The 57,671-nt window shown below is 63.8% G+C and carries 44 protein-coding genes and 1 riboswitch (2 of these 45 running past the window's edge); of the genes, 19 read left to right on the top strand and 25 right to left on the bottom strand.

Annotated elements, in window-relative coordinates; translation table 11 throughout:
- Both NE591_RS08390 and NE591_RS08385 read right to left on the bottom strand, forming a co-directional pair.
- On the bottom strand, window positions 1-233 hold the 5' portion of the coding sequence (locus tag NE591_RS08390) for a 4Fe-4S dicluster domain-containing protein (protein WP_256156576.1). 343 nt of this gene lie to the left of the window's left edge; only the first 233 of its 576 coding nucleotides appear in the window; its start codon is at window positions 231-233; its stop codon lies off the left edge, out of view.
- Between the two features lie 3 nt (window positions 234-236).
- Window positions 237-3,131, bottom strand: a complete 2,895-nt coding sequence (locus NE591_RS08385; protein WP_256156575.1) for a molybdopterin-dependent oxidoreductase — start codon at window positions 3,129-3,131, stop codon at window positions 237-239.
- 197 nt (window positions 3,132-3,328) lie between these two features.
- Between NE591_RS08385 and NE591_RS08380 the strand changes: the two genes are divergently transcribed.
- Window positions 3,329-4,240, top strand: a complete 912-nt coding sequence (locus NE591_RS08380) for a LysR family transcriptional regulator (RefSeq protein ID WP_161127632.1) — start codon at window positions 3,329-3,331, stop codon at window positions 4,238-4,240.
- A 164-nt stretch (window positions 4,241-4,404) separates the two neighbouring features.
- Here NE591_RS08380 and NE591_RS08375 read toward each other — a convergent pair whose 3' ends face one another.
- Window positions 4,405-5,550, bottom strand: coding sequence for an aldo/keto reductase (locus NE591_RS08375; RefSeq protein WP_256156574.1), 1,146 nt, complete (start codon window positions 5,548-5,550; stop codon window positions 4,405-4,407).
- A gap of 310 nt (window positions 5,551-5,860) precedes the next feature.
- On the opposite strand from NE591_RS08375, the gene ade reads away from it, so the two are divergent.
- A complete protein-coding gene (gene ade, locus NE591_RS08370; RefSeq protein WP_256156573.1) occupies window positions 5,861-7,678 on the top strand; it encodes an adenine deaminase in 1,818 nt (605 codons plus the stop codon).
- Between the two features lie 102 nt (window positions 7,679-7,780).
- Here ade and dtd read toward each other — a convergent pair whose 3' ends face one another.
- On the bottom strand, window positions 7,781-8,227 hold the full coding sequence (dtd, locus tag NE591_RS08365; RefSeq protein WP_256156572.1) for a D-aminoacyl-tRNA deacylase: 447 nt from the start codon (window positions 8,225-8,227) through the stop codon (window positions 7,781-7,783).
- A 486-nt stretch (window positions 8,228-8,713) separates the two neighbouring features.
- Between dtd and NE591_RS08360 the strand changes: the two genes are divergently transcribed.
- Both NE591_RS08360 and NE591_RS08355 read left to right on the top strand, forming a co-directional pair.
- Entirely contained in the window at window positions 8,714-9,658 is a 945-nt protein-coding gene (locus NE591_RS08360) for a gamma-glutamyl-gamma-aminobutyrate hydrolase family protein (protein ID WP_231699585.1), read from the top strand.
- A gap of 220 nt (window positions 9,659-9,878) precedes the next feature.
- Window positions 9,879-10,664 carry a DNA/RNA nuclease SfsA gene (locus NE591_RS08355; RefSeq protein ID WP_227070707.1) on the top strand — a complete coding sequence of 262 codons (786 nt, stop codon included), beginning with the start codon at window positions 9,879-9,881 and terminating at the stop codon, window positions 10,662-10,664.
- On the opposite strand, the gene NE591_RS08350 is transcribed toward NE591_RS08355, so the two are convergent.
- A complete protein-coding gene (locus NE591_RS08350; protein ID WP_256156571.1) occupies window positions 10,643-11,992 on the bottom strand; it encodes a Na+/H+ antiporter NhaC family protein in 1,350 nt (449 codons plus the stop codon). The genes NE591_RS08355 and NE591_RS08350 overlap by 22 nt on opposite strands.
- A gap of 230 nt (window positions 11,993-12,222) precedes the next feature.
- Between NE591_RS08350 and NE591_RS08345 the strand changes: the two genes are divergently transcribed.
- On the top strand, window positions 12,223-14,901 hold the full coding sequence (locus tag NE591_RS08345; protein ID WP_173112116.1) for an RNA helicase: 2,679 nt from the start codon (window positions 12,223-12,225) through the stop codon (window positions 14,899-14,901).
- Between the two features lie 105 nt (window positions 14,902-15,006).
- On the opposite strand, the gene NE591_RS08340 is transcribed toward NE591_RS08345, so the two are convergent.
- The 3 genes from NE591_RS08340 to NE591_RS08330 form a co-directional block, all read right to left on the bottom strand.
- Window positions 15,007-16,758 (bottom strand): FAD-binding protein, encoded by a 1,752-nt coding sequence (locus NE591_RS08340; RefSeq protein ID WP_173112112.1) that lies wholly within the window; start codon window positions 16,756-16,758, stop codon window positions 15,007-15,009.
- Between the two features lie 171 nt (window positions 16,759-16,929).
- Entirely contained in the window at window positions 16,930-18,351 is a 1,422-nt protein-coding gene (locus tag NE591_RS08335; RefSeq protein ID WP_114539563.1) for a helix-turn-helix transcriptional regulator, read from the bottom strand.
- A gap of 144 nt (window positions 18,352-18,495) precedes the next feature.
- The gene (locus tag NE591_RS08330; protein ID WP_173112109.1) at window positions 18,496-20,172 is read right to left on the bottom strand and encodes an FAD-dependent oxidoreductase; all 1,677 of its coding nucleotides are present in this window, start codon (window positions 20,170-20,172) and stop codon (window positions 18,496-18,498) included.
- A gap of 141 nt (window positions 20,173-20,313) precedes the next feature.
- Between NE591_RS08330 and NE591_RS08325 the strand changes: the two genes are divergently transcribed.
- Window positions 20,314-21,924, top strand: a complete 1,611-nt coding sequence (locus tag NE591_RS08325) for a helix-turn-helix transcriptional regulator (protein ID WP_114539561.1) — start codon at window positions 20,314-20,316, stop codon at window positions 21,922-21,924.
- A 79-nt stretch (window positions 21,925-22,003) separates the two neighbouring features.
- On the opposite strand, the gene NE591_RS08320 is transcribed toward NE591_RS08325, so the two are convergent.
- From NE591_RS08320 to NE591_RS08310, 3 genes are all read right to left on the bottom strand, one after another.
- On the bottom strand, window positions 22,004-23,104 hold the full coding sequence (locus tag NE591_RS08320; protein WP_173112107.1) for an AAA family ATPase: 1,101 nt from the start codon (window positions 23,102-23,104) through the stop codon (window positions 22,004-22,006).
- Between the two features lie 190 nt (window positions 23,105-23,294).
- On the bottom strand, window positions 23,295-23,966 hold the full coding sequence (locus NE591_RS08315) for a vancomycin high temperature exclusion protein (protein WP_114539559.1): 672 nt from the start codon (window positions 23,964-23,966) through the stop codon (window positions 23,295-23,297).
- Window positions 23,967-24,367: 401 nt separating this feature from the next.
- Window positions 24,368-25,711: a helix-turn-helix transcriptional regulator gene (locus tag NE591_RS08310; protein ID WP_173112104.1), complete on the bottom strand. Its 1,344-nt coding sequence runs from the start codon at window positions 25,709-25,711 to the stop codon at window positions 24,368-24,370.
- Between the two features lie 297 nt (window positions 25,712-26,008).
- Between NE591_RS08310 and NE591_RS08305 the strand changes: the two genes are divergently transcribed.
- Complete coding sequence (locus NE591_RS08305; protein WP_114539557.1) at window positions 26,009-27,571, top strand: FAD-dependent oxidoreductase; 1,563 nt, start codon at window positions 26,009-26,011, stop codon at window positions 27,569-27,571.
- 115 nt (window positions 27,572-27,686) lie between these two features.
- Here NE591_RS08305 and NE591_RS08300 read toward each other — a convergent pair whose 3' ends face one another.
- Window positions 27,687-27,896, bottom strand: coding sequence for a hypothetical protein (locus NE591_RS08300; RefSeq protein ID WP_114539556.1), 210 nt, complete (start codon window positions 27,894-27,896; stop codon window positions 27,687-27,689).
- A 312-nt stretch (window positions 27,897-28,208) separates the two neighbouring features.
- Window positions 28,209-28,318, top strand: a riboswitch (glycine riboswitch).
- 63 nt (window positions 28,319-28,381) lie between these two features.
- Here NE591_RS08300 and NE591_RS08295 point away from each other — a divergent pair.
- Window positions 28,382-29,857 (top strand): sodium:alanine symporter family protein, encoded by a 1,476-nt coding sequence (locus tag NE591_RS08295; RefSeq protein WP_231699584.1) that lies wholly within the window; start codon window positions 28,382-28,384, stop codon window positions 29,855-29,857.
- 509 nt (window positions 29,858-30,366) lie between these two features.
- Here the strand turns inward: NE591_RS08295 and NE591_RS08290 are convergent.
- Window positions 30,367-31,005: a TetR/AcrR family transcriptional regulator gene (locus NE591_RS08290; protein ID WP_256156570.1), complete on the bottom strand. Its 639-nt coding sequence runs from the start codon at window positions 31,003-31,005 to the stop codon at window positions 30,367-30,369.
- 116 nt (window positions 31,006-31,121) lie between these two features.
- Between NE591_RS08290 and NE591_RS08285 the strand changes: the two genes are divergently transcribed.
- Complete coding sequence (locus tag NE591_RS08285; RefSeq protein ID WP_173112094.1) at window positions 31,122-32,714, top strand: FAD-dependent oxidoreductase; 1,593 nt, start codon at window positions 31,122-31,124, stop codon at window positions 32,712-32,714.
- Between the two features lie 307 nt (window positions 32,715-33,021).
- On the opposite strand, the gene NE591_RS08280 is transcribed toward NE591_RS08285, so the two are convergent.
- Window positions 33,022-36,360 (bottom strand): DEAD/DEAH box helicase, encoded by a 3,339-nt coding sequence (locus tag NE591_RS08280; RefSeq protein ID WP_173112091.1) that lies wholly within the window; start codon window positions 36,358-36,360, stop codon window positions 33,022-33,024.
- Between the two features lie 227 nt (window positions 36,361-36,587).
- On the opposite strand from NE591_RS08280, the gene NE591_RS08275 reads away from it, so the two are divergent.
- Complete coding sequence (locus NE591_RS08275) at window positions 36,588-37,064, top strand: hypothetical protein (RefSeq protein ID WP_173112087.1); 477 nt, start codon at window positions 36,588-36,590, stop codon at window positions 37,062-37,064.
- Window positions 37,065-37,169: 105 nt separating this feature from the next.
- Here the strand turns inward: NE591_RS08275 and NE591_RS08270 are convergent, their stop codons facing one another.
- The 3 genes from NE591_RS08270 to NE591_RS08260 form a co-directional block, all read right to left on the bottom strand.
- On the bottom strand, window positions 37,170-38,954 hold the full coding sequence (locus NE591_RS08270; RefSeq protein WP_173112084.1) for an ABC transporter ATP-binding protein: 1,785 nt from the start codon (window positions 38,952-38,954) through the stop codon (window positions 37,170-37,172).
- Between the two features lie 177 nt (window positions 38,955-39,131).
- Window positions 39,132-41,321: a UvrD-helicase domain-containing protein gene (locus tag NE591_RS08265; RefSeq protein WP_173112081.1), complete on the bottom strand. Its 2,190-nt coding sequence runs from the start codon at window positions 41,319-41,321 to the stop codon at window positions 39,132-39,134.
- A complete protein-coding gene (locus NE591_RS08260; protein WP_114539548.1) occupies window positions 41,314-41,733 on the bottom strand; it encodes a peptide deformylase in 420 nt (139 codons plus the stop codon). Before NE591_RS08260 ends, NE591_RS08265 begins: the two co-directional genes overlap by 8 nt.
- 228 nt (window positions 41,734-41,961) lie before the next feature.
- Here NE591_RS08260 and NE591_RS08255 point away from each other — a divergent pair, with 228 nt between their 5' ends.
- Window positions 41,962-42,954 (top strand): hypothetical protein, encoded by a 993-nt coding sequence (locus NE591_RS08255; protein ID WP_256156569.1) that lies wholly within the window; start codon window positions 41,962-41,964, stop codon window positions 42,952-42,954.
- 5 nt (window positions 42,955-42,959) lie between these two features.
- On the opposite strand, the gene NE591_RS08250 is transcribed toward NE591_RS08255, so the two are convergent.
- Window positions 42,960-43,769 carry an MBL fold metallo-hydrolase gene (locus tag NE591_RS08250; RefSeq protein ID WP_173112075.1) on the bottom strand — a complete coding sequence of 270 codons (810 nt, stop codon included), beginning with the start codon at window positions 43,767-43,769 and terminating at the stop codon, window positions 42,960-42,962.
- Window positions 43,770-44,203: 434 nt separating this feature from the next.
- On the opposite strand from NE591_RS08250, the gene NE591_RS08245 reads away from it, so the two are divergent.
- Entirely contained in the window at window positions 44,204-45,466 is a 1,263-nt protein-coding gene (locus NE591_RS08245; protein ID WP_256156568.1) for a RidA family protein, read from the top strand.
- A 61-nt stretch (window positions 45,467-45,527) separates the two neighbouring features.
- Here NE591_RS08245 and NE591_RS08240 read toward each other — a convergent pair whose 3' ends face one another.
- Both NE591_RS08240 and NE591_RS08235 read right to left on the bottom strand, forming a co-directional pair.
- Complete coding sequence (locus NE591_RS08240; RefSeq protein WP_256156567.1) at window positions 45,528-47,843, bottom strand: ATP-binding protein; 2,316 nt, start codon at window positions 47,841-47,843, stop codon at window positions 45,528-45,530.
- Between the two features lie 219 nt (window positions 47,844-48,062).
- Complete coding sequence (locus NE591_RS08235) at window positions 48,063-48,518, bottom strand: hypothetical protein (RefSeq protein WP_114539543.1); 456 nt, start codon at window positions 48,516-48,518, stop codon at window positions 48,063-48,065.
- 193 nt (window positions 48,519-48,711) lie between these two features.
- Between NE591_RS08235 and NE591_RS08230 the strand changes: the two genes are divergently transcribed.
- Entirely contained in the window at window positions 48,712-49,182 is a 471-nt protein-coding gene (locus NE591_RS08230) for an MGMT family protein (RefSeq protein ID WP_173112062.1), read from the top strand.
- A 208-nt stretch (window positions 49,183-49,390) separates the two neighbouring features.
- Complete coding sequence (locus NE591_RS08225; protein WP_114539541.1) at window positions 49,391-49,708, top strand: hypothetical protein; 318 nt, start codon at window positions 49,391-49,393, stop codon at window positions 49,706-49,708.
- Window positions 49,709-49,739: 31 nt separating this feature from the next.
- Here the strand turns inward: NE591_RS08225 and hypB are convergent, their stop codons facing one another.
- Window positions 49,740-50,420 (bottom strand): hydrogenase nickel incorporation protein HypB, encoded by a 681-nt coding sequence (hypB, locus tag NE591_RS08220; RefSeq protein ID WP_114539540.1) that lies wholly within the window; start codon window positions 50,418-50,420, stop codon window positions 49,740-49,742.
- A 346-nt stretch (window positions 50,421-50,766) separates the two neighbouring features.
- On the opposite strand from hypB, the gene NE591_RS08215 reads away from it, so the two are divergent.
- A complete protein-coding gene (locus tag NE591_RS08215) occupies window positions 50,767-51,315 on the top strand; it encodes a phosphatase PAP2 family protein (protein ID WP_173112058.1) in 549 nt (182 codons plus the stop codon).
- 51 nt (window positions 51,316-51,366) lie between these two features.
- On the opposite strand, the gene NE591_RS08210 is transcribed toward NE591_RS08215, so the two are convergent.
- From NE591_RS08210 to NE591_RS08195, 4 genes are all read right to left on the bottom strand, one after another.
- A complete protein-coding gene (locus tag NE591_RS08210) occupies window positions 51,367-51,822 on the bottom strand; it encodes a hypothetical protein (protein ID WP_114539538.1) in 456 nt (151 codons plus the stop codon).
- A 259-nt stretch (window positions 51,823-52,081) separates the two neighbouring features.
- Window positions 52,082-53,278, bottom strand: coding sequence for a DNA-deoxyinosine glycosylase (locus NE591_RS08205; RefSeq protein WP_157012048.1), 1,197 nt, complete (start codon window positions 53,276-53,278; stop codon window positions 52,082-52,084).
- Between the two features lie 68 nt (window positions 53,279-53,346).
- Window positions 53,347-54,474 (bottom strand): DUF1648 domain-containing protein, encoded by a 1,128-nt coding sequence (locus tag NE591_RS08200; RefSeq protein ID WP_173112056.1) that lies wholly within the window; start codon window positions 54,472-54,474, stop codon window positions 53,347-53,349.
- Window positions 54,471-55,001, bottom strand: a complete 531-nt coding sequence (locus tag NE591_RS08195) for a GntR family transcriptional regulator (RefSeq protein WP_173112053.1) — start codon at window positions 54,999-55,001, stop codon at window positions 54,471-54,473. Before NE591_RS08195 ends, NE591_RS08200 begins: the two co-directional genes overlap by 4 nt.
- Window positions 55,002-55,193: 192 nt before the next feature.
- On the opposite strand from NE591_RS08195, the gene NE591_RS08190 reads away from it, so the two are divergent.
- The 4 genes from NE591_RS08190 to NE591_RS08175 all read left to right on the top strand — a co-directional run.
- Window positions 55,194-55,709, top strand: coding sequence for a hypothetical protein (locus NE591_RS08190; RefSeq protein WP_173112050.1), 516 nt, complete (start codon window positions 55,194-55,196; stop codon window positions 55,707-55,709).
- Window positions 55,710-55,839: 130 nt separating this feature from the next.
- Window positions 55,840-56,220, top strand: coding sequence for a fluoride efflux transporter CrcB (crcB, locus tag NE591_RS08185; protein WP_173112047.1), 381 nt, complete (start codon window positions 55,840-55,842; stop codon window positions 56,218-56,220).
- A 240-nt stretch (window positions 56,221-56,460) separates the two neighbouring features.
- Entirely contained in the window at window positions 56,461-56,889 is a 429-nt protein-coding gene (locus NE591_RS08180; RefSeq protein WP_173112044.1) for an MOSC domain-containing protein, read from the top strand.
- Window positions 56,890-57,554: 665 nt separating this feature from the next.
- Window positions 57,555-57,671: the 5' portion of a carboxymuconolactone decarboxylase family protein gene (locus tag NE591_RS08175; protein WP_114539532.1), read on the top strand. The gene runs 639 nt beyond the window's last position; 117 of the gene's 756 nt are visible here — the first part of the coding sequence; it begins with the start codon at window positions 57,555-57,557; the stop codon falls past the right edge of the window.

Genomic DNA, 57,671 nt, shown 5'->3' with positions numbered 1-57,671 from the left:
TCCTTGTACATGGCGCCCGTGGGGCAATTCGCCACGCAGGCGGGGCTTTCGCAATGGTTGCAGGAGAGGTTCAGGTGGAACATCGCCACCTCCGGGTACGTCCCGCATTCGAAGGTGTCCACCCGGCGCAGGCGGGGGCCCGCCACCTGGATGTCGCGACGGTCCTTGCAGGCCACCTGGCAGGTCTTGCAGCCGATGCAGCTGGCCAGGTCAACGTAAAATCCCAAGCTCATGATTTAAGCCTCCTGTCCGTTGTCGGCACCGGGCACCACATAGGCGGCCGTGCCCTCGTCGTCTATACCCGCGGCCAGAAACGGCCCGCGCTCGAAGTCTTCCACCAACGGCTCGCCGTCGTACTTCTCAATCTCGATGAGCAGGCTGTTGTACCCGTCCACCTGGGGGAAGTAGTTCGACTGCAGGCCGTCGGAGAGCATCTGCTCGCTCCCGCCGCGGTCGATGATGTTCTCGGGGTCGGACTCGTCGAACACCGAGTGCACGCCGTGGGGAATGCCCACCACGCCGGGCATGTAGCCCTGCATGGGCTGGGCGATTCTCAGCATGCTGCCGAAGTCGTTGAAGCAGCGCACCGTGTCGCCGGCTTTGATGCCGCGGGCCTCGGCGTCTTCCACGCTCATGAACACTGGGTTGCGGAAGGCCTCCTGGGTCCAGGTCATGTTGTCGTAGCAGGTGTGGGCGCGGCGCATGTAGTGCGGCGTGTAGGCCTGCAGCGGGTAAGCGCCCTTCTCCTTGGCCTCCCAGTTGGCAAACGTCTCCTGGTAGCCGCGGCGCGGCACGAAGTAGTTCGCGTAGGGCTTGATGGGCGTATCGTTCAGACCGATGCGGTTCACGTTGTCGGCCTTGTACTGGCAGTAGATCTCCAGTTTGCCCGACACCGACGGGCGCGGCCAGGCCGGGTCGGCCACGACGACCGACTCGCCGTCCTCGCCGATTCCCAGCTTGTCGTCGCGGTAGCCCACGTAGTTGCGCGGATCGCCCTCCGAGCGCTCAACCACATAGCTTCCGTCGGCCATGAACTGGTCGAAGGCGACCTTGCCCTCCTGGGCCGGGTAGCTCGCGTGGTACTTCTCGTTGTCGGCCTCGGTCCAGGTGATGACCGGCTCCCACTTCGTCGCGTCCTCATTCAGCACGCGCATGCCGAGGAAGTAGCCAAGCCACTGGTCGTAGTTGCTCTTCGGGTAGGCGTCGTCGGGGTTATACCCCATGCGCTCGATGATCTCGCGGAAGACGCGCTTCTCCTCGCGGGCCTCGTACATCGGCTTCACCAGGGGCTTCCAAGCAAGCAGGGCGTCCTTGCGCTGCTTCTGGCCGTTGCCGTCGCCAAACGGGCTCGGCCAGGACAGCTCGCCCCAAGACTCGTCGTCGTTGCCCTCCCAGTGGGTGCACACCGGCAGGATGATGTCGGCGAACTGGGCCGTGAGCGAGAACTTGATCTCGAAGGACACGCAAGTGTCGGCCGCGCGCATGACCTTGATGGCCGTGGCGAGGTTGCCGCGCGTCTGCATGAAGTTCGAGTTTGTCTGCACAAGCATGCGCGGGTTCACCGGCATCTCGCGGGCCTCGTGGTAGACCGGCGTGTTGGCGCGCAGCTTCGTCGGGTCGCCCACCACGTCGCTGGAGCCAAGGTCGTAGGGGCCCTCCGAGGAGGACAGGTACTTGCCGTCGGCAAGCGAGCTCCACCAGGAATTGCCCTCGATGTTGCGGTTGGGGCCCGTGGCGGCGGGGCTGCCCACCAGGTTGTCCACATAGCCGTAGTCGCCGCCGACGTGCTGGATGAGCCGGTAGCCCGAGTCGCCCGCATCCCACGTGTAGATGGCCGCCGAACCATGGCCGCTCTTGCCGAAGTGCCCGCCCAAGGCCGACACCGTCATGAAGGCCTGGGAGAGGTTCTCGGCGCCCAGGTAGCGAGAGGCGGCGTAGCTGTGCAGGAACATGACGGCGTTGTTCTTGCCGGCCATCTCGGCGTACCAGGTAATGTCCTCAACCGGCGTGCCGCAGATCTCCGTCGCCCATTCCGGCGTCTTCGGCGTGTTGTCGTAGGCGCCCAGAAGGTAGTCGCGGAAGTTCTCGTCGGTGGTGGCGTCGGCGGGCATGGTCTCCGGCGTGAAGCCCACGGTGCGCTCGTTCACGAAGTCCCAATCGATGATGTCGCCGCGCTCCTCGTCGAGCCGCACCATCTCGTAGGCCACTGCCAGCAGGAAGGCCGTATCGGTGCCGGGGCGCACGCGGATCCAGCGGGCGTCCATGGCGGCGGCGGTGGCGTTGTAGTCGGGGCCGACGAACACGAAGTTGACCCCGGCCTTCTGGGCGTTCTTCAGCCAGTACATGGAGGAGTGCTGCGACCAGGCCGGATTGCAGCCGTACAGCACGATGGTGTCGGCGTTGGGCAGGTCGTACTTGTCCGGCGCCATCATGAGGTCGGGATGATCGCCGTGGGAGTACATGCCCAGCGCTTCCGTTTGGAAGGCCCAGCAGCCGAAGGACTCGCACTCGGTGTTGTACACCGCGCCGCCAATGACCGGGAACATGGCGGAGCCGGGGGCCCAGCGCCAGCCGTTGCAGATGACGGCGTCCTGGCCGTACTGCGCGTAGACGCGCTTCAGCTCGTCGGTCACGTAGGTCAGCGCCTCGTCCCAGCTGATGCGCTCCCACTCGTCCTTGCCGCGCAGCTCGCCGTGGGCGGCCTCGCCGCCACCGGGCTGCCAGCTCTTGCGCTTCATGGGGTACTTGATGCGGTCGGCGTTGTACACCTGCTGGCGCAGCGAGCGCCCGCGCAGGCAGCCGCGCTGCTGGGGACAGTCGAAGCTGTCGGCATGGGAGTCGTCGGTCTTCTGGCGCACCACGACGCCGTCCACCACATACCCCATGTTCAGGCACATCTGGTTGCAGTTCTGGTGGCAATGGATGGGCATCCACTCGCCCTTGCCCTCGATGATGGCGGCGTCGCTGGCCACCTGATGGGTCGTCGCACCGGTGTTGCCGCCGGTCTCGGCCATGTCGGTGGCCGTGCTCGGCGCGCAGCCCGCAAGCCCGGCCGCCGCCGTGGCGGCCGCAGCGGCGGCGGACGCCTTCAAGAAATCGCGACGCTTCATGCCCTTGTCCAACAGAGCCATGAACATCACCCTCCTCTTCTCGTGTCTTCTCTGACAGCTCGAATCATACGGAGGGCACCCCTTCCATAGGTAATGCTTATATTGTAATCTTGTAAATGCTTGAAAGGCATGCAGGATGTGCTAGACCCGATCTCGCCTGGCGCAATAGACGTCGGCGACACGACATCCGAGCAGGCCGGGGAATCGAAGGGGGAACCATGGAACTGAGAACGCTCCGCTATTTCGTCACCGTCGTCCGCGAGGGCTCCATCACCGCGGCGGCCAAGTCATTGCACGTCACCCAGCCGACGCTCTCGCGCCAGCTGGCCGCTTTGGAAGACGAGCTGGGGCACCTTCTGTATCAGCGCAACCGCAAAGGCATCGAGCTCACCGAGCAGGGCGTCATCCTGCGCCGCTACGCCGAGTCCATCCTCGCTTTGGCTGACAAGGCCGAGGAGGAGATCGCCCTTCCCACCCATTCCATCGCCGGTAAGGTGCACATCGCCGCCGGCGAGACCCAGGCCATGGAGCTTGTCGCCGAGGCCATGAAGCGCACGAGCGCCGCCTACCCCGGCATCACCTTCGAGCTGTACAGCGGCACCTCGGCCGACCTCATGGACAACTTCGTCCGCGGCTTCTACGACTTCCTTCTGGAATGCGAGCTGCGCAGCCATGTGGACATGCACACCTTGCGCCTACCCCACACCGACACGTGGGGTCTCCTTGTCCGCCGCGACAACCCCCTGGCAGCAAAGGCGGCCGTCATGCCCGAGGACCTGCTGGACCAGCCGCTCATCAGCTCGCGCCAAGGCGTGAAGGTGGGCGTGCTCGGCCAATGGCTGGGAGACTTGGCCGACGAGATGGACGTGCGCGCCACCTACAACCTGCCACTGAACGCCAAGTTCCTCGTGCGGCAGGGCATCGGCAGCGCGTTCACCTATCGCGGCCTGTTCGAGGCCAACGAGCTGAACGACTTGGCTTTCGTACCGCTGTCCCCCACCCTGGAATCCACCCAGGGCCTCGTCTGGCGCAAGACCCTCCCCACCCGCCAAGCCCAAGCTTTTTTGGATACGTTGAAGGGCCTCTGCGCCGAGCGCGATTTCGAAAATCCGCCGGCAGATGCCAGTTGAGGGCAGAAATGGCGCGATGCGCTTTCCCAACGTCGGCCATTTCTGCGTCGAACTGGCATTTTCAACCATTTCGGCCCCGAACTGGCACCTTCCATCGGCCATTTCTGCGTCGAAGTGGCATTAGCCCGCCCGAATGCAGAAAACTCCGAAGCTCACCGGCTCATTTAGCAGCCGAACAGCTTCTCGGCGGCTTCCATGCGCTCGATGATGGGCACGTCGAAGGGACAGCGGGGCTCGCAGTCGCCGCAGGCGATGCAGGCGCCGGCCGTGACGTCCATGGCCTTGTAGTGGGCCGCCACCGAGGCGGGCACCTCGCCCGCCATCTCGGCCAGGTCGGCGAACTTGTTGGAAAGCGCGATGTTGATGCCCACGGTGCACGGCGCGCAGTGGCCGCAGTAGGTGCACTGGCCCATGTAGGCGTGCTTGGGTGCCCCGGCCAGCACGCTCGCGTAGTCGCGCTCGGCGGCGGTGGCGCGCTCGTAGGCCAGGGCCTCTTCCAACTGCTCCACGGTTTCCACACCCACCATGACGCTCGCCACCGCCGGGCGGGTCAGCGCGTAATGGATGCACTGCACCGGCGTGAGCGCCACCCCGAAGGGCGACGCGTCGGCGGAAAGCAGGCGCCCGCCCGCGTAGCCCTTCATCACCGTGAGGGCCACATCCTTCTCCTCGGCCCGGGCGTACAGGCGAGCGCGCACGGGTTCGATGCCATCGCCGGCCACGTTCTCGTAGTCGCCGAACAGATCTTCCAAATCCTCGGAAGCCGGCATCATGTCGAAGGCCGGGTTCAGCGAGAACATGATGACCTCGATCTCCGGCTCGTCACAGGCGAGCAGCGCCACTTCGGGATTGTGGGTGGAAAGGCCGATGTGCCCGATCTTGCCCGCAGCCAGAAGTTCGCGCACGTATTCGATGAAGGGGCCGTCCATGATGGCGCGGAACTCGTCGCAGGCGTCCACGTAGTGGATCATGCCCAGTTCGACGTGGTCGGTGCGCAGGCGCGCCAGCAAGTCCTCGAAGGCCGGGCGCACGTGGTTCAGCTCGCGGGTGCGCACGTACTGGCCGTCCTGCCAGGTACTGCCGATGTGGCCCTGGATGATCCACTGATCGCGCGTCGGCTCAAGCGCCTCGCCGAGGGCCGAACGCACCGCCGGGTCGCTCATCCAGCAGTCCACGATGTTCACGCCGGCCGCGGCGCCCCGGGCGGCCATGGCGTTCACCTCGGCCTGCTCCATCTTGCCGATCCACTCGGCGCCGAACCCGATAACACTCGCCTTCAGGCCCGTGCGGCCCAATTTCCGATACTCCATGGCACGTCCTCTCTTCTTCGCAAACCCTATGCTGCCGCGACGTTCTTCTTCGATCATCTTGCCTTATCGCGACCTTCTCATTCCCCGCTTCCCCCATTAAAGCATTTAGAGCTAACTCCAAGGAAAGGGAACTCCGTGAAGCCCTTCTGCATTCTCGGCCATTGACACCTTCCCGGAAGACGACGGGCGTACACTGGCGCCATCAGGCCGGCTGCGGCCGCAGACAGGCATTTCGGCCGCTCATCTGGCCGCTCGCCTACGCCGACGCCCGCGCACGCCGGCCATTCATCTAGCGCTGAAGGAGGCGCCCATGCTGAACCATTTCTGCAAGAAACCGTTTTGGGAGTGCACGCAAACCCTGGCCGCCGTGGCCCAGGGACGCCAACCCGCCGACACCGTGATCACGGGCGCGCGGCTCGTGAACGTGTGCACGGCCGAAGTGCAAGACGACATCGACGTGGCCATCGCGGAGGGTCGCATCGCCTATGTGGGGCAAAGCGCCGCCCATTGCATCGGCGAGAACACCCGCGTCATTGACGCCATCGGCCAGGTGATTGCCCCGGGCTTTCTGGACGGGCACATCCACGTGGAGTCCTCCATGATCGGCGCCGGCGAGTACGCCCGGGCCGTTATCCCCCACGGCACGGTGGGCATTTACTGGGACCCCCACGAGGTGTGCAATGTGCTCGGCCTTGAAGGGGTGCAGGTGATGATGGAGGACGCTGCGCGCACGCCGCTGAAGGCCATGGTGACGACGCCTTCCTGCGTGCCGGCCGTGCCCGGCTTCGAGGACACCGGCGCCGCCGTGGGCCCCGCCGAGATCGCGGATTCCATGACCTGGGACGGCGTGGTGGGCCTCGGCGAGATGATGAACTTCCCCGGCGTGCTGGCGGGCACCGATCACGCCCACGGCGAGCTGGCCGCCACCCTCGCCGCCGACAAGGTGGTCACAGGCCACTACTCCATCCCCGAGACCGACCAGGGGCTGAACGCCTACGTCGCCAGCGGCGTGCGCTGCTGCCACGAGTCGACCCGCGCCGAGGACGCGCTGGCCAAGATGCGCCTCGGGCAGTACGCGCAGCTGCGCTACGGCTCGGCCTGGCTCGACCTGCCGAACCTGGCGGCCGCCATCACCGAAACTGACATCGACACGCGCTTCGCGAACCTCATCTCCGACGACACGCACCCGCACACGCTCGTGGCCAACGGGCACCTCGACTACATCCTGCGTAAGGCCGTGGAATGCGGCATCGACGCGGTGCGCGCCATCCAGATGATGACCATCAACACCGCCACCTGCTTCCGTATGGACAACGAGCTGGGCTCCATCACACCGGGCAAGTGCGCCGACATCGTGTTTCTGGACAGCCTAGAGGATTTGAACGTCATCCGCGTTCTCATCGACGGCGAGGTCGTGGCCGAAAACGGCGCGTGCACCTTCCCGCTTCCGCCTTTCGAATACCCGGCGTGGGTGACCCACTCCATGCACCTGGGGCGCGCCATCGCACCCGAGACGTTCCGCGTGGAAGCACCCACCGACGCCGCCGAGGGTGACGCGGTATGCGTGCGCGTCATCGAAGTGCTGCCCGGATCGGTGCCCGACCGCGAGGTTCGCGCCGCGCTCACCGTGACGGACGGCGCCCTGGAAAGCGATCTTGACCAGGACGTGCTGAAGACCTTCGTCTTCGAGCGCCACCACGAGACGGGCACCTTCGGCGTCGGGTTCACCAAGGGCTTCGGCATCAAGCGCGGTGCCATGGCCTCCACGGTGGCCCACGACGCCCACAACCTGCTCGTAGTGGGCACCAACGATGCGGACATGGCGCTGGCGGCCAATACGCTCGCCGAGGTGGGCGGCGGCATGGTCGTCGTGGCCGACGGCGAGGTGCTCGGCCTCGTGGAGCTGCCCATCGCCGGCCTCATGAACGACCTGGACGCCCCCGCTATGAGCGAGAAGGTGCATCATCTGGAAAAGACCTGGGCCGAGATCGGCTGTACCATGCCCTCCCCCTTCATGACCATGGCGCTCATCCCGCTCGCCTGTCTGCCGGAGCTGCGCCTCACGAACCGGGGGCTCGTGGACTGCACCACCTTCCAATTCGTCGATTTGGTGGTGGACGAAAACTAGCCGCGCAACGTGCCATTGCCCCATGCGACGCAGGGCGGCTCCTCTTTACTGGGGCCGTCCCTCTTTGGCGGGATTGTTCCTCTTCGCGAGGGCCGCCCCCCGCTAAAGCGCGTCGGTGTCAAGCACCACCGTGAACGGCCCGTGGTTCACAAGCGCCACGTCCATCATGGCCCCGAACTCGCCCGTCGCCACCGTGAAGCCGTCGGCGCGGGCCAGATCGGCAAAGTGCTCGTACAGCCGCCGGGCGATAGCTGGCTCGGCCGCGTCTGTGAACGAGGGACGATTCCCCTTGCGGCAGTTCGCGTACAGCGTGAACTGGCTCACCACGAGCACTTCCCCACCCACATCGGCCAAGCTCAGGTTCGTCTTGCCCTGGGCGTCCTCGAAAACGCGCATCTTGGCGATCTTGCGCCACAGCCGCTCCGCCTCGGCCTCGGTGTCGCCGTGGCCCACGCCCAGAAGAATGGCGTACCCCTTCCCAATGGCACCGACCGCGCGACCCTCCACCGTCACCGACGCCTCGCTCACGCATTGCACTACCGCTCGCATAGCCGCTCTCCTCTCTTCATGTTTTCCTCAGCACTAAGATATGCTCGCATAGCACCTCGCTCTTGAAGCATTTTCCAGACAAAGATACTTCGCACGTACCAACTGCTCTAATCCGGCGAATCTTGCACTCGACATTGTGCAAGAATTTCGACTTGTTAGCTATCCTCGACGGCAAGATAAATCCAGCTGTCCCCATCTGCAATCAGAATACACGTTTTGCGATAATACCTCCCTGGATTTTGTTAGCCTTCCGCTGCTTGAACCGCAAACCAATCAACGCAGAGTCTAACAACTCGAAAAAAGCCCTCATTTCCAGCACCAAGATCGTCTGACAACCGCTCTCCTTCCCAAGCCAAGCCATGCGGGTAATCTTGGATTGTGCACAGGCGCAGTCGGTGGTATGTTCTATTGCAACAAGACAGCTCCGAAGAGGCAATGGCGTATCTGCTGCCAACTCGCCGCGATAGCAACAAAAGGAACAATCCCGTGATCATTGGAATTACAACAACGCTGAACGAGGCCGATGGCTTTCAGCGTGTGAATGTGGAATATATCAACCGCGTGGCAGCTACCGGGGCCGTGCCCATTCTCCTCACCCCCATCGCCGGGGGCGCCGAGGCAAACCGAGAGCACGCCCGCCACGTCATCGAGCTGGTGGACGGCCTGCTCATCACCGGAGGCGGCGACGTGCATCCGCGCTACTACGTACCCGACCCGGCCAAGAATCGCGATGCGCTGGGCCTCGATGATCTTGCGGCCATGGGCTGCGGCTCCTCCTCCCACTGCCGCTCCACAGGAGCAAAAGTTCCCTTCTGCGGCCATTACGTGCCCGACCGCACCTTCGAAGAGGCCATGGATGGCACCTCGGCCGTGGAAACGGTGGAGTCCCTGGACGGCCGCGACGTGCTGTCTGCCACGGGACGCCCGCCCATCCCCTGCCTGGACGGTTTGCTCGCCGTCTGCGAGGATCGCGACGGCTTCGAGCTGGAGCTCGCCCGCCTCGCCCATGAGCGCAGCCTGCCCACCTTGGGCATTTGCCGCGGCATGCAGGTCATGAACGTGGCTCTCGGCGGCAGCCTCTATCGCGACCTGTACAACTGCGGCGTCACCGAAAAGCAGCATCGCCAGAACCCGCCCTATTACGGCATATCCCACAAGGTCACCATCGCCAAGGGCAGCTTGCTGGAATCGGTGGTGAGCGCATCGGGGGATTTCGAGGTGAACTCCATGCACCACCAGGGCGTCGACCATGTGGCCCCCGCCTTGCTTGTCGCCGCCCGCTCCGAGGATCGGGTGGTGGAAGCGGTGGAGGATCCTGCGAAGCCCTTTTTCCTGGGAGTGCAATGGCATCCGGAATACCTCGATCGCCACCACGGCCTGTTCAACGCCTTGGCCGCCGCAGCCCACCACCGCGACGCACGGAGCTCATAACCTCCTGCCTGCAAAAACATTTCTCTTTTTGGTCACAAAGTCGAGTTCTGGGTTTCTGGAGCACAGATTTACCCTAATATTCACCGCGTTTAAGCGCTTGAATGATACCGTAATTAACGTTATTCAACTAATTCGAAGATGCCGAGCGCCATATTAGGGCTCAGAAAAACCCAGAACTCGACTTTGTGACCATTATCTCTAAAACTTTTGCAAGGTGCCCATGGAATCACGCGATAAAGAGCAAGACGTCTTTCTTCCGTTCCCCGAGCCCTTGCGCGAGGGCGTCATTCTCGCGCGGCCGAACCGGTTCATCATGGACGTCGACTTCGGAACCTCCGACGAAGGGAGCGCGCCATCGGGCATCGTGCGCTGCCACTGCCCGGCGGTATCGCGCATCGGCGGCCTGGACTTGGCGGGGCGCCCGTGCCTTGTGTCCGACTCCCGCAACCCCAAGCGCAAGATGCCGCTCACGGTGGAGGCCTTCTCGCTGCAGCAGCCGGACGATCCCGACAAGCGCTGGATCGGCATCAACCAGAACGCGTCGAACCGCTACGTGGAGCACTTCCTGCGCGAGGGCGCATTCGCAGCCATAACCGGCCCCGTTCGCACGGTACGCCGTGAGGTGCCTTTAGGCGACTCGCGCCTCGATTTCCTCGTGAACGACGACTTGTATTTGGAAGTGAAGACGCCGCTCGTGCAGATGCAGACGGACATCCCGCCTTACGTGCCGCGGCTGCCCGAGGCGCCCTTCAGCTCCACCGAGCGCTCCCTGCGCCATTTGCGCGAGTTGGCCGCTTCGTTGGCTGACCACGAGCGGGCCGCCATCCTCTACTGCCTCTACTACGACAACTTCGGGTTCCGCTTCTACCACGGCACCACCTACGAGGAAGTGCTCGCCACGGTGGACGCCTGCCGGGAAGCCGGCGTGGAGCTCTGGCAGGCCGACTTCGAAGTGACCCCCGAGGGCGTGACTCTCAAACGCTATTACGAGTTGGAGGAATGGTAGGCGGCATGGTCCGGCACGTAGCCGCGGTCGTCCGGCACGAAGAAGATGAACACAAGCGAGCTTAACAGCAGGAAAAACGGGTAGAAAAGAAACGGCATGATTTGGAAGGCCGACACCTGAAAGCCCAACTCGGTGCAGGCAGAGATAGCCACGAGCATCTGGGCGCCATAGGGGATGACCCCCTGGAAGACGCACGAGAACGTGTCCAGAATGGAGGCCGTCTTGCGCCTTGAGACGTTGTAGGTCTCGGCCATCTCGTGGGCGATGGGGTTGGCCATCACGATGGCCACGGTGTTGTTGGCCGTGGCGATGTCCATAGCGCCGACAAGCAGGCCCATGCCGAGCTGGCCGCCCTTCCGGCTGCGGAACAGACGCTTGATGCCGTTCAGAAGAGCCACGAAGCCACCGTTCTCGCGGATCAGCGCGCAGATGGCGCTCACGAGCACGGCCACCATGGTCGTCTCGAACATGCCGGCGGCGCCGGTGCCCATGTTGCCGAGCAGATCGGTGGCGGCGACGGCGCCCTCGGCCACTACGATGATGGAGCCGGACAGGATGCCGAGCAGAAGCACGATGAACACGTTGATGCCCACGATGCCGCCCACAAGCACGATGAGGTACGGGATGAGCTCCAGCAGGTTGTAGTCGTTTTGCACCGTGCCGGAGATATCGGTTCCCAGCGACAGCATCAGAATGATCACCAACGTCACCAACGCCGCCGGCAGCGCGATCTTAAAGTTCTCGCGGAACTTGTCCTTCATCTGGCAACCCTGCCCCTGACAGGCGGCAATGGTGGTGTCGGAAATGAACGACAGGTTGTCGCCGAACATAGCGCCCCCCATAACGGAGGCCACGCATAGCGGCAGGCTGAACCCCGAGGCTGCCGACACCGCCACGGCGATGGGCGTGATGAGTGTGATGGTGCCCACCGACGTGCCCATGGAAAGCGACACGAAGCAGCTCACCACGAACAGCACCGCCACGGAGTATTCGGCAGGAATGACCGACAGCATGAGATAGGCCACCGACTCTGCTGAATCGCGCCCCACCGTGCCCACGAACACACCGGCCGCCATGAAAATGAGGATCATGGTGACGATGGTCTTGTCCCCGATGCCGCGCCCCATGATGACGAGTTTGTCGTCGAAGGACAGGCTACGATTCTGGAAGCACGCCACCAGAAGTGCCACCAGGAAGATCACCACAATGGGGATGTTGTAGAACCCCATGGAGATGCCCATGCCGTACTCGAACAGAATGCCAAGTCCCAGATACAGCACGAGGAACACGCCGATGGGCAGAAGCGCCGCCACATTTCCCTTTTTCACGTCGAACCCCAACTCTCGTCTTCGCGCATCCCTGCGCTGCGGAGGCCACACCCGGCGTGGCGGGTTCGCGGGGATCCGATTCGCCCGCGACTCGCCCTCTGCACCAGCGGCTCCTTGTTTTCGTAAGCGCCTATACTACACCACGGGAACCGCTGCCGATGCGTCATCTTCGATGCGCGGGGCTTACTTATAATAGATGGCGAACGATCGCGCCGTCAGAACGGAACCCCATGACCGATACCGCTGAGAACACCGCCCCCGCCGAAGAGGGCGTCTACGAGACGCCCGAGGACATCGCCGCTGAGGCCGCCGCGCGTGAAGCCCGCGCCGACGCCGACAACCCCGCCGCACCCGTGGACCCCTTCGAGCCCGGCTCGCTGGGGTGGCTCCTCCCCTGGGCGGAAACCGGCGAGGGCGACGTGCTCACGCCCGACGAGGCGCTGGAAGTGTTTTTGGAATGGGTGGACGCCCGCGGCATGGAGCTGTGGCCCCACCAAGAGGACGCCCTCATGGACTTAGCCGTCGGCGACTCGGTGATTCTGGGCACGCCCACCGGCTCCGGCAAGTCCATGGTGGCTCTGGGCCTGTGCTTCATGGCTGTCGCCACGGGGCGCGTCGCCTACTACACCGCCCCCATCAAGGCCCTCGTGTCCGAGAAGTTCTTCGATATGGTGGACATCCTCGGCCGCGAGAACGTGGGCATGATCACGGGAGACACCACCATCAACACCGAGGCCCCGGTCATCTGCTGCACGGCGGAGATCCTCGCGAACCAGGCCCTGCGCGAGGGCCCTGCGTCGAAGGTGGCCTGCGTGGTGATGGACGAGTTCCACTTCTACGCCGACCCCGACCGCGGCTGGGCCTGGCAGGTGCCGCTGCTCACGCTGCCGAACGCGCAGTTTTTGCTGATGAGCGCCACGTTGGGCGATGTGACCGACATCGCGAGCGCGCTAGAGGAGCGCACCGGGCGCCCCGTCGACCTGGTGACCGACGCGCCGCGCCCCGTGCCGTTGTCCTACGACTACACCTTCGAGACTTTGGAAGCCACCGTCGAGTTGGGCCTGCGCGCCGGCGAGGCGCCGATGTACATCGTGCACTTCTCCCAGGACGAGGCGCTGAAGAACGCACGGGCGCTGGCCAGCTACGGCGTGTCGGACAAGGCCCAGCGCGAGGCGATCAAACAGGCCATGAAGGGCACGAAGTTCACGACCCCCTTCGGCAAGATTCTGCAACGGCTGCTGGCCGCCGGCGTGGGCGTGCACCATGCGGGGATGCTGCCGCGCTACCGGCTGTTGGTGGAGCGCCTCGCCCAGCAGGGGCTTTTGCCGGTCATCTGCGGCACCGATACGCTGGGCGTGGGCATCAACGTGCCCATCCACACCGTGGTGCTCACCCAACTCACCAAGTTCGACGGGCAGAAGATGCGCCGGCTGCGCAGCCGCGAGTTCCATCAGATCGTGGGCCGCGCGGGGCGCGCCGGATTCGACACCGAGGGCATGGTGGTGGCGCTGGCCCCCGAGCACGAGATCGAGAACCACAAGGCGATGCTCAAGGCTGGCGACGACCCGAAGAAGCAGCGCCGCGTGAAGAAGAAGCAGCCGCCGGAGGGCTTCGTCAGCTGGAACAAGCAGACCTTCGAGCACCTCATCGAGAAGCCGCCGGAGAAGCTGACGCCCCGCATGCGCATCACCCACTCCATGGTGCTGTCCGTGGTATCGCGCGGGGGCGACGCCTGGACCAACGTGCACGAGCTCATCGCCGACTCGGCCCAGACCCCCGAGGAGAAGATCAAGCTGAACGCGCGGGCCGACGAGATATTCTCCACGCTTTTGGAAGCGGGCGTGGTGGTGCGCGGCGAGGACGCCGAGGGCCGGCCTTCCTACGAGCTCACGGTGGAGCTGCCCGAGGACTTCGCCCTTGACCAGCCCCTTTCGCCGTTTCTGCTGGCGGCGCTGGATCTGCTGGATCCAGAGAGCCCCGACTACGCCCTGGATGTCATCTCGCTCGTAGAGGCCACCCTGGAGAACCCGGCGAAGGTGCTGCGAGCCCAGGAGCGCAAGGCCCGCGACGCCGCCATGGCCGAAATGAAAGCCGACGGCGTGGAATACGAGGAACGCCTGGAGCGCCTGGCCGAGATCACCTATCCCAAGCCCTTGGAGGAGCTGCTCGACCGCGCCTTCGAACTGTACTGCCAGGGCGTGCCGTGGGCGCGCGACTACGAGCTTTTGCCCAAGAGCGTGCTGCGCGACATGGTGGAGACGGCGAGCGACTTTAAGACCTACATCGGCCGCTACGGCATCGCGAAGTCGGAGGGGACGCTTTTGCGCTACCTGTCCGACGCCTTCCGCGTGCTCGTGCGCACGCTGCCGCCCGACGCGCTGGACGACCGCCTGCGCGACATCATCGCCTGGCTCGGCTTCATGGTGCGCACCACCGACTCGTCGCTGGTGGATGCGTGGGAGAGCGCCGGCGAGCTGCCCGAAGCGGGCGCACCTCCGCAAGCGGAGGGCGCCGTGGTGGCCGACCGTCACGGCATGGAGGTCATGGTGCGCAACGCATTGTTTGCCCGCGTGCGCCTGGCCGCGCTCGATCGCACCCGCGAGCTGGGCAACCTTGACGAGGAGTGGGGCTTCGGCGAGCGCGCTTGGAACGCGGCCTTGGACGACTACTTCGCCGAGCACAACGAGATCCGCCTCGACGGCGACGCGCGGTCCGCCGCCTACCTGATGATCGACGAGAGCCCGGAGGCTGAAGCGCATCTGTGGCACGTCCGCCAGATCTTCCTGGACGAGGAAGACGCCGGCGACTTCCGCATAGAAGCCGACGTTGATTTGGACGCCACCCAAGAGCAGGGCGAAGTCATCTTCCGCAACTACCGCGTGGGCTTTGTGGAAGACTTGGCGGAGTAGGAAGCTTCTCCGGATTCGGCCCGTCAAGCGACGGGAACAACGGAAGCCCCCGGAGGTCGGGGGCTTCCGAGAGGGAGGGTTTGGCTGCGCGGACGCTCGCGCCCCCTACTTCACCTCGCCGGCGATGTGCATGACGGCGTGGCGGGCATGGGTGATGGTACGGCCGTTGGCGTTGCCGATGAACAACTCGGGGTAGCTGCCCGCGTACATGCTGCCCGAGCAGTTGCCCACGGCGTACAGGCCTTCGATGGGCTTGCGCTCGGTGTTCAGCACGCGCATGTGCTCATCGATGCGCAGGCCGTCCAGCGTGCAGAGCACGTGGCCGCCGAAAAACGCGCCGAAGTACGGGGGCTTCGAGAGGGGCAGCAGATCCTTGGCAGGCTTGCCGAAGTCCTCATCGACCCCCTTGGCCGCCAGCTCGTTGTAGCGCTCCACCGTGGCCGTAAGCCCCGCAGGGTCAACGCGCAGCTTCTCCGCCAGCTCCTCGATGGTATCGGCCTGCTGCACGATGCCGGCCTCCATGGCCGCGCCGATCATCATATCGCAGGCCGGGAACGACAGCCCCTCGCCCGTAGGCACGCCGGCCGCATCCACCGTATCGGACATATTGATGCGCGAGCAGCCGATGGTGTGGAAGGCGACGATCTGGTTCTGATAGTCGCTGTCCCAGATGCTGGCGAGCTTGTACTCGGGCTGCAGCGCGGCCACGTGCAGCGGGTAGTCGTAGGGAGCCGTCTCGCAGCAGACCCGCGCGCCGTCGAGGTTCACCTTGAGGAAGGGCTGGTCGCCGATCCAGCAGGTCATGCCCTGGTAGGGATACCCCAGCTCGGCATCAGGCGCCACGGCGGCGCGAGCGAAGGTCATGAGCGTGGGAATCTCGTCTTTCATGCCGCCGGCCCAAATGCCGGCCTTGATGCCCTCGCCCTCGCATCCCGCCTGGGTCATGGACACGCCGCCGATGGCCGCGGCGTCCGGATTCAGCTCAGCCAGAAGATCGGGGTTAGCCTCATAGCCGCCCGTGGCCAGGATGACGCCCTTGCTAGCGTTAAAGAGCACGTATCCGTCGCCGATCTTCGCATAGGCGCCGGTCACCTTGCCGTTTTCGTCCTGGGCCAGCTGCACAAACGGCGTCTCATAGCGCAAATCAGCGCCCCATTCCTCGGCCTTCTTCAGCATGTAGTCGCCCACCTGGGGCAGAATGCCCTGGGCAGCCGCCGGGTCACCCGATTCGGCCACCGCCGCATCGGCCTTGGCCTGCTCTTCTTCGGTATAGGTGTAGTGGAAGCCGTGATCGGTGGGATACACCGGCCACACGCCGTGGGTACCCTCGTCCACGTCGTATTCGAAATAGGGCGTCGCGCCGAACTCGGCGATGGAGTCGCTGATCCAGTCGAATGTGGCGCCGGATTCGGTGGCCCATACACGGGTGACGCGGGGATCGCACCAGCCGTTGGCGTAACGGGTGTGCTCGTTCAGCATCTGGAGCGGATCGACCTCAACCGTGTCGATGCGCGTGCCAATGACGCCGATGTCACTCTTGATGCTGCCGTGACCGGCACCCTTTTCGATGGCAATGACGTTCATGCCCTTCTCAGCTGCCGCGGCCGCGGCCGTGATACCGCCGGCCCCAAGGCCGCACACGAGCACTTCACAATCGACAGTATCGACCACGTCGAAAGTCGCCGGATCGGCGGGACTGCCGTACCAGGCCTCGCCCGTCGTCGCGAGCGTCTCATCAGCGGCGCCTGTCTCCTGCGGCGCCGACGGCGCGCAAGCCGAGAGCGCGCCGGCGAAGGCGGCCGCACCGGCAGCCACCACGCCACCCTTCAAAAAGCTGCGGCGATCCAAGTTTCCCATAGGTTCCCTCCTACGTTCGAGACGCGCGGCGCATGGGGCCGGGAATACGTCCCGCAACGGCCATCCGCATCGCGTCCTGGCGAAAAAGACAGAGGGAACGTACACCCGCATCCCGCGCTTTGTCTGTCGGCCAATGGTATTAAAGAAGAGAAACCCCTGGTAGATTTCGTGCTATTGCGAGCCCTCGGATGACGCGGTGCTCTGGGACACCAGCTCCACAAGCTCGGCATGGGTGCCCACTCCCGCCTTGCGATAGATGCGGTAGCGGTGAGTTTTTACCGTCTGGGGCGCGATGAACAGCCGACTCCCAACTTCCGTAGCGCTCATGCCCATGACGAGCAGCGGCAAAAGCTCGCCTTCCCGCGCCGAGAGGCCCCACTCCCGCGCCACGACGGCGCAGCGCTCATCGAGCGCCCGGGCGAAATCGACGGGCGCGGCGCCGGCGCCCTCCTCCCCTTCTGCAGTCGCCGCGGGTACGCGGTGGCCGCGAAACGCCCCGTAGCCGACAAGGTAGGCGAGAAAGAGTAGGGCGAGACACGGCATCACCTTCTGCACGACAAAGGTGGGCACAGCCGCTTGAACCACCATGAAGAACCCGAAAAGAGCAGCGAAGGCGACGAGATAGACGCAGGCCACCAGCCCTGGATGGCGCAGCGACCGGTCGACGGCCAGGGCGCTCGCCCACAAAAGCGCTAGCAGGAACAGCTCGCTTGCCACGGCGCATGCGAAATAAAGGGGCAGCAGAGCTCCTTCGCTGAAAATATACAGCAAGAGCGAGAGAAGAGCTGGCAGAGCCGCAGCATACACGACGACGTCGGCTCGGCGAATGCGCCGCCAAGCGAGCCAGAGGCAGAGCCATGCGAGGACGGCTGCAAAAGCTCCTACCGCGAAGAACGCCTCATGCCCACGGGTGCCCGGGAAATCGACGGCATTCCACGTAAGGCCGAGGCTCGCGGCGCAGAACAGGCCCTCCCACAGCGCCGGAGCCGCTGCCGTAAGCGCCCGGCCGGCGTCACCGTCGGAGGAATCGTCAGCTTCAGCCCGCCAGCCCTTACGGCAAAACGCCCCCAGCTGAACCGCACCGGTAACCGCCATGACACCGGCCACGGCCATGGTTCCGTAAAGATGCAGCGGGAACAGGCGGTAGGACAGCTCGGAAGCGACGGCAGCCACCGCCAGGCACAACCCAACCGATAGCAGCGTGGCGCCGAATCCGAGCGTGTTGGAGCGAGCGAATCCGAACGCCTGCACCACACAGGCACTCCCGCACAGCGCAGAGACCAGCGGAGGAACGAGCGGCGCACGAACAAGCAGCAGAGCAAGGGAGAGGCACGGCACCGCGAAACCAAAGGCGGACAGAGCCCGCTCAAAGTGATCGGCCTCACGCACAGCCGCAGCGACGCAAATAACGCCGAAGACAGCCATAGCGACGATAGTGACCAGCGCCGAGGGCAATGGCCCTAAGGCCAGCGCGTCACCGGACTGGTAGGACGTGAGCACCTCAGGCCGAAAGATAAACGTCGTCAAGAAGAGAAACGCCCCAAACTGGCAAAGCGAGGCCGCAACAATATCTTTGAGCTTGATTTCTTTCATGTTCCTCCCCTTCCCGCGCCGTCAGTGTACCACACACACAAGGGGCTCCGACTTGGTCGGAGCCCCTCAATGGGGAGGGTACAGTTCGGAATCAATTTAGGCGAAAACAGCGAGCCATAGTGCGCACGACCCGCCGTCGCGCCGCTACGCCCCCAGGGCGCGGTCGGCGGCGAACTGGCCGGCGCGGCGGCCACCGGTGCAGGCGCGGCCGTGGCTGGCACCCGAGATGGTGATGGGGTAATCGCCGAAGAAGAAGCTGCCCGAGCAGTTGCCGGCGGCCCACAGGCCCTCGATGGGATGGGCATCGGCGTCGATGACCTGCTGGTTCTCGTTGATCTTCAGGCCGCCCATGGTCACCAGCAGCGTGGTGCCGGCATGCACGCCGTAGAAGGGAGGCTCCGTCAGCGAACTTAAGCACTGCCTGCGCTTTCCGAAGTCCTCGTCGACCCCGGCGGCGCACAGCTCGTTGTAGCGCTCGATGGACGCCTTGGCCGTCTCCGCGTCGATGCCCTCCATCTTCGCCAGCAAGCCGTCGATAGTGTCGGCCGAAAGAATAGTGCCCTCTTCGATGAACTGCTGGATCTCCTCGGGGTTGTGCAGAGGCGAGCGGAAGTCTTTGCAGACCACCATGCCCATGGCCGGCCCGTCGATCTCCCACTTGCTGTCCCAGAACACCCACTTCATGTGTCGCGGCTGGGCGTTGTGGGCGCGGCAGACGAAAGCGTAGGGCATGTCCTCGTTGCAGAAGCGCTCGCCCAAGTCATTCAGGTACAGCCACGGCTGACGCGTCAGCGGGATGGAGGGCATGTGCTCCAGGCCTTCCACGCCCTCGTCGAAGTACATGGGGCAGTGGGGCGCCTCGTCGATGGCGCCGCCCACCCAGGCGCCCATGCGAATGCCGTCGCCGGTGTTGTGGGGCGGCGTCGAGATGTTGTGGACGTCCTCGGCGTGGCCGGGGATGAAGGCGTCCATCATCTCCTCGTCGTTGCCGTAGCCGCCGGTGGCCATAACGACCGCCTTCGCGTCGATGCGCGTCACGCCGGCTTTGTCTTCGCAGACGACGCCGGCCACCGCTCCGGCCTCGTCCTGCACGAGCTGCAGTGCCTCGGTGTTGAATCGCACATCGACGCCGAGCTCGCCCGCGTAGGCCGTGAACGCCTTGGCCCAGCCGATGGCGAAGGGGGGCTCGTAGCCAGCCTCGCCGCCTTCGGCGATCAGTTCGTCGGTGGGCACGATCTGAAAGGCATCGGTGGCGTAATGCTCGTACCAAGCGTCGGGAATGACTTGCATTTCCATAGGCATGGGCGCGATAGTGATGCCATGGTTCGTCAGCATGTCGGCCGCCCAATCCAGCGCCTCGGCGGAATGATCGACCCACGCCTTCACCACCCGGTAGTCGCCCCGATGATCACCCCAGCGCAGCACCTCCTGCAGCACATCCTGCTTGCGGTCGCGCAGATCGATGCCGGCCTCCAGCTGCAGCTTGCCGCCGATGGCGCCGTAGTCGATGCCGCGGAACTGGCCCGCGCCTGTCTTCTCCAGAAGCACCACCTTTGCGCCCTTTTCAGCCGCCGAGCACGCCGCCGAGAAGCCGGCTATGCCACCGCCGATGACGACGACGTCGGTTTCTTCGGTGGCATCCACTTCGGTGATGGGCTCGGGCGCGGTCTCCCACGTGTAGCCCTCAGGCTCGGCCGGGCCCGTCTCGGCCATGGTCTTGGGCGCGCAGCCCGCAAGCCCGGCCGCAGCCGCGGCAGCAGTGGCAGCGGCCCCCAATCCCAGGAATCCGCGACGGCTCAATTTCATGTTCTCGGTAGTCATGATGTCCCTCCTTTTCGGTTGGTCGATGGTCCCATCATGGCGCCTCACAGCCACGCCGTCTATCGGCATGAAACGAGTATTCCCACGTCAAAGCCATCGGTAAAAAGTGATGATTGACGAGAAAACCCCTGATGTGACACTATGGCACTGGAGGTGGTGGCCATGTTCGCCCGCTGGTGGGACAACTTTCAGGAAAGCTGCGACATACGCTTGGCCGTTGGCTGCGGATGCGCCGTGGCCTGGGTGCTGCTCGTCGCCATCTCGCCGGTGCTCTCCACCGCGTCCACCTTCATCGGAGCCGGCCTCAGTTGGCGCAGCGGCATCGTCGTCGGCGGTGTGCTCGCCTTTGGGCTGGCGGCCATTGCCTGCCGACGTCCGGGAAAACTCTGCGACGTCGAGAGGCGCAGCCCTTCCGTCCCGCCGCTCGCGATGTCCGCCGTGCTGTCGCCCATAGGCGCTATCTTGCACCAGAGCATCGCCGGAGGCATCTTCGCGGTAGTCGCGGGGCTCTGCGTGGGATGCGGCCTTGCGGGCCTCATTTTGGGATGGGCCGCGCCCTTCTCCGCCGTGCGCCTGCGCAAGCGGGTAGTGGCGACCGTAGCCGCCATGTTCGCCGGCGGGGCGCTCTACCTGATTGTCGTGCTGCTCCCCGCCCCGCTCTCCTTCGCCGTCGCGCTCGCGCTCGCACCCACCTCCCTGTTCCTCGCCATGACCATAGACCGCTTCCCCGCTCCAGGCGATGAGACCGATTCTTTCCCGACAATTGGCGGCACGACCGAAACGGGTGCAGAAAACGGCGGCGGCAAAGCCGAAGCCGATACGATCGCCGCGGCCGAAGCCGAAACCCGACCCTGCTCCAGCGCCGGTCATCCCGACCTCACACGGCTCTTCGGCCCCGAGCTCTCGCTGGCCATCGTTGTCTACGGCGCCCTGTTCGTCCTAGCTGGTCACGTGCTTCCCGAGGTCGAACTCGCATGGATGGCCTCGGTACTGCCGGGAATCGCCAACGTGGGCGCCCTCCTCGTCTCGGAAACCGTGCTCACCCTCTATCTGGTGAAGCGCATCCGCATCGAGAGCCCGCGCACCGCCTACCGCCCCGCCACCGCCCTCGTCGCCGTCGGCTTTTTACTTTTACCCTTCGTGGGCGATGCCGGGGCCATTCCTTGCATGGCCGTCGCCTTCGCGGGCTTCGGCTGCTTCCTCGTGTATCTCTGGATCGTCATGGGGAACATGGCCCAGCGCTGGAGCGCGGCACCCATTCCCACCTGCGCCTTCGGCTTCATGCTGCTGTTTTCCGGCATCGTGCTCGGCGAGCTGGCCGCCTGGACCCTCTACCGCGTCCCCCTCAGCTTCGGCTACCCGGCGGCCGTCAGCATCGTCTCGCTGTTCATGCTCGTCGTGCTTGCGTGGAGCATGGCCGACGGCTCCCGCTACGCCCACGAGACCGCCGCGATGGGCGGCGTGCCCTTCTCTGCCCCAGTTTCATCAAGCGCAGGGACGGATTCCGCTTCCGAAGGCAGAGGCGCCGATGCAGCAGCGCGGCTCTATGCGGCCGCCGAGACCTACGGCCTGTCGCCGCGCGAGGTGGAGGTGACGGCGCTCCTTCTGCGGGGGCGCTCCATCCCCTACATCTGCGACGAGCTGTTCATCGCCAAGAGCACCGCGCAGACCCACGTGCGCCACATCTACGCCAAGATGAACATCACCGGCGGCCGCCAAGAGCTCATCGACCGCATAGAGGGCTCCGACTAGTAACAGTACCGGCCATGCCGTCAGCCAAAAGTGTCAGTCGTACAGAGCAGCCTCTGTCCCAAAAGCCGGAGTATCGAGTTTAAATGTACTGGCCCTTCGTTAAATAGTCGCGAATCATGGGCATGTCGAAATCTACGAAGCCCCTTCGCCGCGCCCCGATGATTTCCTGCTCGATAAGACGCGCACGAATCTTTGTCGCATTGTTTTCGCTGATGCCCATGAGACCAGCTATGTCGGAAACACGGTGGGGTCCCTCGCCTTCCGCCATCGCAGTGAGGAACTCCAGCTCTCTTTCGCTCAAGCTGTTCACCGTCGGCTCAAGCACCATGCGATACATATCATCTCGGGCGAAAGCCACAGCCTGTTCCATGTCTTTGAGAGTAATGACCCCTCTCTCGGGATGCTGCCGCCAAGCATGGTAACCAAGAAGCTGTATGAGGAAGGCGTAACCCTCCGAAGCATCAGCAGCCACCTTGAGCGCATCAACGGCGATTCCTCTTCCAGCGCCCTCCACCGTCTCCTTAATGGCGTAAGAGGTATCGGTTGCGGATATCTGATCCATCGAGTGCTTGAACGCCCTGCGGAGAAACGAGGTCGCGTCCACATCGATGAGTGTTGAGACGTTGTGCGGGAGCCCGGCCAAAAGCAGTGCGACGTCCCGACGCTCGCGGACGAAATGCTGGAACGAATCAATGAGAACTGAAAGTTCATCGGATTGCGCCGACACTTCATCGACGGTTATGAGAAGGCCCGTGTCTTTCTCATTGAGTTCGCCGATGGCCTTCGTCATATCCGCACGCCATGTAGAAGGCGCCTCCTCCTTGGTTCGCGTGAACCCCACGCCATGGACATGTATTTCCGAGAGCCATGAGTATGTTTCAGGAGTAAGAAGGTGAGATGCCTTTTGGCGAAGCTGAACGATTATCTCCGAGAGCATTCCGTATCGGTCGGTTACATTGACGCTGACCCACCCCCGCATTTCGGCCCGCTCGGCAACGGCCGTGAGAAGCACCGTCTTGCCCGTTCCGCGAGCGCCCACGAAAATAGTTGCCCTGTTGGGGTCGCCCGGCGCGTTGTCCAGTCCCTCAAGGATGTCCGTGATGAGCGTATCGCGCCCTGCAAGTTCGGGAGGCACGCACCCGAAAGTTGGAGTGAACGGATTGTGTGCCAGCTTCACCATAGCTTGCTCCATTTCACGATCTTTCACTTTATTTCACAAGTTTTCACTTTGTTTCACAATATTTCACTTAGGCACTATATCGTATGGAGAGTAGCTTTCGCAACCACACGCGTTGGCCCATAGGACGAAAACTCGAAGGCTTCCACCATAACCGCGCACCTCCACGTCGCATGTTCGCGGCCCTGCCATCTCAGCCCTCGGTGACGCTGGCGCTGCCGGAAAGCGAGATGGGGTCGCCCAGAAACGTCGGGGGCGGCTGCACGATCGCTGTGAAGAAGTCCTTGTTTCGGGCCAGCACTTCGCGCAGCTCGCGGGCCTCCTGCCCGGCGTAGGGACGCAGATCGGCGGACACTCCGTAGGCGTCCAGCCCGAGACGTTCCGCCACGTAGAGCGCACGGTACAGATGGTATTTCTGGGAAACGATCACGATGCGCTTCGCCCCGAACACATCGCGCGCCCGGTACATGCTCTCGTAGGTGGAAAAGCCCGCATGGTCCATGAACACGTCGTCCGCCGGAAGTCCCGCCTGCACGGCCATCTCCCGCATGGCGTTCACCTCGTCGTAGTCGGCCCGGCCGTGGTCGCCGCTCATCAGCAGCTTCGGCGACGTGCCGTTCTCGTACAGCGCGACGCCCTGGGCGATGCGGTCCGCCAGCATGTCACTCGGACACCCGTCGGGATGCACCCCGCATCCGAGCACCAGCACGCAATCAACGTTGCCGAGGACGGCCGCCTCATCGGCCGTCACGATGCGCGGACCCGCCGTCGTCTGCACATGGGCGTCTATCGCGAAGACCGCCACCGCGCCGAGAATGGCGAGCACCAGAACTCCCAGCCCGATTCGCTTAAGCCACGTGTCCACGTCTCACCTTCCTTTGCCATCTGGGACGAATATACCGCGTCCGTACGACAAGAGGAATCGAGTTAAGGAAAACATAAGTGGCATTCAAAACCTTTTTAAAGCCGGCTGAGAAGATCTCCGCCCCCCAGAAGGCGCGCACCGCGAAAGAATCGCCTGCTCGGCCCGTCAGCATAGTGGACTGTTAGTGCACGAAATCGACGGTTATGAGCGCCCTGGACGCAAGAGAAATCAGCAGAACTAGCGGCATTCGATAAAACCGAGCGACTGCCACCCCCCTTGACGCTCATAAACGGCAATCTCGTGCAGAAATCGGCACCTTCGCCGACCGGAGGGCAAAAGAGGACAGCTCTTCGGACTATTTCGGAAATGCAAAATTGCCAGCCAGAACGCTTGCGCTAACGTCAGCGCTGCTCGTCGTAGAACTTGTCGACCAAACCTTGTTTGCTACTGACGCCAAGCTTTCGGTACAAGTTGGTGCGATAGGTTTTAATCGTGTTCGGGGAAAGACACAGCTCGTCGGCAATAGCATTCAGCGTATAGCCTTTGATCAGAAAGCCCAGCACCTCGACCTCCCTCTCTGCGAGATGATACGCCTGAGCAAACCCCTCGATGTCCGAAGAGCCCGACATCTCCGTCTTTCGCCCCTTGGGAGGAAGAACCATACGAATGACAATGAGCAACGAGCAGATAACCAAGAGCGAGGCCGCAACGAGGCCATTGGCCACACCCGTCGAACTGAGAAAATGGGCCAGCGGAAGGCCAGCGGTAAGGGAGGAGTACATCACGACCACGTACAGCAGCGACAGGCGAAGAGAGCTGAAGCCCGCCAACGTCCCATTCTTGTTGCAGAACACGACGAACAGAAGCATGAACAGCAGCCAGAAAATCGTCATGGAAGCTATTTGCGCAATGCGCGAATGCGACCAATCGAACACGAGAATAACCCCAATCAGTGCGCTCACGAGCCCCACGATGAAGAAATAGGCAGCAACGTCATCGGCTACGACTTTCGCCTTAAGCGCAACGAGCACGAACAGCATAGCCCCTGCGACGACCGTGCTTATGCCCCATTCGGAAAGCTGGGGAAGCGTCACAGTAACCATCTGCATAGCAAGAGCGAGAAGGGCGACAAGAACCAGTGATGGTAACTTTGCCTCTGCGAATCCGCGCGTAACGACTTCTCTTCGTGCCCCAGCATCTGACCAATAACGCGAGAGCAAAACCAGGGACGCTACCGTGAGGCAGCCAAAAGCAAAGGGGACAAGCGGAGCATCCGCCATTCCCAATAAGTCAATGGCTCCATAGGCGCCCCCGGTAACCAGGAGCGCCCCGGCTCCCGCCTTAAGCAGCGAGAGGCCTGACCAACCGCCACAAAAGACAATCCAGCAAGCGAAGCCTATCCCATAGCGAATGCCGATAAGCAACGACGCGGCGCCCAGTTCCAGCCAATGGAAGTCGGCGATCCCTAAGCGCATCCCGCAAAGCACGGCATCGAGCACCGCCATCACTGCACAGACGATCCAGACACCCCGCAGACTATTAAGGCGCCACCCCAACAGGGAAAGTGAAAGCAGAGAGAGCACGAGGGCAACGTGCCAAGCCACGACAAACGCGATTCCAAGAGAAGAATACTGCTCCGCACCCGTCCAGTATGCCAAGCGCCCGATAAGGAAATTCCAAAGCAGCAGCGATCCCAAGGCCAAAGCAGAGAGCAGCAACGGGACGAGATCCTTCCCCGCCTCCATACATCTATCACCCGCCTTTTCTTAGATCGAGATGCGCCGTCACTCCGGCTGAAACTTACCCCCAACGCCTACTCACGGCACGGTCCATCATAGCCGAAAAACCCTCGACACTCCCCCGCAAAGATAAGCCCGGAAGCCCTAAACCCTTCGTTTCACCCCTTTTGTACCTATTGCAAACGGCACGTTCCACCGTTTTGAGCGTACCGAACTTCCCTTCCGACGCCCTACCATGCATCCCGCGTCGTCTGCGAACAAGACGGCACAAACAACATTACAGGCTCGTGAAAGGAGACCCGCATGAAGGAGAGGGATATGGTGCATCCGACTGATCGAGAGCTTTCCAGAAGGTCATTTCTTAAAGGGACGGTGCTTGCAGGAGCAGGCGTAGGAGCCATGGGCGCTCTTGCGGCCTGCGCCCCGTCTGGCGCGAAAGACGATCTCGCCAGCACGGGCGTTGCTGCCGATTCTGTGACATGGGACAAAGAGACCGACATCGTCGTGGTAGGTTTTGGAGGCGCCGGCTCGGCAGCCGCCATCGAGGCGCGCAAGGCCGGTGCCGAAGTCGTCATCCTTGAGGCATCCAGCGTTGGCGGCGGCTCTACCGCTCTCAACGGTGGTCTCATCTACTTGGGCGGAACCCCTTTGCAGAAGGAGCACGGCATCGAGGACAGCGCCGAGAACTTCCTCAACTACATGATGCAGATGGCCGGCCCCTCCGCCAACGTCGACGCCCTGAAGCTTATCGCCGAGCAATCCGAGGACATTTACAACTGGTGCCTCGAGCAAGGCATCGACTTCTCTGGAGAAGTCCTTGAGGCCCACCTCCCCGATGGCGAAGAGGGCATCTGCTTGGGCTATACGGGCAACGAGCTCTCTCGCGAAGCGCAGAAAGTGGCCACGCCGGCTCCTCGCGGTCATGTGGCCCAGCCCGAGGCGACCGGCATGGGATTCTTCCGTCCCCTGAAGGCGGCTGTTGAAGGCTCCGGCGCCGAAGTTCTGTACGAGGCCGTTGCCACCAGCCTGATCACCGATGAGAACGGTCGAGTCATCGGCGTTTGCGCCGACTACGACGGAGGATCCAAGAACGTCAAGGCGAACAAGGCGGTCATCCTGGCGGGAGGCGGCTTTACGTCCAACGAGGAAAAGGTGCGCGACCACCTTCCCTACAAGGCCAATCCCGGCTGGCCCGTCACCAACCCCAACGAAGACGGCAGCTGCATCCAGATGGCCCAGAAGATCGGCGCCGATCTCAAGGGCATGTCGGAAACCCAGATCGGCTTCTCCGTGTACACGATCAACGACCGTGCCTGCGAAGGCATCCTGGTCGATGAAAACGGGCTGCGCTTTACCGCCGAAGACGAGTACGGTGCCTTCATTGGCAAGCGCATCGTCCAGCGAGGCGAGCACGCCTACCTCATCGTTGGCAATAATCTGAAGTCCATCATGGACGAAGCCGAGCAGACGCCCGTCGCCGAGGGCGCGACGATTCAAGAGCTCGCAGCCGCGATCAGCGTTGACGCCGATTCTCTCGCCCACACCGTCGCCACGTACAACGACATGGCCGAGGGCGGCATCGACTTCCAGTTCGGAAAGGAACCGAAGCACGTCGTCGCTCTGAACGAAGCACCCTTCTACGCCTACGATGCAAGCGCCGAGAACACGTACTATATGACCCAAGGTGGCTTGCGCGTCGATCTTGACCTTCACGTGATCGACTCCGAGGGAGCCGTTATCCCGGGCCTTTACGCTGCGGGCCTTTGCAGCAACTTGATTTTCGGCCAGTACTTCGGCAGCGGCTCCTCGATGCTTTGGTGCTTTTTCTCGGGCCGTGCCGCAGGTACGAACGCCGCAGCCGAGTAGGCTCCCGTATCATTTCCCGGCGCCTCAAACGCGCCTTTCCCCAACGCCGCCGCAGCCTCCCCTCCCCGCTGCGGCGGCTTCTCTTCGTCTCGCGCGATCCCCTATTTTGACAGCCTTATTCCGCCAGTCGCTTGAAGCGCACGGTTTGCTGTTTCATGGATATCTTGCCCACTTCCCAGCCATGGGGCAGGAGCTCTTTCTTATAGTTGAGGAACGAATGATCCAAAGGAACGCCGGCGATGGCGCCGATCTCGTCGAAGGTGAGTACCAGCTCGTCGCCTTCTTGCTCTTCCACGTATTCCCACAGTTTGTCGTACTTGCTCATGGCGATCTCTTTCCTTGGCTTTTGTCGCTTTCGTCGCCCCAGTCTAGCACGGGTGCCGCGGCCGAATCCCATTCGTAGTCATCCCGCAACCACTGCACGGACACCGCCTTTCGCGGGCTCCACGGAGCATTGCGGGGGCAACGCGCAACGTTGAGCGAAATAGTTGTTGATCGACGCCGCGTCAGGGCGTATAGTGACCGAGTCAATATTTCTGTGAGGCCTTCGGGATGCACGAAGCGCTCGCGCGATGAGGCAAAGCGGCCTGCCCGCAGCGCCGAGGCAACGCAAGCGCAGCATAAGCAAACCGGGGGCGGAGAAAACTCTGGAGAACTCTTAAGTGAGTGCCGAAGGTGCAAGGCGTGCGCGCGGACGACCTCCGCAGGCAAGCTGAATCTCTCAGGCAAACGGACAGAGCGATGACGCGACTTCTTCGGCCGCCCACGCATGAGTTCCCCCGAGTCTTCTCGCGAGAAGAAGGGAATGCCGTGGAAGAGGCGCTACTTGGTATCGTTACCACCATCAACAACTACCTGTCCAACTACATCCTGATCATCCTGCTGCTCGGCATGGGCATCTGGTTCACCGTGCGCACCAAGGCGATCCAGTTCCGTTGCTTCGGCGAAGGCTGGCGCCGCGTGTTCGGCAACTTCAGCCTGCGCGGCGGCAACCAGGGCGGCGGCATGACGTCGTTCCAAGCGCTGTCCACCGCTATCGCGGCCCAGGTGGGCACGGGCAACATCGTGGGCGCGTGCGGCGCCATCATCGTGGGCGGCCCGGGCGCCATCTTCTGGATGTGGATCATCGCCCTGCTCGGCATGGCCACCAACTACGCCGAGGCGGTCATGGCCCAGAAGACCCGCGTAGTCGACGAGGACGGCACCGTGCACGGCGGCCCGGTCTACTACATCACCACGGCCTTCAAGGGCAACGGGGGCAAGTTCCTCGCCGGGTTCTTCGCCGTGGCCATCATTCTGGCGCTCGGCTTCATGGGCTGCATGGTGCAGTCGAACTCCATCGCCGAGACCATGAACACCGCCTTCGGCATCCCCACCTGGGTCATGGGGCTTATCGTGGTCATTCTGGCTGGCACCGTGTTCATCGGCGGCGTGTCCCGTCTGGCCGCCGTCACCGAGAAGATCGTGCCCGTCATGGCCATCCTCTACGTGCTCGGGTCGCTTGTCGTGCTCATCATGAACGCCGCCAACATCCCGGCCACCTTCGCGCTCATCTTCCAGTGCGCCTTCAACCCCGACGCCACCGTGGGCGGTGCCACTTTCGGTATCATCGCCGCCATCAGCCAGGGCGCCAAGCGCGGCCTGTTCTCCAACGAGGCCGGCATGGGCTCCACCCCGCACGCCCACGCGCTAGCCGAGGTGAAGGATCCGCACGAGCAGGGCGTCGTGGCCATGATCGGTGTGTTCGTGGACACCATCATCGTCGTCACCATGACCGCGCTCGTGGTGCTGTCGGTGCTCTACGTGGGCGACGGTACGCTGGCCACCGGCGACTACGCGACGCTCACCGCCGAGACCATCACCAAGACCAACATCGCCCAGCTGGCCTTCGGGCAGTTCTTCGGCGCGAACGTGGGCGCGTGGTTCGTGGCCATCTGCCTTTTGTTCTTCGCCTTCTCCACCATCCTCTCGTGGAACCTGTTCGCTAAGCTGAACGTGGAGTGGCTCTTCGGAAAGCGCGCCGTGCTGCCCTTCACCATCATCGCGCTCGTGTTCATCTTCATGGGGTCGCTTCTGTCCAACGACCTGGTGTGGGAGCTCGCCGACATGTTCAACCAGCTGATGGTCATCCCCAACGCCATCGCGCTGTTCGCGCTGTCCGGCGCGGTGCTCGCCATCGCCAACGCCAAGCACGACAAGCGCGCGCTGGACGCGGCCGAGGAGCGCCTGGAAGACCAGGAGCGCGCCGCCATGAACGCCCTCGTAGAGGAGGACAAGCGCAAGTAGCGCTTCGATCGCAACAAAACATACCCGTACAGGGGCGGCTTTCGGGCCGCCCCTTTCAATTTGGAACGCGGCCACCTGATCTGCAAGGGGAGGCACTCGCGGTTCAGGACTTCAGATTCGGAACATCGCGAAGCCGGGCAACCCATGGCGCCCGCACAACTACAGCGCCGAGTTCCTCGCCCAGGAACCCGTGACGTCCGAGAGGCACATAACATGCAGGATTTTGCGTTTTTGCGACTTGGGGAATCACTGCGGGGCAACCGATGTCGCGAAAACGCAAAATACCGCACTCCACAAGACGTCGATGTCGCGAAAACGCAAAATCCTGCATGGAACCCGTTGCTCACCCTCCCCTTGAGGCACCGTCCTCCCCCAGAAGCTCGCCCTTCCCCGTAAGGTGGAACAGACGCGCGGGCAGCCTCGGCTAGAGCGCTCCTGTTGGCGGTGGCGCCGAGGAAGCATGAGGTCGTACCTAGCATCCTGAAAGGCGTCAGTACGTTTTGGCAACCTCAGGAGGGCAAATCGAAGCAAGCAGCAAAACCAGCAATGATGATCTCCAAGTTGCGATTAAAGGCATCTTCGTCATAAAGGCCCGCGATCATGCGAGCCATTCTTTGACGGTCGCCGCTTTCTCCGTCAGCCACCGGAACGTTGCCGCTGTAATGCTCATTCACATACATTTCCTGCAGCTGAAAACCCGTCAGGAACGAATGCATGAGCGACAAGAAATACTCGGGCATATGGGCCGGCAGCGTATCGCTCTCATGAGTGGCAAAAACCGATCGGGTGAATTCCAGCGACGGCGACTCAAACTGGGGAGTCATGACGAACAGCATGAAAGCTTTGGGGTGCGCCAGCGCCATAGAGCGGTTCGCATGGGCCACGCGGCGCAACGACTGCTGCCATGTTTCTCCCGTTACCGGCTCGATTTTGTTCTCGGCAAGCATTTCGCCGAGCGCCGCTTTCATGAGGGCGTCCTTGCTGCCGAAGCGATTGGCGATGGTCATAGTGGGAACACCGGTCACCGCGCTCAACTTGCGGAACGAGAAGGCCTCCACCCCCTCTTCATCGATGAGGGCGAGAGCCGCACGGGCCAACTCGTCATTGGTGAGCACGGTTCGGGGAGCGCTGTTCTTTGCACGGGACATGGGCCGCCTTTCTCTGGTCGGGTAAATTATACCCCTTGACAAGTTGGTACACCGTACCATATGATGATGCCATCATTTGGTACGGTGTACCAACAACTTCAGGGAAGGAGCGGATCATGGATCTATCACGTCGTTCGTTTTTCGCGGGAGCACTCTGCGCCGGAGGGGCGGCGTTGGCGGGACTCGCCGGCTGCGCGCCGTCTTCAACGGAGGCATCGGCAGATCAGGGCACTTTGGCCGGCACCGGCGCAAATCAAGAGGCTCCAACTCACAACCCCATTTCGACGGAGCAGGCCGATGTCGTAATTGTAGGCTCGGGAACAGCGGGCACCGTGGCAGCCTGTCGCGCTGCCGAGCTGGGGCTTTCCGTCATTTGCCTCGAGAAGAACAGCGGCTTGGGAGGCACTTCGGCCGTAGCAGAGGGCTTTTGCGGCATCGGGTCGAAAGCCCAGGCGGCCCAGAACATCACCGTCGATCCGAATGCAGTCGTGGCCGACACGCTCGCCTATCACCATTACGGATGCCTGGGACCGGTGGTGCGCGCTTTCGCCGACAACAGCGGCGCCACCATCGATTGGCTCGAGGATCATGGGACTGCCTGGGCCTCCATCGCGGCCCTCGGCGATTCTTACCAAGTATGGCATCTTCCAGCCGACGAAAGCGGCATGCCCACTCATGTTGGCGACGTACTTTCCGTCATTCAGCCGGCCGCGGAGGAGCTCGGCGTGCAGTTCCGCATTTCAACCCCCTTCACCGGGCTGCGCGTAGAGGACGGATGCGTTACGGGCGTTTACGCCGAGGGTTCCGACGGAGAGATTCTCATCGAAAGCCGAGCCGTTATTCTGGCAAGCGGCGGCTACGCGAACAATCAGGGGATGTTCGAGAAGTTCACAGGTCGCCCCTATGCAAACGTGCACGTATGGGGCATGGAGGGCCGCGACGGCGACGGCATCGCCCATGCCGTCGCTGAGGCGGGAGCCGACACCCATCACCCCGAAGCCGTCATGTGGCACACGGGCATGCTGGACGGCACGAGCGCGTTCTCGGATATTCCCAACTACATCGTGACCATGCAACCCACCATGCGCGTGAACGAGGCGGGCATCCGTTACTTCAATGAGGCCGCCACCAGCGATTTCACCGCTGTGGGCAATGTGCTGACCACCAATGCGGCCAATTTCGCCATTTTCGACGACGCGTTCATCGACCATATCGAGACCGCAGGTCCCTGGATGCCCATGCCGAACCTCGGCGCCTTTGCGGGACAGCCCTATGCGTGTCGCGAGGGTCTGCTCACATGCGAGGGACTTGTGCAGGCCGACAGCATCGAGGAACTGGCACGTGCCCTCGGGCTGGACAGCGCCACGCTCGCCGCAACGGTAGAGCGCTTCAACGGATTCTGCGCCGCAGGCGCTGATGAGGATTACGGGCTGCCTGCGAATATGCTGCTGCCCGTATCCACCCCGCCCTTCTACGGCGCCCGCATCACGCCGACGCTCTTTACCACCGTGGGCGGCTTGCGCGTAAACGACCGCATGCAAGTAATGGGCACCGACGGCTCCCCCATTGAAGGGCTGTTCGCTGCCGGCGGCGACGCGGCAGGACTGTACGGCGCCAACTACGATGTAGATGTGTGCTCCGGTTCTCAACAGGGCTGGGCGGCCACTTCGGGGCGTTTGGCAGCGGAAGCAGCTGCCGCCCAAAAGTAAGCGTTTCGGCGCACACTGAGCGGACGGGGGTATTTCTCATGCACGGGGCGGTCTTCGGGCCGCCTCTTCTGCTTTTACCGCGCGAACGCTCGAACCGTGAAAGGGCGCCAATGCAGCCAAAGCATCGCGAAGCCAAATGCTCCCGTCGAACAACAACCGGACGCCCGAGAGCCACATAGCGTGCAATATTTCGCGTTTTTGCGACTCTGGACGTCACTGCGGGGGTAATTGGTGTCGCAAAAACGCGAAATACCGCACTTGGCAGGATGGCGATATCGCAAAAACGCAAAATCTTGCACGAAACCCGCTAGTCCGCCTCCCCGAGAAGCTCTGCGAGGCGCTCGCGGGTAAGTCCGGCGAGCGCCTCGCCGTTTGTTGCGGCGATCACGGAATCGGCCAGGTCGCGCTTGGCCTCCTGAAGGGCCACGATGCGCTCCTCGATGGTGCCCTTGGCCACCACTTTGTACACGTCCACCTCGCGGCTCTGCCCGATGCGATGGGCGCGGTCGGTCGCCTGATCGGTGGCGGCGGCGTTCCACCACGGGTCGGCATGCACCACCACCGAGGCACCGGTGAGGTTGAGCCCCGTGCCGCCGGCCTTCAGCGACACGAGGAACACCGGCGTCTCATCGTCGTTGAACTGGTTCACCAGCCGCACACGCTCGCGCTTGGGCGTAGCGCCCGTTATAGTGAAGTGCGCGATACCACGGCGATCGAGTTCGGCGGAAAGCACGTCCAGATAACTCGTGAACTGCGAGAATACGAGCACCTTGCGCCCAGCTTCCATTGCCTCGTCCACCAATTCCATGATGGCGCCCAGCTTCTCGGCGCCGCCCTTGTAGTTCTCGAACACGAGCGAGGGATCCAGCGCGATCTGGCGTAGGCGCGTCAGCTCAGCCAGCACCTCGACAGCACTCTTCTCGGCATCGGGAATATGCCCGCGACGATTGGCCCGCGAGGCGTTCTGACGCTTCTGGACGTTCAAATCCTCGCGCAAGCGTTGCTCGGCGCCGTCGTAGAGCCGCCGCTGCTCGCGGGAAAGGGGCACATAGCGGATACCCTCGAACTTGGCGGGCAAATCGGTGAGCACGTCGGCTTTGCGGCGACGCAGCACAAACGGCTCGATGAGCGCGCGCAGCCGCGCGGCCGCCTCTTCGTCCTCGCCGATAATGCCCAGCTCGTAGCGCTCGCGGAACCGCTCGTAGCTGCCGAGGAACCCGGGCATGAGGAAGTCGAAGATGCTCCAGAGCTCCGAGAGGCGGTTCTCCACCGGCGTACCCGTGAGCGCGAACCGCAAACGGGAGCGCAGGCGCTTCACGGCGCGGGTGGTCTTGGTGGCGTGGTTCTTGATGTACTGGGCCTCGTCGAGCACCACCATGCCCCAATCGATGCGGGCGAGCTGCGCGCCATCGATGCGCACGCGATCGTAGGAGGCCACGACCACGCAGGGCTCGCCGCTCGCACGGGCCAGCAGCGCCTCGCGGTGCGCGCGAGATCCCTCCAGAGCGATCACCGACACATCGGGAGCGAAGCGGGCGAACTCGTCGGCCCAGTTGAACACGAGGGAGGCGGGGCAGACCACGAGCACGGGGCCGGCCAGCCGCTCGGCGTCACGCAAGCTCTTCACCAGGGCTATCATCTGCAACGTCTTGCCGAGACCCATCTCATCGGCCAGGATGCCGCCGAAACCGAGCGATGCCAGACGCGCCAGCCAGCGGAAGCCCTCCACCTGGTAGGGCCGCAACGTACCCGCAAGGGAAGCGGGCGCCTCCGCAGGCGCGGGCGACCCGTCCAGACAACGCAGGTAGTCTTCGAAGGCGCGGTCGCGCACGGCATCGCCATACTCCCGATCTAGGTAGAACGCCTGATAGGTTGGCAGCTCGGCACCACCGTCCAGCAACGCGTCGGCCGACACGCCCAAATCGCGCATCATATCGCCGAGTGCCGCCACATCCCCCTCTCCCAGAGCGGCGATGCGCCCGTCGCTCAGGCGATGGAAGCGCCTGCGGCGCCGATAAGCGGAAAGCATCGCTCGCAGCTCGTCGGCGGAAAGGTCGCTCTCGCGCACATCCATCTGGATGAGGTTCGCGCGCAGGGAAAGACCCAGCGACACCCGCGGCGGCCGTTCCATGATGAGGCGGTCGAAGGCGGGCGTGGTGAACACCTCGCCGACGGCCCGAAATTGCGCCAGGCCGCCATAGAGCAGCTCGCCGGCCAGCTCGGTCTGGCGCAGGGGCAGCGTGCACGAGCCATCGAAGAACTGCGCGGCCACGGCCACGCCCGCATCCTCCAGGTCCTGATCGCGGAAGGCCTGGCTCGAGGCCGGCCGCAACTCCGGCTCCTCAGCAGAATCGGCAGGGCTTTCCAACACCACTTCCCGCTCGCCGTAAAAGGCCTTCGCCGTGAGGCGGATGAGCGCAGCCTCCTTCTTACCCGTCACGTCGAAGTAGAAGGCGAGCGTACCAGCCACCGGGCGCAGCGCCTCCCACGCCTCGGGCAGATCCACCGCAAGCGTCTCCTCCAGCACGGGCAGCGCGCGCCGGCAGAATGCCTCGGCATCGCGCTCAGCCACAAAGGCCGCCCGACCCGCGTCGAGTTCCGCATCCCGCAGAAACGAGAAAGCGCGCGCATCGGCACCTGTCGTCCGCGCAGCTATGCCGTCGGCCAGCACGAAGGCCACTTCGAGCCCGCGCACCACCAGCACCTCCTTGGAAAGACGCAGGTCGTAACCGCCTTCGGAGGGAAGGAACTCAAGAGATGCAGTGGGGATGTCCTCCGCGATGGTCCACGGCGTCGGAGCCGGAGCGGCAGCGCCGCCATCGCTTCGCTCAAGGATGAACGAGGCGCGCTCCCCCATGGCATCGAGCATATCGGCCAGCTCCGCCTCTCGCAGGCGCACCTCGCGCTTCCCGGCGGCGGCTCGGAACGTGGAGCCGCCGAACAAGCGCTCATCGGGAAACACCTCGGCCAGCGTGCGGGCCACGGCGCGGGAAGGCCCGTCGAAGGCCTCGAGCCGATGGGCAAAGGCGAGCTTCTTCCCGTAGGAGAAGTACTCCCCACGCTGCACGCGATGGGCTAAGGCCTCAAGGTCGCGCACCACGTAAGTGCCCTGCGGGCCTTCCGCATCGAGCCGCAGCGACCAGAGACGCCCGTCGAAGGCAAGGTGCGGCGTCAAATGAACACTGCCGGGCGCCACGCCCAAGACGGGCAATCCCGCTCCGCGCGATGCTGCGCCTGCAGGCGCCGTCGCGCCTTGGGCGAGGCAGCGGGCCAGCGCCTCACTCGTCGTGCGCTGGCTGCGAGACGCCGCGCGATTCGCCCCAACGTCGCGAAAGCTGCGGGGCTGGGTGAAGTAGGTCGTTACCAGGGCCACGCAGTGCTTGCACAGCCCGTCGAAGCGGGCAATGGCGGGGCAGGTGCATTCGTAATCGACGATGCGCGACTCGAAGTCGCCGAACATCACCGACGTCTCAAAGTAATCGGCAATGCCCGACGCTGAGGCGACCTGGGCCGAGATGATCGTCGTATCGTCATCGCGCCGTACGGTGCGATCCGCAACCGCCTTTGCGCTGGCCGCCAGCCCTACGCCCCGCGACACCGCCCGCGGATCGGCGTAATCGGCCAACTTGATACCGCCCAGACCCACCGCGCCTCCTTTCAATTGCCGAATGCGAACACTTGAGGTTACCACAACTTGTCTGTTCGCAGTGCGGGGTAAGCGCAAGGCCTTGCGACTCCCTAAGGCATGTCGGTAACCTCGAAAAACTTGCCGGATTCTCTGCTTGCAACTTACTCGGGTAGCAGCTCTGAGTATGATGGACGCGACACGAAGAACGCGAAACCGCATCCGCCGCCCCATCCCGAGGAGGACTCATGGGCCTTTTCGCCTCACCCTGTACCAGTACCGGCACTACCACGCATTCGCATCGCCAGCGCAGGCGCTTCGCCGCACTCGCCCTCGCCGCCCTCTTAACCATGAGCGCCCTCGCCCTGGTCGGCTGCGCATCAAACCATCCCATCACGAAATCCGGCGAGCAATGCGCCTCCTGCCATAGCGACGGCCGCGCCGCCGTGGAGGGCACGGGCTCCGCCAGCGCCACGGAAACGGGCCTCACCTTCGCCGTGGAAAGCGGCGCCGACGAAGTCTACCTCTGCACCGCCGCTGTGGCTGAGGACGGCACCGTCGTTCCCTCCCGCGACCGCACGCTGTCCGCCGACGAGCTCGGCGCCGTCACCGTGAACCGTCCGGGCCTCTACGCCCTGTGCACCGGCGATGTCGCCTCCCCCTCGGCCACCGTTCTCGTAAGCGCCACCGAATCCGGCCCCACTGACACCGTCGTGAAGCTGTAGACCAGTCCTGCGCAAATTCGCGTCGCACCCTGCGCCTTTCCCTATTCACCGCAAATTCTGCGGCGAATAGCTTGCCAATCGCCGCACGAACGCGAAAACCAGCCCCTACTCCCCCGCGAAGGCGCCGGTTTGGCGGTTCCAGAGGCGGGCGTAGTCGCCGCCCTTCGCCACGAGCTCGGCATGGGGGCCGTCCTCCACGATACGTCCCTGGGACAGCACGACGATGCGGTCGAGGCTCGCCACGGTGGAGAGGCGGTGGGCCACCACGATGGCGGTGCGGCCCTCCATAAGGCGCGCAAGGGCCTCCTGCACGGCGGCCTCACTCTCCGAATCGAGCGCACTCGTGGCCTCATCCAGCACGAGGATGGGGCAGTCGGCCAGCATGGCGCGGGCGATGGCGATACGCTGGCGCTGACCGCCCGACAGCTTGATGCCGCGCTCACCGGTGATGGTGTCGAACCCCTGGGGCAAATCCTCGATGAACTCGAGCGCGTTGGCCGCCCGGGCCGCCTCGCGAATCTCCTCTATCGTGGCGTCGGGCCGCCCGTAGGCGATGTTCTCGGCGATGGAGCGGTGGAACAGCAGCGCCTCCTGGGGCACATAGGCGATCTGCCGGCGCAACGACTGCTGGGTCACGTCGGCCACGTTCTGGCCGTCCACCAAAATCTCGCCCTCCTGGATGTCGGCCAGGCGCAGCAGAAGCTTCGTGAGCGTCGTCTTCCCCGCACCGGACATGCCGACAAGGCCCACACGCTGTCCCGCAGGAATCTGAAGGTTGAAATCGCGGAACACCTGGGTCTTCACATCGCCGTCGGTGTACCAGAAGTTGATGTCCTTGAAGTTGATGTCGCCCAGTTCCACATCGAGCGGTTGCGCGCCGGGCTTGTCGGCCACCAGGCGCGGCTCATCGAGCACCGCCGTCATGCCGCTCGCGTCGCCGAAGGCCTGGTTGATGCGCTGCAGGCCCGTGTTGATGAAGTTGAACTGGTTCGTCACCGTGTTCGTGTAGGTGAACATGAGGATGACCGTGCCCGGCGTGATGCCGAACCAGGCGTTGCCGCCGGAGATGAACACCGTCACCACGGACATGATGACCACGGTGATGGCCGCCGTGGTGATGCCACGGGCAAGCGAGGCCCGCATGCGCTTCGAATCGCGCGCCACCACCTCGCGATTCGCCGTGTCGAACAGCCGCCGCTCGTAGTCCTCGCGCCCGTAGGTCTTCACGGCCAGGATGTTCGTGACCGCATCCGACAGTTCGCCGGACAGCTGGTTCTGGGCGCTGGCGGCCTTTTCATTCAGATGCAGGATGCGCTTGTACATGAGGTAGCTGATGACTGCGTACACCGCGAGCATCGCCATGAGCACCGCCGCATAGGCCGGCACCACCGGAAACAAGATGAGGCAGGTGAAGGTGATGGAGCAGAGGATCGGCAAAAACGGGAAGTTCATGGTCTGCAGAAGCTGGGTGTAACCGGCCATGAATTTCGAGGTCTGGCTGACGAGCGTGCCACCGAAGCGGTTGGAATGGAACGACAGCGACTGGTTGCACAAACAATCGAAGGCCATGGTGGCCAAATCGTAGTTCACGGCGATCTGCAGCTTCCACAACGTGTAGTCCTGAAGCTTGCTGCAGGTCTGTCCCGCCAGATTGATGCCGATGAGCGCGGCGATGTAGGGGCCGAACACGTCGAACACGGCCTCGGGAGCCACCGGGTCGGCGCTGATGCGATCGACGATGAGGCTCATCACGTAGGGGTTGCCGTAGGTGAGAAAGCCGCAGAACCCGATCGTCGAGGCGACGAGCGCCACGAACAAGCCCAGGTGATTGCGCGTCGCCAGCCAGTAGTAGTGCAAACTACGCATCGTAAGCGATTGCTTCTTCGACATCGATCCTCTCTTCTCTTCTTGCGGCTCCCCGAGGGCGGGCTGCGGGGTACCGCTCAGTCGCTCAAACAGTCCTCGCTGGTATCGAAGGCGTTAGGGCTATTTACTCCCTCTTATTTACTGCCTTCGATACCATCTGCGGAACTCGCTTGGTGAGCGGCACCCCGCATCCCGCTTCGCTCAACCTTGGTTGAGCAGTTCCGTCAGTTCGCCGTTGGACAGGATGGTGAGGTGGCGGGTGGCGCGGCTGATGGTGGTGTAGAGGCGACGCCGGGCGATGTCGCTGTTCGGGAAGGCTCGGGCCGAGGCGTCGGGGATGATGACGCGGTCGAACTCGAGCCCCTTCGCCAGCTTCAGCGGCACCACGACGATCCCCGTTTCCGGCAGGCTGTCGCCCTCGCCGAGCACGGTGACGCCGTCCAGCGTCTTTGCGAGGCGTTTGGCGTCGTTCTTCCAGGGGACGATCACCGCCGTTAAGCCGCCGGCGTCGCACGCGACGCGCACTGCTTCCACCAACGCGGCCTTCCACTCGTCGGCGTTCTCGCACACCACAATCTCCGGAGCCGGCGCCTCGCGCTGCACCGAGGCAACCTCCATGGCCTCGCCCGCGGGCAGAAGCCGCGCGAACAGGTCGGTGATGGCCGGCGTGGAGCGGTAGCTCGTCATGAGGCGGCACTGCGACACAGAACCGCGCATCTCCTCGAACACCGCGCGCATCTCGTCCCACGTGGCCGTGCCCTCGAAGATGGCCTGGTTCGGATCGCCCAGAAGCAGGAAGTGCGCCCGACGGAAGTAGCGGGCAAGCACCGCCAGCTGGCCCTGGGAGTAGTCCTGGGCCTCGTCGATCATGACGTAGCGCGCCTCGGGGTTGCCAAGACCGGTCAGCGCCATCTTCAGGTAGACCCACTCCACCGAGGTCAGCCCCTCGCGGCCGAGCAGGCGCGCGGCCACGCGATCGACATCCAGCCACTCCATGGCCTCCATGGCGCGCAGGGCATCGGTGTGCTTCTCTTCCAAATACACGAGGGCCAGCGTGCGGGCCTCCTCGTCGCTTTGGGGATCGAAGACCTCGCCGAACAGGCGCAGTTGCTCGTCCACGGGAAGCGAGGCGATCTCGTCGTGGGTGTCCTCCTGAGCCGCCAGCGACTTCAACCGCGCCGTCAGGCGAACGGACAGCTCTTCGGCCATGAGCGTCGCCCGGTGCGGCCCGGCAGGCAGGTTCGCGAACTTCGCCGACACCTTCTCCACCGCATCCCCGCCGAGCAGGCGCACGCCGGCGCTCGTGATGTCGCGGAAGTCGCTGCGTGCGAACTCGAAGGAGGCCACCGCCGCATCAATGGCCCGCAGGCGCTCAAGCGATACGTCGCTCTCGCCCACGCCGCGCCCGGCGGGAAGCAGCGGCGAGAGGAACTCCTCCCAGGTGAGAATCTCCGGGTTGCGCTCGCCGAGGTCGGGCAGCACGCGGTCGATGTAGCGGCCGAAGACCGGATTTGGCGAGATGAGGAAGACCTGGGTCGGATCCAGGGCGCCGCGATGCTGGTAGAACAGATACGCGATGCGCTGCATGAACACCGAGGTCTTGCCCGAGCCGGCGATGCCCGCCACTTGAAGCACCGGCACGTCCTCGTGGCGCACGACGGCGTTCTGCTCGCGCTGGATGGTAGCAGTGATGGCCTGCATATGGGCCGAGCGCCCGCGGGAAAGCGACGCGAGCAGCAGCTTGTCCTCGATGGCCACATCCGAATCGAAGTAGGTGATGAGACGGTCCTCTTCTATTTCGAACTGGCGGCGCAGCTGCAAGTCCACGTGGATGGTGCGCCCATCGGCCACATAGGAGGTGGGGCCCATGGTCTGGTTGTAGTACACCTCGGCCACGGGGCTTCGCCAGTCCACGACCAGGCGCCGATAGTTCTCGTCCGAGATGCCCGCCGAGCCGATGTAGAGCTCTTTGGCCGGCGCCCCTTCCTTGAACTGCAGCGCGATCTTCGCGAAGTAGGGCTCGCGCAGGAGCACTTCCACGGCTCGCAGGCGCTCGGCCTGCACGGAGTTGGCCATGTCGTGGGCCTCGATGATGTTGTTCATGGCCACGATGTCGGCATGGGTCTCCAGGATGTCATCCCAGGTGGCGAAGTTCACGGCCAGCTCCTCGGCCATGGACTTCTTGTCCTCGGCGGCATCACGCGCCACGGCCTCCATGGCGGCTATCGCATCGCGGCCGATCTTCTCCAGCTTGCCGTAGGTCTCGCTCAGGTGCGCCTGTTCGGCGGCGAAGACGAGATCCGCGGCCTCCTGCCCGGTCGCGGCCGAGGGGCGACCAAGGTCGCCCCCTACGGAAGGGGCGCCGGCGCTCTGTTGCCCTTCCCTAGACAAGGATGCCCTCGCAGTGGTCGATCATGTGCTGCACGGCCTGGGCGGCGTTGCCCTCGAGCTTCTTCTTGCGCTCCACAAGCTCGCCGTCGACCAGCACCTCGTAGCTCACGCGCACCCAGTCGTAGCGCGTGACGGCCGTCGGCTCCTCGCGCGAGAGGCATGCCTCCACAGCGGTGTAGGGTTTCAGCTTCTGGGTGACGCGCGGGTTGTACATGACCTGCGGGCGGCCGGCCTCGTTCAGATAGGCGACAATGCGCTTTGTCTCGCCGATCTGGTTGGCGGCCAGGCACACGGCCTCGTCGCTGGCAAGCAGCGTCTCCACCAAATCGTCGGCGATGGCGGCGTCGGCGGCCGTGGCGGCATCGCAGGGCTTCGACAGGATTTCCTCGTCGGTGATAATCTCTCTGATCACAGGGGCTCCTTCGGGTTTGCGACGGCACGGGCCGCCGCGCTCGTGAAAAATGCGACTAAAGAGTATACACCACCGACGGCGCTCAAGGGCAACCATCCGCCAGACGAAGCGATCTGAAACAAACTCATGACGTAGCGCCCACGAGCCGGCGCGCGAAGCGCGGGCATAAGGTATGCTGAAGCCGAGCCATCGTCGCTCGCCGAACTGCCAACGCTTAAGGAGGTCGCCATGGCCGCGAAAAGCCATCGGGCGCTGAAAATCACCAGCATCGTCATCGGCGCCATCGTCGCCGTCGCGCTTATCGCGGTGGTCGCCCTGAACATTTATATGCGCGTCGCTTTCGCTCCCTTCTTCGACCGCGCGGAATCCCCCTTCGACATCCCGGGCATCAACACCGGCTTCGTCCCCCAGGACCTCGACCACGTGGAAGCCGACGACTCGTGGCTGTTCAGCGGGTACATGGCCGACCACTCCCCCTCGCCGCTCTACCGCCGCGCCGCCGACGGCACCATCGCGAAGTTCTTCGTCGCCCTGCCCGACGGCTCGGCCTACGACGGCCACGGCTCGGCCATCACCACCAACGAGCAGTACGCCTATCTGGCCTGCGAGGAGGGCTACCTCGTCATCCCCATGGATAGCCTGCTGTTCGCCGAGGACGGCGCCTGCGTGCAAGCCGCCGAGAAAGTGGACGTCGACTTCTCCCCTGCCTTCATGAACATCGAGCAGGGACAGCTCATGCTCGGGAACTTCTACCACCCGAATGACTACGAGGCCCCCGAGGCCCACCACATCACCACGCCCGACGGCACCGAGAACCCCGCCGTCATGTACGCCTTCGCCGCCGATCCCACCCGTCCAGGCCGCTTCGCCACGGTGCCCGACAACGTGTTCTCCATCCCCGGCATGGTCCAGGGCACCTGCACGACCGACGACGGGCGCATCGTGCTGTCGGTCTCCTACGGCATCGCCCCTTCGCACCTGCTCGCCTACAACGTGAACCTCGCCGCGCCCGACGGCACCTTCACCACCGGTTCCGGCGACGAGGTGGAGCTGTTCTGCCTCGATTCCCGCAACCTGACGGAAGATCTGGTCGGACCGCCCATGCAAGAGGGCATCGAATCCCATGACGGGCGCGTCTACACTACCGACGAGTCGGCTTCCAACAAGTACATCTTCGGCAAGCTCTGCGGCGCCGGCCGCGTGTACGCCGTGCAGCTGTAGAGCCGCTACCCAATGGTCACGAGGCGATTTTGGAAGGCGACAGAGACCGTCGTGGGAAGGCCGCGCTCGGCGATGACGGCCTCGAAGGTGTCGCGCGGGAGCCGGTAGGTATTGTTCTCCTGGGAAACGTGCATGGCCGCCACCGCGCGCAAGTTTTCGTGAGCCAAGTTATCCAGGGCCTCGCGCGCCTGGTCGTTGGACAGATGCCCGCGCGCCGATGCGATGCGCTGCTTGATGACGTAGGGATAGGGGCCCATCTGAAGCATGCGCGCATCGTGGTTGCTCTCCAGAGCCAGCAGGTGCACGCCGGAAAGCGCCTCCCAGGCCGCATCGGTCACGACACCGGTGTCGGTCATGTAGCCGAGGGAGTCGCAACCGCTTCCGCGCTCTTCGAACCGAAACCCGTAGGAATCGGCCGCATCGTGGGAAGTGCGGAAGGGACGCACGGCCAGGCCGGCCAAATCGAGCCGATCGCCTCCGTCGAAGGGCTCGAACGCGGCGCCGACGCTGGCCACAGCCTCGCGCAGAGGCGCGGAGGCCGCGAACACCGCCTCGCTGGCGCACACCGCAGGATGCGCCCCCGCCTTCGCCAGCCCGCGCAGGACCACGCCGAGCCCCTTCGTATGGTCGCCATGGTCGTGGGTGATCACGACGGCCCGCAGCTTCTCCAAATTGAACCCGGCTTCCTCGGCCCGGGCGAAGAAGTCCCGCTTGCATATGCCGCAATCGACAAGTACCCCCTCGCCCGTCGCCGCATTCTCCACAATGGCGGCATTCCCGCCGCTGCCGCTGGCCAGTATATGCAGTCGAAGCATTAAGAATTTCTTTCATTTGAATTGCCATTGAAATGGAGAATAATTCTAAACATCCCCTTTATCCAGTTCAAGGACTCAGCCCAAAACGCCTTTTGCCCCAAACGCCCCGTCTTTAAAACCTAGCCTCAAATCAACGGTTTTACCTTAAACTTCGTCGATTTGCGGCTACCACCTCAACGCGAGTCGAAATTAAGGTGCCATCGACGCGACTTCATCGCCAAAAACCCATAACTGACTTGATTTTGTTCATATGCTCAAATTTTGCAGACATGACCTGTGCATTCCCGGAAGTTTCATTTGTCAAGATCACTCCAATTTCCCATCGACAATGTAGCAATAAGCTTTCCTCATTGACAACGACTCTTTTCGTCATGTTTAATGCACTTGCACAATTTGTGCGTCGCTGCTGATTCTTACCTTTGAAAGGGGTACCAATGAGCGATCCGAACGTGGTAGTGGCCCGCAACACCGACAAGGCGCCCGTGAGCGACCTGTATTCCCAGACGGTGGCGTTCTCCCACTACAACAACCTCTCCGCCCAGCTGCCCATCGACCCGGCGACGGGTGCCATCGTGGCGGGCGGCGCCGCCGAGCAGGCCGAGCAGTGCTTCAAGAACCTGCAGGCTATCGTGGAGAGCATCGGCCACGACATGAACGACATCATCCGCGTGTCCATCTTTTTGGCCGACATCATGGATCTGAACGCGGTGGAGAAGGTGCAGGCCTCCTTCTTCCCCACCTACCAGCCCGCCCGCACCGTGGCGGCCATCGACGCCCTGCCCCAGGGCGCACTCGTGTTCATCGAGGCGCTTGTCGATAACGGCGAGGGAACCCAGTCGGTCCCGCAGGCCGGCGACCTGGTGAAGCTCACCAACAACACCCACGCCGCCCCCTACGACGCCGGCTCCACCCAGACCGTGGCGTTCTCCCACTACAACAACATCACCATGCAGCTGCCGCTCGATCCCGGCACGGGCCGTCCCATCCTGGGCGACGTGGCCGCGCAGACCGCGCAGTGCCTCGCGAACGTGAAGGCCATCCTCACCTCCGTGGACGTGCCCTTCGACGACATCGTGAAGGTGACCATCTTCGTGAAGAACCTGGCCGATGCGAGCGTGGTGGACGACGTGTACAAGACGTTCTTCCCCGATTCCGGCATCGCGCGCGCCGTGAACTACCTGCCGGCCCGCACCGTGGTGCCGGTGAAGGATCTGCCCTACCACTGCGACGTGGCCGTCGAGGCCGTGGTCTCCCATGGCGACGGCACCCCGCCCCAGGCCATCGAGGATCGTCACGGCCTCATCATCGAGGCGTGCAACACCGACGCCGCTCCGAAGTGCCCGCTTGCCACCCAGTCCGTGGCCTTCTCGCACTACAACAACATCTCCGCCCAGCTGCCGCTCAATCTGTCCGGCAAGCTCATCGACGGCACCGTCGCCGAGCAGACCGCCCAGTGCCTCGCCTATGTGAAGGCCATCGTCGAGTCGGTCGACCACGCGGTGGAAGACATCGTGAAGGTGAATGTGTACCTGGCCGACATCGCCGATCTTGCCGCCATGAACGAGGCCTACGCCGCCTTCTTCGGCGACCACAAGCCGGCCCGCAAGGTCGTGGGATGCGGTGAGCTGCCCTTCGGCGCCCGCGTCATGATCGACGCCATCGCCGGCAACTGGGAGGGCACCCCGCCGGTGGCCTAAGAGCGCACCTCTTCGAACCGTCGATGCAAGAACGCGCGGGCCGCTCGTGGCCCGCGCGTTTCTATTTCTCTGGAATGTACTCGGCCAGAAGCGCTACCAACTCGTGGATGTTCAGCGGCTTGGTAGTCAGCGCCGTCATGCCGGCGTCGCGGGCGCGGCGCTGGCCCTCCTCGAAGGCGTCGGCCGTCTCGGCGATGATGGGCAGCGTGGCGGCGTCTGGCCGATCCAGGGCGCGAATCTCACGCGTGGCCTCGTCGCCGTCCATGCGGGGCATGCGCATGTCCATGAGCACGGCATCGTAGTAGAACGGCTCCACGGAGGCCACCTTGCGCACGGCCGCATCGCCGTCGCGCGCCTCTTCGGGCTTAAAGCCGTAGTCCTTCAGAATCTCCACCAGAATCTCGCGGGACAGATCGTCGTCGTCCACCACGAGCACCTTGCAGCCGGTAAAATCGCGCTGGCACCGCTCGGCCGCCGCCGCTTTCTCGCGGGCCTCGGCCAGCTCGTCGGCGTCGGCCACGCGCAGCGGCAGCGTGATGGCGAACGTCGAGCCGCGGCCCACGACGCTTTCCACCGCTATCTCGCCGCCCATAAGGTCGACGAGGCTCTTGGTGATGGTCATGCCCAGCCCCGTGCCCTCGGTCTTGTTGGCGTACCCGAGGCCATCGCGCTCGAAGGGCAGAAAGATGCGATCGAGGAACTCCGGCGTCATGCCGCAGCCGGTGTCGCTCACGGTCAAGCGATAAGCGCCGAAGCCGCGGGGCGCGTCGGAAAGCTCAGTGAGCGCCACGGTGACAAGCCCCCCGGAGGGCGTGAACTTCACCGCGTTGCCCACGGTGTTCACGAGGATCTGGTTCAGGCGCAAGGGATCGGTGACCACTTGGGGATGGGCCACGTTGTCCACATCGATCGTCAGATCGACGCCGCTGGCCGCCGCCTTCTCGCCGAACATGCCCTGCACCTCGATCACGGCATCCGGCAGGCTGACGATGTCCTCGTTGAAGGACATCTTGCCGCTCTCGATGCGGCTCACATCCAAAATGTCGTTCACCAGGCTCAGCAAGTGATCGCTGGACAGCATGATCTTGCGCAGGCAATCGCGCACACGATCGGTGTCGTTCAGGTGGTCCAGCGCGATGGACGCGAAGCCCGAGATGGAGTTCATGGGCGTGCGGAAGTCGTGGGACATGTTGGTGAGGAAGGTCGATTTCGCCTGGCTCGCATGCTCGGCCAAATCGAGCGCGTTCTGCAGCGCCACCTTCTGGCGCAGCTGCTCGCGCATCTCGCCGGTGACGTTGCGGGCCGCTAAAATGACCTTCGAATCGCGCTGGGGCAGGCGGATGATGCGCAGCTCCACGTACTGCTCCTCGTCGCCGAACAGGCGCCGATAGCCCACGGAGAAGTCGGTCTCCCCCGCTTCCAGGCGGCGCCACAAGGCCTCGCCGCCGATTTCCGCTCGCACCCGGGCACGGTCCTCGGCCACCACGAAGGTGTCGATGTAGCGCTCCATGGCGGCGGGATAGTCGCCCTCTTCCGCGCTGGCCAGGGCGAATTCCGCCGTCATCTCCTCGCCGCGCCGGTACACCTCGAGTTCCTGAGTTTCCAAATCGACCAGGTACAGCGCGAAGTTCTCCGCTCCCAGGCTGTCGATGATGTCGATGTACTGCTCGCTGCGCTCCTCGGCCAGCTTCGTGCGTGTGAAATCCTCCAGAAAGCCGAAGGCGAATCGCTCGGAGCGGTCGGTGTGATCGAGGCTCATGCGCAGCCACCGTCCGTTGGGAAGGCGTCCCTCCTGGTAGAAGGCCTCGCGTCGCTCGAGGAAGGCCTTCATCTTCTGACGCACCTCTTCGCTTAAGGTGCTGCCGAAGGTGAGGTCGATGAACTCGGTCAGGCTGATATAGTTGCTGTCCACGCCGCTTTGCTCGCGGGCCTGCTCCGTCAGAAGCATCTGACGGTAGCGCATATCGTAGAAGAACAGGCCGGCGGCCGCCTTCTCCATGGAGCGCTGGGCGGGCAGAATCCAGTCCGTCACGTCGTGGATGGTGAATCCGCACAGCCCCTCGGAAATGGGGAACACCTCGGCGCGGAAGAACTGCTGGAGCATCTCGGAAGGCGCCTCGAACTCCGAGGCGCGGCCCTCGTAGGCCGCCTCGTAGAAGTGGTCGAGCCAGATGGGATCGCCGCCCCACAGGGCGTAGGCCTCCTCGCCGAGCAGGTCCTCCGCCACATGCCCGGTCAGAGAGGCCGCCGCGGCGTTGATATAGCGATAGGCGAAATCATAGGGACGCCCCCGATCGTCAAGCAGCACTTCGGCGACACCGAAAGGCAGCGTGCTGCAGCCAAATGTCGTCTCCCAGGCTCTCAACAGTTCATCCACGGCAAAACTCCCCTTGACAGGTTTGTTGAAAAAATCCCATACGTTGCACTATTACAGTGTACCACTTTCTGAGCCAAAAGGTCATTTTATAGGAAATCTTACCCGTATAAAGATGGTTTCGCAAAATTCCCTTTCTTTGGTCACGTGCACAAAAAGGCCCTCCGCAACTGGCGAAGGACCTTACGATGGTCGTTATTGACAGACGTTTCAGCAGGTTGTCTAAGCCTCTGGCTCGGCTGCCTGGTTCTCGTCGCGCTGAACCTCGCTGGCCGCAGGCGGAATCTCGCCGCGCTTGAAGCGCATGACGTCGCCGTCCTGCTGCATCACGAGCTCCTCGCCTTCGAGCGTCGCCTCAGCCGAGCTGCCGTCGAAGGTGAGTTCCACCGTGGTGGCGTCCTTGGCGGTCCAGGAGCCGTCCATGTTGGTGCCCAGCACGCTGAGCACGGCAGAACCGCCCTCGTTCAATTGCAGGTAAACGGAAAGTCCCATCTCCTGGGCCTGGGCCAGCGTCTCCTCGGTGGCCTCCTGGCCATCGACGGTGCCACTCGTCAAAATCCAATCCCCCTGGAAGTTCGCGGCATCGTTGCCCGCCGGCGCACCGGCACATCCTGCCAGCGCCACGCACAGCGCGAAGGCGCATGCTGCCGCCCCGATGATCTTCGCCTTAAGCTTCATTCCCGCTCCTTTGATCGCATTCTTCGACGCCCATCGCGTCCCTTGCAGCCAGCGCGGTCATCTTATACGTAAGCGGCAGCATCAGCAATACTCATCTCCCATACGTTGGGCAACTGAGAAGAAGGGCTTTCACATCGCCCGCTTGTCTGCTATGGTGGCCCCAATCAGCGAAGAGCGCACCGAAGGAGACCTCATGGGAGACTACGCCAACCGGGTGTTCGCCGTCGTGCGGCGCATACCGCGCGGAAAGGTGGCCACCTACGGACAGGTGGCACGGCTCATCGGCGCCCCGCGCACGGCGCGCTACGTCGGTTATGCCCTGCACGCCAACCCAGAGCCCGGCACCGATCCGGGCTGCATCCCCTGCCATCGGGTCGTATTCAAGGACGGACGCATGGCCACCGGTTTCGCGTTCGGAGGCCCCGACGAGCAGCGAGGCATGCTCGCCGCCGAGGGGATCGCCTTCGACGAAGAGGGCCGCGTGCTCATGGAAGAGTTCCAGTGGGACGGCCGTCCGGAAAGCGCCGCACCCGGCGAGAACGACATGCCCACCGCGCCGCCCCCGGACTTCGACTGGGAAGCCGAACTGGCCGAGCACCCGCTGCACCATTGCGAGACCTGCGCCGCGCCGCGCCCCGACTGCAAAAAGGAACGCCACGCCTAGGTTCCCATTCGTTCCGAGGCGGGCGCCGGTGCGCACATTCGCCATTTGGCAACGGGTCTCCCCTGGCTCGATGACCGTTTCCTGACAAAAGGTGCCACCGTGCCCGGCGCGGATTACCATGGGTCTTCGGAACCGCCGACTCCTTCGCCTTCCCGAAAGAACCGACGGCATCCTGTCGCACATCCCAACGCATCAAGGAGGCGTCATCATGGAAGATAAAGAGTTGCTCGAGAAGATCATCGCGAAGCAGAGCGTCATCATTCCGGCCATGGAAAAGACCGGCGAGACGAAGGACATCCCCGAGAAGTTGCGCCACGCCATGGCCGCGGCCGAGGAATGGGCCGACGTCATCGAGAAGAAAGAGGGCCGCGACAAGGAAGCCCGTCGCTGGCCAGTGAAGCAGTTCGCCGAAGAGGCCCACGAGCACATCGCCCTGTTCGATCACGAGACGCGCCAGCAGATCCAAGAGTACTGCGAGCTGGTGGCCCGCCTCCCCTACGATGACGACGCCCCGCTCGGGGTGTAGGGCGCATCTGCAAGAACTCCATCAAGCTGCCTTAACCCTGCACCTTCTCGGCGCGCTGGGCTTGCATCCAGTCGGCGAGCTCGGCCATGCCCTCGCCGGTGCGGGCGCTCGTGACGAAGATGTCGAGCGCGGGGTTCAGGAGGCGCGCCTGCTCTTTCAGGCGATCCATGTCGAAGTCCTCGTTCAAGGGCAGGTAATCGCATTTCGTGACGATGAGCGCGTCCACGGCGGCGAACATGGGCGGGTACTTCATGACCTTGTCCCAGCCCTCGGGCACCGACAGCAGCATGACGCGGGTGTGGGCGCCGGTGTCGAAGTCGGCCGGGCACACGAGGTTGCCGATGTTCTCAAGGAACAGGTAGTCGAAGCGATCGCCGTCGAAGGCCTCGAAGGCCATGGTGACCATGCCCATCTCCACATGGCACACCCCGCGGGTGTTCAGCTCCACGGAGGCGACGCCGGCCTCCTTGATCTTGAGGGCATCCACGTCGGATTCCAGGTCGGCCTCGATGACGCCGAGGGCCTCGACGCCCCGGGCACGCAGCTCGCGGATGAGCGCGAGCAAAAGCGTCGTCTTGCCGGCGCCCGGGCTCGCCATGACGTCCACGAAGAACGTGCCCTCCTGGGCGCGCGCCGCGCGGAAGGCGTCGGCCGCCTCGTCGTTGGCCGCCAGGATGTTCTTCTTCACTTCGATGACGCGCGTCTGATCCATGATGCCTCCTTCGCCGGCGCCGAGCCCTGCCGCCCGGCGCCTTCCAAATACTGTTCAGTTCCATAGTAACGGGCGCAGCGCCCTTTGGGCAATGCAGAAAGGGAATCGGCTATGCGGATTGCCGAATGCGCATCGCCGCGTTCGCGCATGGGCAAGCAAGCGCGCGGATTACCTGGAAAACCATGGATATCGCAGCCGATGGAGCGCTTCGGGACGATCGGCATTGCGTTTTTGAGAGCGCGACGGGTTGCCCGCCGGCGCCGCTTCCTGTAGCCTTGTGCCTGAAAGGAGCGCGGGGCGAGCCTTTCCCCGAAGCCTTCCCTTTAAGACACTCGCCTCCCCTGCCGTGAACGAACTTGCCATCCTGGATGCCATCCAGCCCATCCACACACCCTGGCTCGACGCCCTTGTTGCCGCCTATACGAGCACGAGCGACGTCGGCCAGATTTGGATCCTGCTCGGCATCGTGCTCGCCATCATTCCAAAGACGCGCAAGCTGGGCGCGGCCGTCCTCGTCGCCGTTCTCATCGGCGCCATTGTCACGAGCGGCATTCTAAAGCCCCTGATCATGCGCCCGCGACCGTGCGACGTGAACCCGCTCGTGCCCATGATCGTCGATCGGCCCCACGGCTCGTCGTTTCCCTCCGGGCACGCTACCGCCGCCTTCGCCGCGTTCGGGGCGCTGCTTTTCTCGAAGGGGCCCAAACCTCTTGTCATCGTCGTCGGCATCGGCGCGGTGCTCATGGCGCTCACGCGGCTGTACTGCTACGTGCACTACCCCACCGATGTGCTGGCGGGGACCGTCGTCGGGCTGCTCGCGGGATTCGCCGCCGCCAAAATCGTCGAAGCGGCAAGCCGCAAACTTCAGGAACGGCGATCGCAATCGCACACTTAGGCGCCGACGCGCGAAACGGGCACGCGAGGAATCACCTTGAGACCGAAGCCCCTATCCCTCTCGCACCTTCCCGGTCACGGGGCAGGTGATATACCCGTCGCGATGAAAGTAGTGCACGAGGAAGCCCACGCCGGCAAGCGCGAGCGCGATGCCGAGACCGGTGTAGAAGAAGGCGATGAACCAACCCGGCACCAGATGGAAGGAGCGCAGGGCGATGCCGCCGCCCATCATGACGGCCATAATGAGGTAGCCGCGCACATCGAAGAACTTCAGCACGTGCATCTTCTCCTCGCCGTAGCTGCGGATGCGGGCGGCATGCTTGCCCACCAGCTTGGAGAACATCATGTGGAAGACGACGAAGGTGGCGGGGATGCCGATGAGCAGAAGCCACGGGTTGCCGTTGCCGGCCGCGATGGCCTCGATGCCCATGCGGGCGACTTGGCTTCCAGCGATGAGCCACACGGCCGCCGCGATGAGCAGCAGGTACTTCGAGCGAACTTTGAACATGGCGAGTTTTCCTTTGGCTGAATGCCGCTGCGACGCGCTCGTCTCTTTTCGGCGCGGGCACCGCGCGGCCACTAGTTTTTCCTGGGCACCATAGCACCCGCGCCCGCCCACTTCCATAAGGCACATGGTCTCGACAGCAAAATTTCAACTTGCGGAAACCTTATAGGGGCCACACGCATCCGCGTCAGTCGAAATGCGATGCGGGGCAGCAGTTCGGCCCGATCCCCGCGTATTCTGCGATGGCCAATTCTGGCAAGTTCTAGACGAGCGGCTCGATGTAGGCGATCGGCGCGACCACGACGCGGCCGCAGTGCGCAGGGCCATCTCCGGCGGTAAGACCCGGCTTCGGCACGATCATCGTGGCGGTGAGGTCGGCGCGCACGACATCTTTCGCCGCGCGGCCCATCTGGGCCGAAAGCCCGCTCGGCACGTCGGCGGCCACCACGAACGTGCCTCGGTCGCGGGCAGCGTTGAGAGCGCGGATCCAGCCGTCGAAGGGCGCCTTCACCGTCTCGTGGGCGAACCCAGTGCCCAAAAGGGCATCGATGGCGAGCGAGGCGCCGTTAAGCAGGGCCGACACCTCCGCGTCCGTCGGCGCGAGAACCACCTGGCTGTGCGCGCTCAGGGACGCCGTCGCCCGCAGGGCGGCCGCGCGAGCCGGCTCGGCCGTAAGCGCCGCGGGCTCCACCGCTGTCACGAGACAGACGGGAATGCCCCAGCGGTCCAGGTACTCCCCGGCCACCCAGCCGTCGCCGCCGTTGTTGCCGCTGCCGCAGAGGATGACTATTTCCTTCGCGCCTTCCATCCCTTCCAGCGCCTTACACGCCTCGAAGGCGAGGAAGCGGCCGGCGCGGCGCATGAGCGCGTCGAGCGGCGTGCCCGCCTCCGCGATGGCCCGCTCGAGCGCCACCACCTGGGACACCTCAAGCACGGGAGGCTTAAAGGGGGTCGTCGCATCGGCTACGGGACGATAGGCTTCCACAAGCCGCGGCAGAGACCAGGCCGCGTTGGCCGGGCTCGGCGAGGGCAGCACCTCGGCGGCCAAGCCACTGGCAGCCTCGCATAGCTTCGCGTAGTAGCGCCCCGCCGCCGCACCCGTGCAGAACACCCGGCGCACCGGCGCCTTTTCCAAAACGCGCGACAGATCGTTGGGGTGGGGGTTGGCGATGGAGGCGTCCGAGGCGCCCCGGATGTCGCAGCTTTCCAGCACGTCCCACAGCGCGATGTGATGGCGCAGCAGCAGATCGGCGCGCTCGGCGTTGTCCTCGGGCACCGGCTCGTCGAACAGCGCAGCGAGCACGCGCCAGAACCGGTTCTGCGGATGCCCGTAGAAAAACGCCGCCTCGCGCGATTTCGGCGAGGGCATCGTGCCCAGCACGAGCACCTCCGAGCGCTCGTCAAACACCGGCGGAATACCGTGCTCGATGTGCTGCAGCGGCTGGGCGCAATCTTTCATGGCAGCCTCCCTTTGCTCCTCGCGCGATGGCCCCGGCGGGACGCGAACGGCCGCTTGCGCCCGACTCCTTAGGTGAGCAGAAACGACGCCGCGATGAATCCCGCGATCACCAGAGCGAAGCCTACCACAAAAGCCCACGCTGCGGGGCGCCCCAAATTGATCGTCCAGCCGATACCGAAGCGCTCAGGCAGAAACAGCGCCGGGTCGTCGGGGTTCACGTAGAAGATGCCACCCTTCCAATACCGGTCGTTGTCGCGCGGCATGGCGCCGCCGCGCCCGTCGGCGCTCACCCGGGCGAGCAGGCGGCTGCCGTTCTGGCCGTACACGAGACTCACCGCGGTGCTCGCCACCAGTATGACCGCCACCACGACCCCGATGGGCACGAGAGCCTGGGCCATGGAAAGCACGCCGAGAAACGTCAGCTGGATAACGGGCCCCAGCAAGCTCACGAGCAGACCCATGCCGACGAGCATCACGCTCTGAGCGCGGGCGAACATGCCGTAGGCCCAGGCGCTCGCCGCCGGCATGGCGGGGTCGCTGCCCTTTTTCGATCGCAGAATCACCCAATGGGCCACGGTGAGGCATACGGCGATGAACAGCACGAACAGTACGGGGAACGCGACGACGCCCGGCGACTTGCCGGCCCACTCGTTCACTTTCCCCGCCAAATCCATGTGCAGGGGCACCTTGTCGGGCATGGCGGGATAGCCCACGATGCCCATGGCCAGCGTAATGAGGATCACGGGCACGTACAGCAGATCCCAGGCGAGGGACAAAGGCTTCGGGAAGGGCTCGTCGCCGATAAATCCCGCGCTGCGGCGCCCCTCGGCCACCCAGCCCTGAGCCTTTTTGTAGCGCTGCACCTTCGCGCGGAAATACAGCATGAGGGCGTAGCCGCCCACGCACAGGACGAGGGCGGCCACGACCAGCGTCGCGACGAAGGCGTGCTCGGGATCGAGCGCAAGGGCTGCCGCGCACGCAATCGTTGCCGCCGCCGCAAGCGCCAGCATGATCGCAAGATAGGTGCGTTTCAGGCGGCGCAGATAAGGATCGCGCGCCACATCGTCGGGCACCGTGACGGCAAAGCACTCGCGCTTCGGCATGAGGTAGGGCGTGAGCGCCATGAGCACGCCCATGAGGGGAACGACGAGGGTCAAAAGCCCGAGAAGAGGAATTACGGGAGACGTCACGCTCATTGGGGCACCACCGCCTCGCCCGCGGCTGCAGCCGCACCTGCCACCGACGACGTGCCTGCACCCGCGGCCGCCACCGACGACCCACCGGCAGCCTTCTTCTTCCGCGTCGGGCGCGGGGCGGGCTCGGCATCTTCCATCACCCCGTAGGCGCGTGCGGCCTGGGCAGCGGCCGCTTCCAGAAACTGGCCGCGCGCGCCGCCCCGGGCTCGGAAGGCCAAGGCCAGCTTGAAGAGGTCGTCCTCCATCTTCACTTGGGCCGATGCGTCGGCGTCGGCGCGATCGGCGGCAGCTGGATCGGCGATCACCGCCCCGGCGCGACCGCGCATGCGCACGTAGCCCTCGTCGCGCAGCACCGCGTAGGCCTTGTTCACCGTGTGCAGGTTGATGCCCAAGTCACTCGCTAGGGAGCGCACTGAGGGCAGCGACTGGCCCGGCTCCAGCTGGCCGGTGGCGATGCCGGCCACAATCTGGTTGCGTATCTGCAGGTAGAGCGGCTCGGCGGCCGCGGCGTCGACGGCGATGAGCATGGGGGCGTCCTTTCCGAGCGGCCCGTAGCGGCGCGCTACGGGCCATTGACTTCTTGTTCTACTCGGAGTATAACATAAACTGTTCTAGTTGTCATAGAACAAAATACGGGCGATCGGCTTCTCGTCGCCCCGCGAAAGCCGCCGCGGCCACCCGAAGCCCTGCCCGCTCGTTCCCGACGAAAGGACTCCGCTATGAAACGCGCCCTTGTCTTTCTCGCCATCACCTTCGGCATCACCTACGCCTACGACTTTCTCGTGGTGTACCCCATCGCCCAAGGCACCGCCCCCTACGCGAGCGAGTTCCTCTCGCCCGACCTCGCCTACATGGTCTCCGTGGCGCTCACCATGCTCTTCCCCGCCCTGGGCGTGGTGCTCACGCGCCTCGTGACGCGCGAGGGATTCCAAATGTGCGCCTGGTGCACCGTGCTCGCCATCTTCCTCAGCTACGTGACCATCCGCACCGGCTCCACGTTTGCCGCGGCCATCGGGCACGGGGCCGCGAACGGCACGACTAACGGCGTGACGCTGTTCTCGCTTTCGGGCGGCAACCCCTTCGTGGGGCCCTTGTGCACGGGCATCGTGGGCGGCCTGCCGCTTCTGGCCGTGGCCGCGATCATGCTGTGGGACATGCGCCGCCGCGAGAAAGCCGGAACGCTGCACATCCCCGAAGCCGGCCTTCCCGACGGGATGCACCGGAACCGCCGCTGAAGGGCGCCCGTCGGCCGGACTGCCCGATGGCCCACACCCGGACCACCGCGAAAGAGACGGCCATCGCTCCACCCTCCTTCCCCGATGGCGTATACTGGGCGCGCGACAGACTGGGAAAGGAGAGCGAGCAATGACGGAGCTTCTATGCGTGGGAGCGGGCGGCGCGCTGGGCGCCATGGGACGCTACGGCCTGGGGCTCATCCCGCTGGGAAGCGAGCTGCCGCTCATGACGCTGCTCATCAACTTCCTGGGGTCGGTGGCCATAGGGGCCATCGTGGAGACCTCCGAGCTGGCCGCCGGCGCCCTTTCCCGCGAGGCGGTGCTGTTTTTGAAGGTGGGCCTATGCGGCGGGTTCACGACGTTCTCCACCTTCTCGCTGGAGACCCTCGGGCTCATCGAGGGCGGCCAATACGCCATCGCCGGCGCCTACGCCCTGGTCAGCGTCGTTTTGTGCGTCGCCGGCGTGCTGGTCGGAAAGGTGCTCGCTCGCGCGCTCATGCCGACAGGCTAGACGCCAGAAGAGCCGCGTCGGGGGCCTTGGCTAAGACTGCTAAAAATTCTAAAGGCTCTAAAACTGGTAAAGGAGCATTCGCTTCTACTATCCCCGCTTGCAAATAGTCTAGGGGTTCGCTAGAATTTGGGCGCGCCGGCATTCCCCCTTCAGCGTCGTGCAGCGGGTCGGGGGCCAAGTCCTATGCACCGGGTGGGTCGAGAGTGGCGCACGACCCATCGCCAGCGAGAAAGGTGCATCATGGGCGTGATCAAAGCCGTATGCACGAGCGATATCAAGGGAATCCAGAAAACCGAGCAAGCCGTCATCGAGCTTAGGCCCAACTGGGGCATCGAGGGCGACGCCCACGCTGCGCCGTGGCACCGCCAGGTGAGCCTTCTGCCCTACGAGCAGATCGAGGCATTCAAGAACCGCGGCGCCGAAGTGGGCCATGGGGCGTTCGGCGAGAACATCATCGTCGAGGGCTTCGACCTGAAAAGCCTCCCCATCGGCACGCGCTTCGTCTGCAACGACGTGGTGCTGGAACTGACCCAAATCGGCAAGCAGTGCCACGCCCACTGCGCCATCTACCACCAGATGGGCGACTGTATCATGCCCCGCGAGGGCGTCTTCTGCAAAGTGATCGCCGGCGGCACCATCGCCCCCGGCGACCTTATCGAGATCGCATAGCAGGTCGCGAAGAGGCAGACAGCGGGGACGCGCAGAATCTAACGTCCCCGTAACTGGCCAAGCAACTCTGCCAGTTTTTCAATAATTGGCAAGGCAACTTGACCAGTTTTGTGAAGGTTAAACTGCGCGGCTACTCGGCGTAGGGGGTAACGAACTCGTCGATGGCCTCTTCCGAGACGCCTGCTTCGAAGCGGCGGCCGGACCGCCGCTTTCCGCATCGTTTTCCCTATTGTCGCGGGCACTCTCGTCAAAAGCAACTGCGTGTTCGTCATGGCCCATAAAAGATAGGCATACGAGCACTCACTCACGTTCTCGGTCGACGAACCACCTCGAAATTGCAGCAAATCACCGGTTATGAGCGTCTGGGGGCGCTAACCGAATACGGATTTGAAAGAGCCGTATCACATACAGTCTGTTGACCTGGAGTTTTGCCAAGGGCCTTTCGCGCTGAACTCCTTCGCGCGAGAACCAGACGCTCATAACCGTCAATCTCATGCAAAAACAGGGGGATTCAACGACCGGCAGAAACTTCTTCGCTCTCGCAATTGTGCCTTGACTTTGAGCTTACTCGAAGGTTTAGGGTAACGAGAAAGCAAGTGCGTAAAACTTGAAGGCGCGCAATGAGCAGTAGCGTCGGAAACACCCCAAAAGAATCGAGGAACCTCATGCCCAAAGTAGTACAGACCGCCGGCCGCGATGCGCTCGGCACCTTCGCGCCTCAGTTCGCCGCCTTGAACGACGATGTGCTGTTCGGGGAGGTGTGGAGCAGCGACGAGCTTACC

This window comes from Adlercreutzia sp. DFI.6.23, assembly GCF_024462535.1.
Classification (GTDB): Bacteria; Actinomycetota; Coriobacteriia; order Coriobacteriales; family Eggerthellaceae; genus Adlercreutzia; species Adlercreutzia rubneri.
The sequence above is the reverse complement of the archived record's forward strand: the minus strand, read 5'-3'. Positions and strand labels throughout refer to the sequence as shown.

Bases quoted from the DNA above. Each gene is read 5' to 3' on its own strand.
- NE591_RS08385 (WP_256156575.1), bottom strand. From the start codon at position 3,131: ATGGCTCTGTTGGACAAGGGCATGAAGCGTCGCGATTTCTTGAAGGCG.
- NE591_RS08380 (WP_161127632.1), top strand. From the start codon at position 3,329: ATGGAACTGAGAACGCTCCGCTATTTCGTCACCGTCGTCCGCGAGGGC.
- NE591_RS08375 (WP_256156574.1), bottom strand. From the start codon at position 5,550: ATGGAGTATCGGAAATTGGGCCGCACGGGCCTGAAGGCGAGTGTTATC.
- ade (WP_256156573.1), top strand. From the start codon at position 5,861: ATGCTGAACCATTTCTGCAAGAAACCGTTTTGGGAGTGCACGCAAACC.
- dtd (WP_256156572.1), bottom strand. From the start codon at position 8,227: ATGCGAGCGGTAGTGCAATGCGTGAGCGAGGCGTCGGTGACGGTGGAG.
- NE591_RS08355 (WP_227070707.1), top strand. From the start codon at position 9,879: ATGGAATCACGCGATAAAGAGCAAGACGTCTTTCTTCCGTTCCCCGAG.
- NE591_RS08345 (WP_173112116.1), top strand. From the start codon at position 12,223: ATGACCGATACCGCTGAGAACACCGCCCCCGCCGAAGAGGGCGTCTAC.
- NE591_RS08340 (WP_173112112.1), bottom strand. From the start codon at position 16,758: ATGGGAAACTTGGATCGCCGCAGCTTTTTGAAGGGTGGCGTGGTGGCT.
- NE591_RS08335 (WP_114539563.1), bottom strand. From the start codon at position 18,351: ATGAAAGAAATCAAGCTCAAAGATATTGTTGCGGCCTCGCTTTGCCAG.
- NE591_RS08330 (WP_173112109.1), bottom strand. From the start codon at position 20,172: ATGACTACCGAGAACATGAAATTGAGCCGTCGCGGATTCCTGGGATTG.
- NE591_RS08325 (WP_114539561.1), top strand. From the start codon at position 20,314: ATGGCACTGGAGGTGGTGGCCATGTTCGCCCGCTGGTGGGACAACTTT.
- NE591_RS08320 (WP_173112107.1), bottom strand. From the start codon at position 23,104: ATGGTGAAGCTGGCACACAATCCGTTCACTCCAACTTTCGGGTGCGTG.
- NE591_RS08310 (WP_173112104.1), bottom strand. From the start codon at position 25,711: ATGGAGGCGGGGAAGGATCTCGTCCCGTTGCTGCTCTCTGCTTTGGCC.
- NE591_RS08305 (WP_114539557.1), top strand. From the start codon at position 26,009: ATGAAGGAGAGGGATATGGTGCATCCGACTGATCGAGAGCTTTCCAGA.
- NE591_RS08300 (WP_114539556.1), bottom strand. From the start codon at position 27,896: ATGAGCAAGTACGACAAACTGTGGGAATACGTGGAAGAGCAAGAAGGC.
- NE591_RS08290 (WP_256156570.1), bottom strand. From the start codon at position 31,005: ATGTCCCGTGCAAAGAACAGCGCTCCCCGAACCGTGCTCACCAATGAC.
- NE591_RS08285 (WP_173112094.1), top strand. From the start codon at position 31,122: ATGGATCTATCACGTCGTTCGTTTTTCGCGGGAGCACTCTGCGCCGGA.
- NE591_RS08275 (WP_173112087.1), top strand. From the start codon at position 36,588: ATGGGCCTTTTCGCCTCACCCTGTACCAGTACCGGCACTACCACGCAT.
- NE591_RS08270 (WP_173112084.1), bottom strand. From the start codon at position 38,954: ATGTCGAAGAAGCAATCGCTTACGATGCGTAGTTTGCACTACTACTGG.
- NE591_RS08255 (WP_256156569.1), top strand. From the start codon at position 41,962: ATGGCCGCGAAAAGCCATCGGGCGCTGAAAATCACCAGCATCGTCATC.
- NE591_RS08250 (WP_173112075.1), bottom strand. From the start codon at position 43,769: ATGCTTCGACTGCATATACTGGCCAGCGGCAGCGGCGGGAATGCCGCC.
- NE591_RS08245 (WP_256156568.1), top strand. From the start codon at position 44,204: ATGAGCGATCCGAACGTGGTAGTGGCCCGCAACACCGACAAGGCGCCC.
- NE591_RS08235 (WP_114539543.1), bottom strand. From the start codon at position 48,518: ATGAAGCTTAAGGCGAAGATCATCGGGGCGGCAGCATGCGCCTTCGCG.
- NE591_RS08230 (WP_173112062.1), top strand. From the start codon at position 48,712: ATGGGAGACTACGCCAACCGGGTGTTCGCCGTCGTGCGGCGCATACCG.
- NE591_RS08225 (WP_114539541.1), top strand. From the start codon at position 49,391: ATGGAAGATAAAGAGTTGCTCGAGAAGATCATCGCGAAGCAGAGCGTC.
- hypB (WP_114539540.1), bottom strand. From the start codon at position 50,420: ATGGATCAGACGCGCGTCATCGAAGTGAAGAAGAACATCCTGGCGGCC.
- NE591_RS08210 (WP_114539538.1), bottom strand. From the start codon at position 51,822: ATGTTCAAAGTTCGCTCGAAGTACCTGCTGCTCATCGCGGCGGCCGTG.
- NE591_RS08205 (WP_157012048.1), bottom strand. From the start codon at position 53,278: ATGAAAGATTGCGCCCAGCCGCTGCAGCACATCGAGCACGGTATTCCG.
- NE591_RS08200 (WP_173112056.1), bottom strand. From the start codon at position 54,474: ATGAGCGTGACGTCTCCCGTAATTCCTCTTCTCGGGCTTTTGACCCTC.
- NE591_RS08195 (WP_173112053.1), bottom strand. From the start codon at position 55,001: ATGCTCATCGCCGTCGACGCCGCGGCCGCCGAGCCGCTCTACCTGCAG.
- NE591_RS08190 (WP_173112050.1), top strand. From the start codon at position 55,194: ATGAAACGCGCCCTTGTCTTTCTCGCCATCACCTTCGGCATCACCTAC.
- crcB (WP_173112047.1), top strand. From the start codon at position 55,840: ATGACGGAGCTTCTATGCGTGGGAGCGGGCGGCGCGCTGGGCGCCATG.
- NE591_RS08180 (WP_173112044.1), top strand. From the start codon at position 56,461: ATGGGCGTGATCAAAGCCGTATGCACGAGCGATATCAAGGGAATCCAG.